The sequence below is a fragment of the Streptomyces sp. NEAU-W12 genome (genome assembly GCF_026242095.1).
Lineage (GTDB): Bacteria > Actinomycetota > Actinomycetes > Streptomycetales > Streptomycetaceae > Streptomyces.
This window is the reverse complement of sequence record NZ_JAPJDM010000007.1, coordinates 233,855-290,440: the sequence shown is the minus strand read 5'-3', so window position 1 is coordinate 290,440 and position 56,586 is coordinate 233,855. Positions and strand designations below refer to the sequence as shown.

Annotated in this window: 38 protein-coding genes and 3 pseudogenes (1 of these 41 running past the window's edge); 17 read left to right on the top strand and 24 right to left on the bottom strand. The window is 72.3% G+C overall.

What is annotated here, in order from left to right; all coding sequences use genetic code 11:
- Window positions 1–149: 149 nt before the first annotated feature.
- A complete protein-coding gene (locus tag ORI94_RS11410; protein WP_266074362.1) occupies window positions 150–1,601 on the bottom strand; it encodes a glyceraldehyde-3-phosphate dehydrogenase in 1,452 nt (483 codons plus the stop codon).
- Window positions 1,602–1,832: 231 nt separating this feature from the next.
- On the opposite strand from ORI94_RS11410, the gene ORI94_RS11405 reads away from it, so the two are divergent.
- On the top strand, window positions 1,833–2,234 hold the full coding sequence (locus ORI94_RS11405) for an SseB family protein (protein ID WP_266074361.1): 402 nt from the start codon (window positions 1,833–1,835) through the stop codon (window positions 2,232–2,234).
- A gap of 243 nt (window positions 2,235–2,477) precedes the next feature.
- On the opposite strand, the gene ORI94_RS11400 is transcribed toward ORI94_RS11405, so the two are convergent.
- The 5 genes from ORI94_RS11400 to ORI94_RS11380 all read right to left on the bottom strand — a co-directional run bounded on the left by ORI94_RS11400 (window position 2,478) and on the right by ORI94_RS11380 (window position 7,171).
- Entirely contained in the window at window positions 2,478–2,867 is a 390-nt protein-coding gene (locus tag ORI94_RS11400; protein WP_266074360.1) for a MarR family winged helix-turn-helix transcriptional regulator, read from the bottom strand.
- Between the two features lie 77 nt (window positions 2,868–2,944).
- A complete protein-coding gene (locus ORI94_RS11395) occupies window positions 2,945–3,976 on the bottom strand; it encodes a LacI family DNA-binding transcriptional regulator (RefSeq protein ID WP_266074359.1) in 1,032 nt (343 codons plus the stop codon).
- Window positions 3,973–4,878 (bottom strand): carbohydrate ABC transporter permease, encoded by a 906-nt coding sequence (locus ORI94_RS11390; protein WP_266074358.1) that lies wholly within the window; start codon window positions 4,876–4,878, stop codon window positions 3,973–3,975. Before ORI94_RS11390 ends, ORI94_RS11395 begins: the two co-directional genes overlap by 4 nt.
- A complete protein-coding gene (locus ORI94_RS11385; RefSeq protein WP_266074386.1) occupies window positions 4,875–5,744 on the bottom strand; it encodes a carbohydrate ABC transporter permease in 870 nt (289 codons plus the stop codon). Before ORI94_RS11385 ends, ORI94_RS11390 begins: the two co-directional genes overlap by 4 nt.
- A 104-nt stretch (window positions 5,745–5,848) precedes the next feature.
- Window positions 5,849–7,171, bottom strand: a complete 1,323-nt coding sequence (locus tag ORI94_RS11380) for an ABC transporter substrate-binding protein (protein ID WP_266074357.1) — start codon at window positions 7,169–7,171, stop codon at window positions 5,849–5,851.
- Between the two features lie 216 nt (window positions 7,172–7,387).
- Here ORI94_RS11380 and ORI94_RS11375 point away from each other — a divergent pair, with 216 nt between their 5' ends.
- The 6 genes from ORI94_RS11375 (at window position 7,388) to crcB (ending at window position 12,976) form a co-directional block, all read left to right on the top strand.
- Window positions 7,388–9,409: a beta-galactosidase gene (locus ORI94_RS11375; protein ID WP_266074356.1), complete on the top strand. Its 2,022-nt coding sequence runs from the start codon at window positions 7,388–7,390 to the stop codon at window positions 9,407–9,409.
- A gap of 115 nt (window positions 9,410–9,524) precedes the next feature.
- Window positions 9,525–11,108 carry a glycoside hydrolase family 53 protein gene (locus ORI94_RS11370; RefSeq protein WP_266074355.1) on the top strand — a complete coding sequence of 528 codons (1,584 nt, stop codon included), beginning with the start codon at window positions 9,525–9,527 and terminating at the stop codon, window positions 11,106–11,108.
- 222 nt (window positions 11,109–11,330) lie between these two features.
- Complete coding sequence (locus tag ORI94_RS11365; protein ID WP_266074354.1) at window positions 11,331–11,582, top strand: ArsR family transcriptional regulator; 252 nt, start codon at window positions 11,331–11,333, stop codon at window positions 11,580–11,582.
- A gap of 199 nt (window positions 11,583–11,781) precedes the next feature.
- Window positions 11,782–12,231: a fluoride efflux transporter FluC gene (locus tag ORI94_RS11360; protein ID WP_266074353.1), complete on the top strand. Its 450-nt coding sequence runs from the start codon at window positions 11,782–11,784 to the stop codon at window positions 12,229–12,231.
- Window positions 12,228–12,605 carry a DUF190 domain-containing protein gene (locus ORI94_RS11355; protein ID WP_266074352.1) on the top strand — a complete coding sequence of 126 codons (378 nt, stop codon included), beginning with the start codon at window positions 12,228–12,230 and terminating at the stop codon, window positions 12,603–12,605. The genes ORI94_RS11360 and ORI94_RS11355 overlap by 4 nt, the downstream gene beginning before the upstream one ends.
- The gene (crcB, locus tag ORI94_RS11350; protein ID WP_266074351.1) at window positions 12,602–12,976 is read left to right on the top strand and encodes a fluoride efflux transporter CrcB; all 375 of its coding nucleotides are present in this window, start codon (window positions 12,602–12,604) and stop codon (window positions 12,974–12,976) included. The genes ORI94_RS11355 and crcB overlap by 4 nt, the downstream gene beginning before the upstream one ends.
- Before the next feature lie 52 nt (window positions 12,977–13,028).
- On the opposite strand, the gene ORI94_RS11345 is transcribed toward crcB, so the two are convergent.
- The 4 genes and pseudogenes from ORI94_RS11345 to ORI94_RS11325 all read right to left on the bottom strand — a co-directional run.
- Window positions 13,029–14,102 (bottom strand): fatty acid desaturase family protein, encoded by a 1,074-nt coding sequence (locus tag ORI94_RS11345; RefSeq protein WP_416237801.1) that lies wholly within the window; start codon window positions 14,100–14,102, stop codon window positions 13,029–13,031.
- Between the two features lie 658 nt (window positions 14,103–14,760).
- Window positions 14,761–15,981 (bottom strand): D-alanyl-D-alanine carboxypeptidase family protein, encoded by a 1,221-nt coding sequence (locus ORI94_RS11335; RefSeq protein WP_266074350.1) that lies wholly within the window; start codon window positions 15,979–15,981, stop codon window positions 14,761–14,763.
- Window positions 15,982–16,146: 165 nt separating this feature from the next.
- Window positions 16,147–16,505, bottom strand: a pseudogene (locus ORI94_RS11330) (transcription termination factor Rho); the annotation flags it as partial.
- Window positions 16,503–16,823, bottom strand: a pseudogene (locus tag ORI94_RS11325) (nuclear transport factor 2 family protein); the annotation flags it as partial. The pseudogenes ORI94_RS11325 and ORI94_RS11330, both read right to left, overlap by 3 nt.
- Before the next feature lie 90 nt (window positions 16,824–16,913).
- Between ORI94_RS11325 and ORI94_RS11320 the strand changes: the two are divergent.
- Entirely contained in the window at window positions 16,914–17,657 is a 744-nt protein-coding gene (locus tag ORI94_RS11320; protein ID WP_266074349.1) for a class I SAM-dependent methyltransferase, read from the top strand.
- A gap of 198 nt (window positions 17,658–17,855) precedes the next feature.
- Here the strand turns inward: ORI94_RS11320 and ORI94_RS11315 are convergent, their stop codons facing one another.
- From ORI94_RS11315 to ORI94_RS11300, 4 genes are all read right to left on the bottom strand, one after another.
- On the bottom strand, window positions 17,856–18,632 hold the full coding sequence (locus ORI94_RS11315) for a GntR family transcriptional regulator (protein ID WP_266074348.1): 777 nt from the start codon (window positions 18,630–18,632) through the stop codon (window positions 17,856–17,858).
- A gap of 253 nt (window positions 18,633–18,885) precedes the next feature.
- A complete protein-coding gene (locus tag ORI94_RS11310; protein ID WP_266074346.1) occupies window positions 18,886–19,854 on the bottom strand; it encodes an acetylxylan esterase in 969 nt (322 codons plus the stop codon).
- 207 nt (window positions 19,855–20,061) lie between these two features.
- The gene (locus tag ORI94_RS11305) at window positions 20,062–20,781 is read right to left on the bottom strand and encodes a ferredoxin reductase (RefSeq protein WP_266074345.1); all 720 of its coding nucleotides are present in this window, start codon (window positions 20,779–20,781) and stop codon (window positions 20,062–20,064) included.
- Between the two features lie 121 nt (window positions 20,782–20,902).
- Window positions 20,903–21,508 (bottom strand): sulfite oxidase-like oxidoreductase, encoded by a 606-nt coding sequence (locus ORI94_RS11300; RefSeq protein ID WP_266074344.1) that lies wholly within the window; start codon window positions 21,506–21,508, stop codon window positions 20,903–20,905.
- 457 nt (window positions 21,509–21,965) lie between these two features.
- On the opposite strand from ORI94_RS11300, the gene ORI94_RS11295 reads away from it, so the two are divergent.
- Window positions 21,966–22,715, top strand: coding sequence for a putative protein N(5)-glutamine methyltransferase (locus tag ORI94_RS11295; RefSeq protein ID WP_266074343.1), 750 nt, complete (start codon window positions 21,966–21,968; stop codon window positions 22,713–22,715).
- Here the strand turns inward: ORI94_RS11295 and ORI94_RS11290 are convergent.
- On the bottom strand, window positions 22,705–24,846 hold the full coding sequence (locus ORI94_RS11290; RefSeq protein WP_266074342.1) for a SpoIIE family protein phosphatase: 2,142 nt from the start codon (window positions 24,844–24,846) through the stop codon (window positions 22,705–22,707). The genes ORI94_RS11295 and ORI94_RS11290 overlap by 11 nt on opposite strands.
- Window positions 24,847–25,119: 273 nt before the next feature.
- Here ORI94_RS11290 and ORI94_RS11285 point away from each other — a divergent pair, with 273 nt between their 5' ends.
- The 3 genes and pseudogenes from ORI94_RS11285 to ORI94_RS11275 form a co-directional block, all read left to right on the top strand.
- Entirely contained in the window at window positions 25,120–25,500 is a 381-nt protein-coding gene (locus ORI94_RS11285; RefSeq protein ID WP_266074341.1) for a hypothetical protein, read from the top strand.
- Window positions 25,501–25,605: 105 nt separating this feature from the next.
- Entirely contained in the window at window positions 25,606–27,621 is a 2,016-nt protein-coding gene (locus tag ORI94_RS11280; RefSeq protein WP_266074340.1) for an NADPH-dependent 2,4-dienoyl-CoA reductase, read from the top strand.
- A gap of 31 nt (window positions 27,622–27,652) precedes the next feature.
- Window positions 27,653–28,186, top strand: a pseudogene (locus tag ORI94_RS11275) (PadR family transcriptional regulator); the annotation flags it as partial.
- A 228-nt stretch (window positions 28,187–28,414) separates the two neighbouring features.
- Here ORI94_RS11275 and ORI94_RS11270 read toward each other — a convergent pair.
- Both ORI94_RS11270 and ORI94_RS11265 read right to left on the bottom strand, forming a co-directional pair.
- Window positions 28,415–28,960, bottom strand: coding sequence for a hypothetical protein (locus ORI94_RS11270; protein ID WP_266074339.1), 546 nt, complete (start codon window positions 28,958–28,960; stop codon window positions 28,415–28,417).
- Between the two features lie 189 nt (window positions 28,961–29,149).
- Complete coding sequence (locus ORI94_RS11265; protein WP_266074338.1) at window positions 29,150–30,100, bottom strand: fibronectin type III domain-containing protein; 951 nt, start codon at window positions 30,098–30,100, stop codon at window positions 29,150–29,152.
- Window positions 30,101–30,436: 336 nt separating this feature from the next.
- Here ORI94_RS11265 and ORI94_RS11260 point away from each other — a divergent pair, with 336 nt between their 5' ends.
- Window positions 30,437–31,189: a glycoside hydrolase family 75 protein gene (locus ORI94_RS11260; protein WP_416237800.1), complete on the top strand. Its 753-nt coding sequence runs from the start codon at window positions 30,437–30,439 to the stop codon at window positions 31,187–31,189.
- Window positions 31,190–31,244: 55 nt separating this feature from the next.
- Here the strand turns inward: ORI94_RS11260 and ORI94_RS11255 are convergent, their stop codons facing one another.
- Genes ORI94_RS11255 through dhaK form a run of 3 tightly spaced genes read right to left on the bottom strand, consistent with a single transcriptional unit; the run spans window position 31,245 to window position 33,318 of the window.
- The gene (locus ORI94_RS11255) at window positions 31,245–31,658 is read right to left on the bottom strand and encodes a PTS-dependent dihydroxyacetone kinase phosphotransferase subunit DhaM (RefSeq protein ID WP_266074337.1); all 414 of its coding nucleotides are present in this window, start codon (window positions 31,656–31,658) and stop codon (window positions 31,245–31,247) included.
- Window positions 31,651–32,277 (bottom strand): dihydroxyacetone kinase subunit DhaL, encoded by a 627-nt coding sequence (dhaL, locus tag ORI94_RS11250; RefSeq protein ID WP_266074336.1) that lies wholly within the window; start codon window positions 32,275–32,277, stop codon window positions 31,651–31,653. The genes ORI94_RS11255 and dhaL overlap by 8 nt, the downstream gene beginning before the upstream one ends.
- Window positions 32,278–32,325: 48 nt before the next feature.
- Window positions 32,326–33,318 carry a dihydroxyacetone kinase subunit DhaK gene (gene dhaK / locus ORI94_RS11245; RefSeq protein ID WP_266074335.1) on the bottom strand — a complete coding sequence of 331 codons (993 nt, stop codon included), beginning with the start codon at window positions 33,316–33,318 and terminating at the stop codon, window positions 32,326–32,328.
- 928 nt (window positions 33,319–34,246) lie between these two features.
- Between dhaK and ORI94_RS11240 the strand changes: the two genes are divergently transcribed.
- On the top strand, window positions 34,247–35,611 hold the full coding sequence (locus ORI94_RS11240) for a polysialyltransferase family glycosyltransferase (protein ID WP_266074334.1): 1,365 nt from the start codon (window positions 34,247–34,249) through the stop codon (window positions 35,609–35,611).
- Between the two features lie 208 nt (window positions 35,612–35,819).
- On the opposite strand, the gene ORI94_RS11235 is transcribed toward ORI94_RS11240, so the two are convergent.
- Together ORI94_RS11235 and ORI94_RS11230 are read right to left on the bottom strand one after the other, a co-directional pair.
- Complete coding sequence (locus ORI94_RS11235) at window positions 35,820–36,467, bottom strand: 4'-phosphopantetheinyl transferase family protein (protein WP_266074333.1); 648 nt, start codon at window positions 36,465–36,467, stop codon at window positions 35,820–35,822.
- Entirely contained in the window at window positions 36,464–37,345 is an 882-nt protein-coding gene (locus ORI94_RS11230) for a metallophosphoesterase family protein (RefSeq protein ID WP_266074332.1), read from the bottom strand. The genes ORI94_RS11235 and ORI94_RS11230 overlap by 4 nt, the downstream gene beginning before the upstream one ends.
- Before the next feature lie 137 nt (window positions 37,346–37,482).
- Between ORI94_RS11230 and ORI94_RS11225 the strand changes: the two genes are divergently transcribed.
- A complete protein-coding gene (locus tag ORI94_RS11225; protein WP_266074331.1) occupies window positions 37,483–38,550 on the top strand; it encodes a glucose-1-phosphate thymidylyltransferase in 1,068 nt (355 codons plus the stop codon).
- A complete protein-coding gene (gene rfbB / locus ORI94_RS11220) occupies window positions 38,547–39,590 on the top strand; it encodes a dTDP-glucose 4,6-dehydratase (RefSeq protein ID WP_266074330.1) in 1,044 nt (347 codons plus the stop codon). Before ORI94_RS11225 ends, rfbB begins: the two co-directional genes overlap by 4 nt.
- Before the next feature lie 73 nt (window positions 39,591–39,663).
- Here the strand turns inward: rfbB and ORI94_RS11215 are convergent, their stop codons facing one another.
- Together ORI94_RS11215 and ORI94_RS11210 are read right to left on the bottom strand one after the other, a co-directional pair.
- Complete coding sequence (locus ORI94_RS11215) at window positions 39,664–41,736, bottom strand: 3-hydroxyacyl-CoA dehydrogenase NAD-binding domain-containing protein (RefSeq protein WP_266074329.1); 2,073 nt, start codon at window positions 41,734–41,736, stop codon at window positions 39,664–39,666.
- Window positions 41,737–41,805: 69 nt separating this feature from the next.
- Window positions 41,806–42,996 (bottom strand): cytochrome P450, encoded by a 1,191-nt coding sequence (locus ORI94_RS11210; RefSeq protein ID WP_266074328.1) that lies wholly within the window; start codon window positions 42,994–42,996, stop codon window positions 41,806–41,808.
- Between the two features lie 742 nt (window positions 42,997–43,738).
- On the opposite strand from ORI94_RS11210, the gene ORI94_RS11205 reads away from it, so the two are divergent.
- A protein-coding gene (locus tag ORI94_RS11205; protein WP_266074327.1) for an SDR family NAD(P)-dependent oxidoreductase crosses the window boundary here: on the top strand, window positions 43,739–56,586 show its 5' portion. It continues 15,247 nt past the right edge of the window; 12,848 of the gene's 28,095 nt are visible here — the first part of the coding sequence; it begins with the start codon at window positions 43,739–43,741; the stop codon falls past the right edge of the window.

The following is a 56,586-nucleotide window of genomic DNA, read 5'->3' as shown; positions in this document are numbered from 1 at the left end:
GTCTTTTTGTTGGGGGTTTTGTGGGGGGGGGGGGGGGGGGGGGGGGGGGGGGGGGCCGGGCCGGCCGCCCCCCCCCCGCCGTGCCCTGCGCGTGTCTTCCGGCGTATGTCCTTTTGCCTGCCCGCCCGTCTTCGCCCGTGCCCGGCCGGTCAGGAAGCCGGAGCCGGTGCCGGGAAGGTCGGGTACTCCACCCCGGAGACGTACTGGACGACCCGGACGACCTGGCAGGAGTAACCGAACTCGTTGTCGTACCAGAGGTACAGGATCGCGTTGTCGCCCTCGACCTTGAGGGCGCCGGCGTCGACGATCGAGGCGTGCCGCGAGCCGATGAAGTCGCTGGAGACCGCGTCGGGGGCGCTGATGAAGTCGATCTGACGCTTCAGCGGTGAGGTGAGCGACACCTCGCGGAGGTACTCGAGCACCTCACCGCGGTCGGCCTCGCGGCCCAACTGCAGGTTGAGGATCGCGATGGAGACGTCCGGCACCGGGACCCGGATCGAGCTGCCGGTGATCGTCGCCTCGAGGCCGGGCAGCGCCTTGGCGACGGCGGAGGCGGCGCCCGTCTCGGTGATCACCATGTTCAGCGGCGCGGAGCGGCCGCGGCGCTCGGACTTGTGGTAGTTGTCCAGCAGGTTCTGGTCGTTGGTGAACGAGTGGACGGTCTCCACGTGGCCGCGCAGCACGCCGTACTCGTCCGCCATCGCCTTGAGCGGCGGGACGATCGCGTTGGTGGTGCAGGACGCGCAGGAGATGATCCGCTCGTCGGGCTTGAGGGTGTCGTGGTTCACGCCGTGCACGATGTTGGGCACGTCCCCCTTGCCGGGCGCGGTCAGCACCACCTTGTCGACACCGGGACGCAGGTGCAGCGAGAGGCCCTCGCGGTCGCGCCACTTGCCGGTGTTGTCGATGAGGACGGCGTTCTTGATGCCGTACGCCGTGTAGTCCAGCTGTGACGGGTCGTCGGCGTGGATCACCTTGACGGTGTTGCCGTTGGCGACGATCGTGCTGTTCGCCTCGTCCACGGTGATCGTGCCCTGGAACTGGCCGTGCACGGAGTCGCGGCGCAGCAGGGAGGCGCGCTTGACGATGTCCTGCTCGCCGCCCCGGCGGACCACGATGGCGCGCAGCCGCAGGCCGTTGCCGGACCCGGACTTCTCGATGAGCAGGCGGGCGAGGAGCCGGCCGATACGACCGAAGCCGTAGAGGACGACGTCGCGCGGCTCACGCCGGTCGGTCTTGTGGACACCGGTGGCCCCCGCCACGGCCTCGGCGGTGAACTCCTCCACCGACAGTCCGCGGTCGTCGGTGCGGTGGGTCGCGGCGAGCAGGCCGAGGTCGATCTGGGACGGACCGAGGTCGAGCGTGGTGAGCGCCCGGAGGAACGGCAGCGTCTCGGTGACCGACAGCTCCCGGCCCGAGATCTGACGGGCGAAGCGGTGGGTCTTGAGGATCGAGACCACCGACTTGTTCACCAAGGAGCGGCTGTGCAGCAGGACGGTGACGTCCTGCTCGCGGTGCAGCTTCCCGATGATCGGGATCATCGACTCCGCGACTTCCTCGCGGTGTTTCCAGTTGGTGAACGAGTCTTCGTTGACAGTCACAGGATTATCTTTCGAGCTAGGAGGCGCTCATATGATAACCATGCCGGTCAGAGGGTCTGAGGGGGCGCCCGTCCTGCGGATGTCCAGCAGGATTGCGGCCCGCGCGATCGGGTACGCGTGCAGGACCGTGCCCGGAGCGGATCCCGGCCCGACCGCTGGTCCGCCGTTCTGCCGATCCGTCGATCCCGTCCGGGACGGGTCCGTACGACCGCCGTTACGAGGGAAACTGCCATGGAGACACCTGCGCACGAGAACAACGACCCCACGTCCGCCCAGCGGGCCCTGAACACTCTCGCGGAGAACACCCGGGACGCGGCGGCACTGGACGCCCTCGCCCACAGCGACGTACTCATCCCCGTGCCCGACGACGCGGGCGACGAGGCCGCCGAGCCCGGCGCGGTCGCGCTGCCCGTGATGGAGCAGCCGGACGGCAACCAGGTGGTGCCGGTGTTCACCTCGGAACTGGAGATGTCGGGGCTGCTGCCCTTCGTCTCCCGCTACCGGCTGGTGCCGCTCGGGGCTCTGGCCGCGCAGTGGCCGGCCGACGAGCTGTCCCTCACCATCGACGGCAGCTCGGAACACCGCCTCACGCTGACGTCCGAGGGGGTACGCACCCTGCTTGCCCGTCCCTAGGGCCTGTGGCGGGGGCGGCGCCTGCCGTGCGACGCCCGGCACGTGCTCCCGCCGCACCGTCCGGAAGCCCGGGTGCGCCCGGTGCGAGGGCTTCCGGGCGGCACGCCGGGAGCACGGCCTTTCCGAGCTCTCGGCTCTGCCCGACCAGGGGCCCCGTGATCCCGCGAGGCCGTCCTCCGGGCGGCGACACCCCTTCCGCCGCAGGTCCCAGCCGGGCGTGCCGCGGCCGTCCGGTGCGGCGGACTACTCGCCCAGCGCGCGGGCCAGGGCCGCGCGCTGGAGCGGCAGTACCTCGGCGTGCAGGTCACGGCCCTTGGCGGTGAGCATGACGTAGACACCCCGCCGGTCCTCCGCGCAGATGCTGCGGGCGACCAGGCCGTCCTTTTCCAGCCGGGCGATGAGGCGGGACAGCGCACTCTGGCTGAGGTGGATCCGTCCGCCCAGGTTCTGCACCCTGCACTGCTCGCCCTCCCGGGGCGACGCGGTCGCGAGCAGGTCGAGCACCTCGAAGTCGGATGCCCCGAGACCGTGCGGATGCAGCGCGCGGTCGATCTCGCCGAGGGTGCGGGCGTGCACCGCCAGGATCTCCCGCCACCGCTCCTCGAGCCGGACGCCGACCGTGTCCGCTGTCATGGTTGAACGATAACATTTGTCCGGAATTCAACTAATGTTGGGACGGTGCGCGCCGCGCCCGGGCCCGGCGCGTGTTCCTAGGTCGACCCGCGCTTCACCAGTTCCGTCGGGAGGATCACCGTGGCCGGGTCCTCGCCGCCGACCTGGGCCAGCAGGACCCGTACCATCTCGGAGCTGATGCGGTCCCACGGCTGACGGATCGTGGTCAGGCCGGGACTGGTGGAGACCGCGGCCTGGGAGTCGTCGAAGCCGCCGACCGCCACGTCCTCCGGTACCCGCCGCCCCGCGCGGTGCAGCGCCGTCAGCACGCCCTGCGCCATCAGGTCCGAGGCGACGAACACGGCGTCCATGTCGGGCGCCCCGGCCAGCAGCCGCTCCGCGCCCGCCTCTCCGCTGGCCCTGCTGTAGTCGCCGGAGACGATGAGCCGCTCGTCGCTCCCGACACCGGCCTCGGCGAGCACCTCCTTGTACCCGGCGAGGCGCTCCACGCCGCCCGGGGTGTCCAGCGGGCCGGTCACCATGCCCACCCTGCGCCGGCCGAGCGACAGCAGATGGCGCACCATGTCCCGGGCGCCGTCCCGGTCGTCCGCGGCCACGTGACTCACCTTGGAACCCAGCCCGATCGGCTTGCCGCACGCGACCAGCGGGACGCCCGCGGCCCGCAGCTCCTCGGCCACCGGATCGCCCGAGTGGCTGGAGACCAGCAGTACCCCGTCGACATGCCCGGCGGTGATGTACCGCACTATGCGCCGCCGTTCGGCCTGCGTACCGGCGATCATCAACAGCAGCGGGATGTCGTGCGCGGCCAGTGCCTGCGTGCAGCCACGCAGCAGGACATTGAAGTTGGGATCCTCGAAGAACCGCTCCTGGGGCTCCGTCAGCAGGAAGCCCACCGAGTCGGAGCGGCCGGTGATCAGCGAGCGGGCGTGCCGGTTCACCACGTACCCCGTCCTGCGGATCGCGGCGTTGACCGCTTCCGCCGCGGACGGGCTGACGTAGTGGCCGCCGTTGAGCACGCGCGAGACGGTGCCGCGCGAGACACCGGCCTCGCGCGCCACGTCGTGGATCGTCGGCGGCCTGCGCCTGCCCCCCGTGTTGCTCATGGTCATGACTTTACGGCTCCGGAGAGCAGATCCAGGCTCCAGAACCTCTGGACGACCAGGAAGAGCGCGACCAGCGGGAACACCGCGAGGAACGCGCCGGTGACCACCAGGGTGTACAACGCCGGAGCGTTGGCACCCTGCTCGAGGAGTGTGTGCAGACCGAGCGTGATCGGGAACTTCTCGTCGTCGCTGAGCATGATGTACGGCAGCAGGAAGTTGTTCCAGATCGCGACGAACTGGAACAGGAACACCGTCACCAGTCCGGGCAGCATCATCGGCAGCGCGACCCGGGTGAAGATGCGCCACTCGCCGGCCCCGTCCATCCGCCCGGCCTCCACCACGTCGGACGGCACCGACGCCGCGGCGTAGATCCGCGCGAGGTAGACGCCGTACGGGGAGAGGATCTGCGGCAGCAGCACGGACAGGTGGGAGTCCGTGAGGTCCGCCTGGGCGAGCAGCAGGTACTGCGGAACGGCGAGGATCACCGGCGGCATCAGCACACCCGCGAGCAGCACGTTGAACAGCGTCTCGCGGCCCCGGAAGCGGTAGACCGCCAGCGCGTAGCCGCTGACCGCCGACACGCACGTCGACAGCAGGGCGCCGAGGCCGGCGTACAGGGCGGAGTTGCCCATCCACGTCCAGTAGACGCCGTCGCGGTAGGCGTTCAGGTCGGAGAGGTTCCCGGTGAAGCCGGTGCCGGGCCAGAACGTGAACGTGGAGAACAGCTCACTGCCGGACTTGGTGGACGCGACGACCACCCAGGCGACCGGCAGCAGGCAGTACAGCGCGCCGAGGAGCAGCGTCAGGGTGGGGACCAGGGCGGTCCGGCGGGGCCCCGCCGGAGCCCGGCCGGTGCCCGGGGCGGTGCCGGCCACGGGCTCGGCCTTGTTCAGGGCCGCGGAACTCATCGGGCCGCCTCCTGCTTGTTGCGTCGGTTCGCGGCCCGCAGGAAGCCGAAGGAGAGCACCAGGGTGGCGAGCGCGATGAGGGCGGCCTGCGCGGCGGCCGAGTGGATGTCGCCGTTGCCGAAGGCGTCCTGGTACACCTTCATCAGCGGACTCCAGGTGGTGGAGACGGAGTTGGTGAGCGGCTTCAGTGTGGTCGGTTCGTTGAACACCTGGAGCGTCGCGATGATCGAGAAGAAGAAGGTGAGCACCAACGACGGCGCGACCATCGGAATCTTGATCCTCAGCGCGATCTGCAGAGGGGTGGCGCCGTCCAGCTTCGCCGCCTCGTGCACCTCGAGCGGGATGGCCCGCAGCGCGGTGTAGATGACGATCATGTTGAAGCCGGTGCCGCCCCACACCGCGATGTTCGACAGGGCGAGGAACAGCGGACCGCCGTCCAGCAGGTCCGGCTGCGGCAGGCCGAACGTGTCGAGCGCGAAGTGGAACGGGCTCACGTCGGGCAGGTAGAGAAAGCCCCACAGCAGCGCCGCGATCACGCCCGGGACGGCGTACGGCAGGAAGATCGCGAGCCGGGTGAAGGGCGCGAGCCGCACCCGCTCGGAGTCCAGCATCAGCGCGAACACCAGGGCGAGCCCCAGCATCACCGGCACCACGATGCAGCCGTAGCCGAGCACCCGCAGCGTGCCGTCCAGCAGCTCGCTGTCGGAGAGGGCGGCGGTGTAGTTCTCCAGGCCGGCCCAGACCTCCTTGCGGGCACCCGAGCCCAGGCCGAGCCCGGACACCTGCACCTTGCGGAAGCTGAGCCAGACCGCGTACCCGATGGGCAGCGCGAAGAAGAGCAGGAAGAGAACCGTCGCGGGGATCAGGAAGAGGAAGGGGGCGCTGCGGGTGCGCCTGAGCGCAGAGGTGCGGGACGGGCGGGTGTGCGGGGCCCCTCCGGCCCCGTACGCCTTCCCGCGTGCCGAGGGTGTCACGGAGCGACCTCGAAGCCCTGCTTCTTCAGGTCGGCGACCGTGTCCTGCTGCATGCTGTCCACGGCGGCGACGAAGCCGGACCTGTTCTTCGCGGCGGCACCGAAGGCGTCCCTGAACGTCGTGTACGCCACGTTGACGTTCGGGCCCCAGGCCGACGGCGCGGTGGTCTGCGCGATCCCGGCGGCCTTCTCGTAGAAGTCCGGCTGGTTGGAGAAGTACTCCGGCGGGGTGGTGAAGGCGCCGCTGAGCTGGGCCGAGGTGGAGGCGGGGTAGATGCCGCTCTCCTTCGCCAGCGCGTTCAGGGCCTCGCCGTCGGTGTTCAGCCAGGCGGCGAACTTCGCGGCGGCCTCCTTGTTCTCGGAGTCCGTGGTGACGCCGGTGGAGGAGCCGCCCCAGCTGCCGGTGCGGTTCTCCCCGTCGTTCCACTGGGGGAGCGGAGCCATGGCCCACTTGCCCTTGGTGTCGGGCGCGGCCGTGCTCAGCGTTCCCGGCGCCCACACGGCACTGACCCACGCGATCTGCTTGCCGGTGTTGAGCGCCTTGTTCCAGGCCGGGGTGTACATCGGCTGGTTGTCGATGGCCCCCTCCTCGACCAGGCCGCCCCAGAACTCGGCGACCTTCTTGGTCGCGTCGTCGGAGATGCCGACCTTCCACTTGGTGCCGGACGTCGTCCACCACTGCGCGCCGGCCTGCTGGGCGAGCCCCGCGAACAGCCCCGAGTCGTTGGCGGAGAACGTGGTCAGGTCCGTCTGCGGTGACTCCTTCTTGAGCTTGCGCGCGGTGTCCGCGAACTCGTCCCAGGTCGTCGGCACCGTCAGGCCGTACTCCTTGAACAGGTCCTCGCGGTAGTAGAACATCATCGGCCCGATGTCCTGCGGGACCGCGTACACCGCGTCGGTGCCGAGCGTGGTCTGCTGCCAGACACCGTCCGCGAACTTGCTCTTCGCGTCGCCCACGTCCTTCGAGACGTCGGCGAGCGCGTCATTGCTGACCAGCGTGGGCAGCGCCTGGTACTCCGCCTGCACCAGGTCCGGGGCCTTGCCCGCCTTGTGCGCGGTGAGGATCTTGGTGACCAGCGTGTCGCCGGACGCCTGCTTCTTCACCGTGACCTTGATCTGCTCCTTCTTGCCGGGACCCTCGTTCCACAGGTCCACGACCTTGTCCATGCCGGGGGCCCAGGCCCAGTACGTCAGTGAGACCGGGCCCGACCGGGCCCCGCTGCCGTCGTCGGACGACGAGCCGCACGCGGCCAGTGTGGTGGCGCCGAGCGTGACCGCTATGGCGGAACCCACGAGGCGACGGTGCTTCGTGTATCGCATGGAACTCTCCCCTGACCTGGGCCCCCGCCTCTCGCGAAGACCTGCTGCCCAGCTGCGCGCGGCTCGTACCGTGGCTCGCGCTGCTCTGTGAGCGTTCACAGTAGAGAAACATCCCGGACACTTGTCAATGGTTGTTGCTGTGCGGTTATGTTGGCTTCGTGCCGCTCAAAGTGTGTGTGCACGTTCCCAGCAGTTCGACACATCGGGAGACAATCCATGCCGGAGACCACCCCCACGGGCCTCACCGGGCTCGCCTTCGGTGGGGACTACAACCCCGAGCAGTGGCCGGAAGGCGTCTGGACCGAGGACGTCCGGCTGATGCGTGAGGCCGGCGTCACCATGGTGAGCGTCGGCATCTTCTCCTGGGCCCTGCTGGAACCCGAACCCGGCGTCCACGACTTCGGCTGGCTCGACCGGGTCCTGGACCTGCTGCACGAGAACGGCATCCGCGTCGACCTCGGCACGCCCACCGTGGTGCCGCCCGTCTGGTTCTACCGCGCCCACCCGGACGCGCTGCCGGTCACCGCGGACGGGGTGCGCTACGAGTTCGGCTCCCGCGGCGCCATCTGCCACAGCAACGCCGCCTACCGTGCCGCCGCCGCGGACATCACCACCCGGCTCGCCGAGCGCTACGGCGACCATCCCGCGCTCGCGATGTGGCACGTCCACAACGAGTACGGCGTCCCCGTCTCCGCCTGCTACTGCGACGGCTGCGCCGCCCACTTCCGCCGCTGGCTCGCCCGTACCCACGGCACCGTCGACGCCGTCAACGAGGCCTGGGGCACCGCCTTCTGGGGCCAGCGCTACGCCGACTTCGAGCAGATCAACCCGCCGCGGGCCACCCCGACGGTCGGCAACCCCGGCCAGGCGCTGGACTACCGGCGGTTCACCGACGCCACCGTGCGGGAGAACTTCACCGCCGAGCGGGACATCCTGCACCGCCTCGCGCCCGGCATCCCGGTCACCACCAACTTCATGACGGCCCTCAGCCAGTGCGACTCCATGGACTACTGGGCCTGGGGCCGCGAGGTCGACCTCGTCACCAACGACCACTACCTGATCACCGACGGCCGCCGCACCCACGTGAACCTGGCGATGTCCGCCGACCTCACCCGCTCCGTCGCGGGCGGCGCCCCCTGGCTGCTGCTCGAACACTCCACCTCGGGCGTCAACTGGCAGCCCCGCAACCCTGCCAAGGCACCCGGCCAGATGGCCCGCAACTCCCTCGCCCACGTGGCCCGCGGCTCCGAGGGAGCCATGTTCTTCCAGTGGCGCCAGTCCCGGCGCGGCGCCGAGAAGTTCCACTCGGCGATGCTCCCGCACGGCGGCACCGACACCCGTGTATGGCGCGAGGTCGTCGAACTCGGTGCGCACGTCGACGCGCTGGCACCCCTGCGCGGCACCCGCACCGAGGCCGACGTCGCCGTGCTGTGGGACTGGCACTCCTGGTGGGCGCAGAACCTCGACTGGCACCCCAGTGAGGACCACGACGCCCGCGAACGGGCCGACTCCTTCTACGAAGCGCTCTACGACCGCCACCTCACCGTCGACTTCGCGCACCCGGAGGCCGACCTGTCGGGGTACCCCCTGGTCGTCGTCCCCGCCCTGTACCTGATGACCGAGGCGGCCGGCAACAACCTCAAGGAGTACGTCGAGAACGGCGGTACCCTCGTCGTCTCGTACTTCTCCGGCATCGTCGACGAACACGACGCCGTGCACGACGGCGCCTACCCCGGCCCCCTGCGGGACGTCCTCGGCCTGACCGTCGAGGAGTTCTCGCCGCTGCCGGCCGGCGGCCGGGTGCGCCTGAACGGCCCCGACGGCTCCGAACTCGACGCCGACGTATGGTCCGAGTTCGTGGTGCCGCGCGGCGCCGAGACCGTCTGGACCTACGCCGACGGCCTCACCGCCGGCCACCCCGCCGTCACCCGGCACCGCCTCGGCGAGGGCAGCGCCTGGTACGTCTCCACCCGCCTGGGCGCCGAAGGACTGGACACCGTGCTCGGCCGGGCCGTCGAGGAAACCGGGATCACCCCGCGCGCCGACCTGCCCCGCGATGTCGAAGTGGTGCGCCGCACCGGGGAGTCCGGCACCTTCCTGTTCGTGATCAACCACACCGCCGGCGACACCAAGGTGCCGCTGGACACTCCCGGCACCGAGCTGCTGACGGGTGAACGCGCCGCGGACCGCCTGGCGGTCCCGGCCGGAGCCGTCCGGGTCGTCCGACTCGACGGCTGAGCCGCGACTCCCCTCCGCCCGCGTGAGCAGCACACGCCGCGGGCGGAGGGAGGCCCCCGCCCTGCCGCGGGCGGGGGCAGCTCCCCTCCCCACGTCGAAGGGACGACGAACACCCATGTTCCATCCCAGACGCACGCGCGCACACACCCGCACAGCCGTCCTCAGGGCCCTGCTGCTGCCGCTCGCCGCGGGGCTCTCCCTCGCCGCACTGCCCGCACAGACCGCGACCGCGGCGAGCACCCTCACCAACGGCGGCTTCGAAGCCGGCGGTTCGGGCGCCGCCACCCCGGCCGGCTGGTCGGAGCACGGCTCCACCGCCGCCTCGTACTCCGAGTCCGGCGGACGCGGCGGCGGCCATCGCCTCTCCCACTGGTCGTCCTCGGCCTACCAGGTGGAGACGTACCAGTACCTGTCCGGTCTGACCAACGGGGACTACAAACTGACCGCCTGGGTCCGTTCCGGCGGCGGCCAGAACGCCGCCCACCTCGCCCTCAAGAACTGCGGTGGTCCCGACCAGCGCACCGACCTGCCGGTGTCCGCGAGCGACTGGATACGGATCGTCGTACCCGTCAGGGTGACGAACAACCAGTGCACGATCAGCGTCCACAGCGATGCCGACGCGGGCGACTGGATCAACGTCGACGACCTGACCTTCGCCCCGGGCACCTCCGGCCTGGCGGTCAAGGGCGCCGACATCTCGTCCCTGCCCAAGAGCGAGGCCAGGGGCGGCGTCTACCGGACCGCCTCCGGCCGTGCCGGTGACGGCGTCGCCATCCTGCGGTCGGCCGGCATGAACTACGCCCGCCTCAAGGTCTGGGTGGACCCGGCAGACGGCTACAACAACAAGGCACGCGTCCTCGCCATGGCCCAGCGGGTCAAGGCGAGGGGCATGAAGCTGCTGGTCGACTTCCACTACTCGGACACCTGGGCCGATCCCGGCAAGCAGAACAAGCCCGCCGCCTGGGCGGGGCACTCCTACGGCCGGTTGAGGACGGACGTGTACCAGCACACGTACGACGTCCTCAACGCCCTCAAGGCACAGGGAACCACCGCCGACATGGTCCAGGTCGGCAACGAGATCAACGGCGGCATGCTCTGGAACGAGGGCTCCACCAGCAACTGGACGCAGCTCGCCGGTCTGCTCAACTCCGGTTACGACGCGGTCAAGGCGGTCGCCCCGTCCACCACCGTCGCGCTGCACCTGGCCGAGGGCGGCGACCTCGACGGCACCCGCTGGTGGTTCGACAACGCGGTGTCCCGGGGCGTGAAGTTCGACGCGATCGGGCTGTCGTACTACGGCTACTGGCACGGCACGCTGCACGACGTCCAGACCACACTGGACGATGCCGCCTCCCGCTACGGCAAGCCGGTCTTCCTCGCCGAGACGGCCTACCCGTTCCGTCTCGACAGCGAGGACGGGCTGGAGAACATCATCGACCTCACCGGGGAACTCGTCCCCGGCTACCCGGCCACCACGGCGGGCCAGGCCCGGTGGATGAACGACGTGGCGAGCATCGTGGAGGCCGTCCCGAACGGGCGCGGCCTCGGGATCTTCTACTGGGAGGCCACCTGGACCGCCCGCACCGGCAACGGCTGGGACCCGGCCGACCCTGCCTCCGGAAACGGCTGGGAGAACCAGGCGCTGTTCGGCTACGACGACCGGGCGCTGCCCGCGATGTCGTGGTTCGGCCACCGGTGAGCGGGTGAGTTCCTGACGTACACCGGGGCCCGGCCGCACACATGACGGCACGTGTGCGGCCGGGCCCCGCGCTGGTGCGCCGTTGTGCCCGTGCGTTCTTCAACCGCCCTCTTCCGGGGCGTGCCCGGTTCGGAGGCGACGTGCCGGAGCGCCTGACACGGAGGCGTCGGCTGCGGGACGGCGCAAGCGCCCGGAGAGGACGCCGGGGCGGAGGCGGACAACATGATCAGGGCTCCCGGGGACGGGACACGGCGGCACATCCCGGCCCGGCCGGGGGAACCCGGCGCCGGACCCGGCGCCACCGCGGAGGCCGTCGCCGGCCGGTCCGGCACGACCCGCCCGGTCGCCCTCACCCGCCTCCGGCCGCTCAGGGCCGTCGGCCCGCTGCGCACCGGCGGCGCCGGACATCCGTACCACCGCTGCCACGAGGCGCGGATCGCCGGGGACGCGCGGACGGCCGGAAGGGGTGGGTGACGCATACCGCCGACGGCATACACACCCGTGGGCTCCCGTGGCCGCGGGCGTTAAACTGGCCCTCGGCCACGAGCACGTCTCGCGGCGCGGCGGTGGGGCCCGCCGTACCCGAACCGCGGCGCCGCCGCCAACGGTCCCTACTTGTTGCAGACGCGCGCCCGCACGTCCGGGCCGCTCGACGAGTAGGAGACGTACGCCCGTGACACCCCCGCCGCCCCCCGTCCAGGCCCACCGCACACGCCCCGTCCTGCGCGTGCACGCTCCCGTCGTCGCCGTGGTGGCAGCCGGCGGGGGAGCGGGCGCCGCCGCCCGCCACGCCGCCTCCCTGCGGTGGCCGACACCGGCGGACGGCTTCCCGTGGACGACCCTGTGGGTCAACATCACCGGCTGCGCCGTGATCGGCGTCTTCATGGCGGTCATCACCGGAACCCGCGCCGCCCACCCCCTCGTCCGCCCGTTCTTCGGCACCGGTGTCCTCGGAGGTTTCACCACCTTCTCCACCTATGCCGTCGACGGCCGGAACCTCTTCGACGGCGGCGCCGGGGGCCTCGCCCTCGTCCACCTCGCCGTCACCCCGCTCGCGGCGCTGGCCGCCGTGTGGGCGGCCGCGTCCGCGGCCCGCCGCGTTCTGAAGAGGAGGCAGTCATGACACGGCCGACCGGCAGCGCCCTGCGCCTGACCGTGTTCATCGGCGAGAACGACACCTGGCACCACCGGCCCCTCTACTCGGAGATCGTCCACCGTGCCCACGCGGCAGGACTGGCGGGAGCCAGCGTCTTTCGCGGCATCGAGGGCTTCGGCGCCTCCTCGCTCGTCCACACCTCCCGGCTGCTGTCCCTGAGCGAGGACCTGCCGGTGGCGGTCGTGGTCGTCGACACCGAGGAGCGGGTCCGCGCCTTCCTGCCGGAGCTGGACGCGCTCGTCGCCGAAGGACTGGTGACCCTCGAGGCCTGCGAGGTCGTCCGGTACCCGGACGGTGACCGTGGTGCCCACACACCCGGGCCGGGAGGTGAGGGCCCGTGACCTGGCTGCTGGTCGTACTGGGCGCCGCGGTCGGGGCGCCGCTGCGCTATCTCACCGACCGCGCGGTGCAGTCCCGGCACGACTCGGTCTTCCCCTGGGGGACCTTCACGGTGAACGTCGCCGGCTGCCTGGTACTCGGCCTGCTCACCGGCGCGGTGGCCGCGGGAGCGGCGGGCCCGCACCTCCAGCTGCTGCTGGGAACCGGTCTGTGCGGCGCCCTGACCACGTATTCCACCTTCTCCTACGAGACGCTCCGCCTCACCGAGGCGGGGGCCACCCGTTATGCCGCCGTGAACGTCGTGGCGAGCGTCGCGGCCGGCCTGGGAGCGGCGTTCGCGGGCGCGGCCCTGGCCGACGCGCTGTGGGCGTAGTGGGGCGCCCGTCCCTGCCCGCCCTCCGGCCGGAGAACGTGCCGCCGTTCCGTCAGCGGCCCTCGCGCAGTGGTCGCCCCACGCTCCTGAGATGGCGCAGCGCCGTGGCGTACGAGGTGAGCAGCCCCGTCCGGCAGTACGGGATGCCCAGCTCGGCGCAGTACCGCTCGGTGATGACCTGGGCCCGGCCGAGAGCGGGGGTGGGCATGCTGGGGAAGAGATGGTGCTCGATCTGGTGGTTCAGCCCGCCCATGAAGACGTCGACGAGCACACCGCCCGTGACATTGCGGGAGGTGAGCACCTGGCGGCGCAGGAAGTCCAGCCGTTCCCCCTCCTCGACCATCGGCATGCCCTTGTGGTTGGGGGCGAACACGGAGCCGAGGCAGATACCGAACAGGCCCTGGTGGACGGCGACGAAGGCGAGCGCCCTGCCGGGGGAGAGCACCGTGAACAGGCCGCCGAAGTACACGGCGAAGTGGACGACGAGCAGGGTCCCCTCCAGCACCGGCCGCTTCACCGCCGGGCCGCGCAGGGCCCTGAAGCTGCTGAAACTCAGGTTGAGGCCCTCCAGCGTCAGCAGGGGGAAGAACAGGACGGCCTGGTGCTTGCCGACGAACCGCGCGGGACCCTGCGCCCGGCTCGCCTGGCGGCGCGACCAGACCAGCAGGTCGGGGGCGACATCCGGGTCCCTCTGCTCATGGTTGGGGTTCGCGTGGTGGCGGGTGTGCTTGTTCATCCACCAGCCGTAGCTCATGCCGAGGAGCACGTCGGCCACCAGCAGACCACCGGCCTCACTGGGGCGCCGGCGCGAGAACACCTGCCGGTGCGCCAGATCGTGGGCGGCCAGTGCGAGCTGCCCGAAGACCACGGCCAGGGCCGCCGCGACGAACAACTGGCTCCAGCTGTCGCCCAGGACGAGGAAGGCGGCGACACCTCCCGTGAGGGCGAGGCCCACGGATCCCAGGCGCAGGGTGTAGTAGAGGGGGCGGCGTCGGAGGAGGCCTTCGGCGGCCATGCGCCGCGACAGTTCGGCGAAGTCGCTTCCCTTCTCGCGGGCACTCCCGGGCGGTGAGGCGGGCGGGGTGTGCGTGGGCATCGTCGGATCGAGCACCGTTGGATTGGCCATGTACGTGAGTATGCGAACGCGGGCCCCGCCGCAGAATGATGGTGCCCCCCGGGGACACGGGGTGTGGGCAGCCCCAGCGCGGGCACTGCTTCGTCCGGCCCGACACCTCCGGCGTCCGGCCCGCGCCGTCACCCCGCCCCCGTTCGCCGACTCCCTGCACGGCCTCGCCCGCGCCGCCGCCCGGATCACCACCACCCGCCCGGTACCCCCGGGACCCGGGGCGCCGACGCGGCGCGTGAGCACCCGGCGACGGCCTCGGACCGAGGCCGGGACGTCGCCGCCCCGAGGGGCTGTACCCGGGCTGCTCGCCGAGGGACGACTTCGAGGGCGCACGCACAGGGCGCCGCTCCGCCCGGCGGCAGCTCCGTCGCCGTGATGATCTCCGACGGAGGCGACCGGGGCCGCGTCCCGGTGACCGCGGCCGCCCTCGCCCATGCCGGGGTCGACCCGGTCGTGCTCACCGCGTTCGCCGGTGAACCGCTGCTCGGCGGCTGCGGCGGCGTGCCGGTCGGTGGCCATGGCCCGGTACCGGCGTCGGAGCCGCTGCCCCGGACCGCCGCACGGCGCCGGCGGCCTCCCGGAGCGCCGAGCGGTGTGATGGGGCGTGTCGCGCGGTGCTCGGCGTGGTGGTGCGGTGGGCGACATGCGTCGCGGCCGGTCAGTCCGGTACCGCCGGACCCCACCTGAGCCGCAGGAACAGGCCCGTGCCCACCGCGCCCAGCAGTGCCGTGCCCGCCACGGTCCACACCACCGCCCGCTCGGGCCCGTCGTCCCGTGCCGCCGGAACCGTGGTGAGGGCCGGGGCGGCCACGGGCTGCGCCTGGGAGCCCGGCAGCGACGCGCCCCGCAGAGCGTCCAGCGACCCCACCGCATCGACCCGGCCCGACGCCTCGAACCCCCAGTCCAGCAGCGTGCGGGCCTCCTCGTACACGGCGTGCGCACCGCCCCGCCGGGGGTTCAGCACCGTCACCACGAGGGTGCGTCCGTCCCGGCGGGCCGCCGCCACGAGGGTGTGGCCGGCACCACTGGTGTAGCCGTTCTTGATCCCGACGATCCCCGGGTACCGCTCCACCCCGTCCGAGCCGGTGAGCAGCCGGTTGGTGTTGCGGATCGCGTACGACCCGTCGTCGCGGCCCGGGAAGACGGCCTCCTCGCGGGAGCAGTACCGGACGAAGTCGGGGTTCTGCAGTCCTGCCCGGCCGAACACCGCCAGGTCGAACGCCGACGACACCTGGCCCGGGGCGTCGTAGCCGTCGGGCGACTTCACCCGCGTGTCGTGGGCACCGAGGGCGCGGGCCTTGTCCTGCATCCGCTCGGCGGTGACCTTCCAGCCGCCGTTGAGCGAGGCCAGCACGCGCACGGCGTCGTTGCCGGAGCTGAGGAAGACCCCGTTCCACAGGTCGGAGATCCGGTAGGTGAGGTTTTCGGCGACTCCGACACGGCTGCTGCCGGGGCCGATGCCCGTCAGTTCCTCCTCGCTGACGGTGTGCCGGATGCCGACGGGCAGGACGGGCAGCAGGGTGAGCGCGAACAGGGCCTTGATGGTGCTGGCGGGCGGCAGCCTGCGGTGCGCGTCGTGTGCGGCGAGCACCGCCCCTGAGCCGGCGTCGGCCACCAGCCACGACCGGGCGGACAGCTCCGGGACGCCGGGCGCCCCGGCGCGCGGGCGGACCTGGGTGCCGGACCGGTACAGCAGCCCATCCGGCGCCGCCGCGGACGCGGCTCGCGGTCCCGGGGCCGTCCGTGCCCCGGAGCCGGGCGACGGCGCGGGGTCCGTGCGCGTACCGGCACTCGCCGCGGCGGGGGCGAGCGTCAGCAGGCCCGCTGCGCAGAGGGCACAGGTGGATGCGGCCGCCCGCGAAGCAAATCCGATAGTCATACCGCAAACGTAGGAAGGGGACCCCGGACGGCCGCGGTGACCGGGCCGGAGGCTCTCCGCAAGCACTCGGATGCCGCACGGCGGTACGACGGCAGCGACGGTCCGCGGCCCGGAGGGACGGCGGCCAGACGGCCGGGTGCCGGGAACCGCCGGCTGCCCGGGGCGTCAGCTGCCGGGCAGGGTGGGCTGGACGCGCCGGAGGAAGGCCGGTCGGGGGCCTCGCGCATCCGCTCCAGCAGCGCCTCCAGGCCGGACTGCCCGTCCCGGGACCGCAGCACCCCGCGCAGACCGCGGGCGGCCGTCAACTCCGCCGGTGTGAGGAGCAGTTCCTCGTGGCGGGTGCCGGAAGGGACGATGTCGACGGCCGGGAACAGCCGACGGGACGCCGCTTCGCGACTCAGCCGGAGCTCCATGTTGCCGGTGCCCCTGAGCTCCTCGAAGTAGAACTCGTCGGCGCGGGAACCGGTCTCCACCGGAGCCGGGGCGGGGATCGTGAGTGAACCGCCCTCCTCGGCCCGGCGTGCCAAGGGGCGCACCATCACGGTGAGTCGGTCGATGCGGCCGTGGTCGTCGACATGGAGGATGTCGCAGCCCTCGACCGCACGGTCGCCCACCCGAGCGGTGAACACGGACACGTGGTCACGGCCGTTCGCGTCATTGACCTCCCGCACATGACGGAAGTCCTCGAAGACCTCCGCCACGGCGTGCGGGATCGCCGCGGTGACCGGCCTGCCGGTGCAGGGCTCGAAGACGTCCGGGCTGGAGGAGTCGACGTCCTCGGCCGGCAGCGCTTCGGCGGCGTCCATGCCGTGCGCCTCCACGGCCTCACGGAAAGCCCGCATCGCCGCCCCTCACGGTCGACGGATCACACAGTGCGGACGAGGCCGGCCTCCCGGGGGGCTCCCGGCCGGTCCCGGGGCTAGGCTGACCCGATGTTCAGCCCAGAAGGCCCCCGCCTGCGTGAACTCGCCGTCCAGGCGCTGTCGTCCGTGGAACGCGGATACGACCTCCTCGCGCCGAAATTCGACCACACCCCCTTCCGCACGCCCGCCCCGGTGCTCGACGCCACCGCCGAGGCGCTGCGGAGGCTGGGGCCGTTCGACTCCGGGCTCGATCTGTGCTGCGGCACCGGTGCGGGCATGGACGTGCTGGCGCGGGTGTGCCGCCGGAGGGTCACCGGCGTCGACTTCAGCGCGGGCATGCTCGGTGTCGCGCGCGGGCGGAGCCGGCCCGGGGGGCCGACGGCCGGATGGGTGCGGGCGGACGCGCGGGCGCTGCCGTTCGGGTCGGCCTTCGACCTGGTGGTGAGTTTCGGGGCGTTCGGACACTTCCTGCCGGTTGAGCTGCCGGGGCTGTTCGCCCAGGTCCGCCGTGTACTGCGGCCCGGTGGACGGTTCGCCTTCCCGGTGGTCGCCCCGCCCCGGCCGGGCTCCCTCGCGTACGGGGTGCTGCTGGGCTTCGACGTGGCGATGCGGGTGCGTAACGCGGTGTGGCGCCCGCCGTTCGTCATGTACTACCGAGCCCTCCGCTTCGGCGATCTCCGTCGCGAGCTGGACCGGGCCGGATTCCGGGTCGAGCTCCACCCGCTGTCCGAGTTCGGGCAGCGGCCGGACGGCAGCCCGCGCGTCCGCCTGGTCGTCGCCGAGCGGCCCGGAGAGCGGCGGGCCGGCCGGTAGGGCCGGTCCGGCGGATCCTGCCGAAGACACGGGGCCCGCGCACTCCTCCAGGCTCTTCGAGCAGGGACCCACCGTGTCGCGGCCCTCCTCCGCCGTGCAGCCCGCACGCACCGGGCCCCGCTCGTCCCGGCAGAACGGGCGTCGCCGGTCGTCTCCGAGGTGATCCGCCGGGCAGGCCCTCATCGTCCGTCGTGCCGGTCAGACCGCCGCGGGCAGGGTGAACTCGTAGACGAGTGCGTCCTGTTGGGCGTCCACGATCAACTCCGTGATCTCCAGCGGCCGGGCGTACTGGTCGTGCACCCGCCGGGTGACCCGTACGGACGGTGTGCCCGCGATCCTGGTGATCGTGTCGCGGTGGTGCAGCGTCAGTCCGGCCCTGCGCAGCCAGTCGTAGGCGCGCCGCAACTCCGCGGCGGTGGCGCCGTCGGCGCGGTCGCGGTAGCGGGCCAGTTCCTCGACCTCCGAGAGTGCGACGGCGGAGAACGAGCTCACCGCCGTCCGCAGTTCGCGCCCGTCGGCCGACGCGGACCAGTAGCGGTGCACCAGCGTCGCCCGGGAGGGTGCCAGAGCCAGTGCCTCGGCGTGCCCGGGCGGCGGAGACTCCCAGGACACGGTGGCCCGGCCGGCGTACCGCGCGCCGACCGGGAAGGTGAGCGAGGCGGGCGTCTCCACCGGCGGACCCTGCAGGGTGGCATGGCTGCCCCGCCGGTCGGTGGCGACCAGACCGTCGCGGCGCAGCACTTCCAGCGCCTGCCGTACGGTCTCCCGGCTCACCCCGAAGTGCTCTGCCAGCTGCCGTTCTCCCGGGAGCCGTTCGCCGGGCGGAATGGCTCCGTCGCGCAGCTCGCCGAGCAGCTCCGTCGCGATCCGCCGGTAGAGCGGCTCGTCACCGAAGTGCGGAGGGCCGTGCGGAACGTGGTGCGGTGCGCTGGGTGGCGAGGCTTGCAAAGGGTCGTGCGGGGTGGTGCGGGCCATGCCGCGCCTCCTGTTGGTGACGTCCCGTAGTGGTGTGGGTTCGTTGCGCCACCACATCTACCATTGGTCTAAACCACCAGGGAAGGGCGGTCCGGGAGTTCGGCCGAAACAGGACCGGGGCATCGCCCGCCGCGCGGTGCCGGGCGGGAGGGTGCGTGCGGTGCGGCGGCGTCCGGGTCCCGTTCCCCGGGAGCCGGACGCATCGCGGGAGCCCGCCGCAGCCGTCCTGTCCGAAAGTCCGCGGTCCGGTCCCTCAGAGGCGCGAGCGCATCCACCGGAGCTGGGCCGCCTCCTGGAAGGGGCCGCCGCCCTCGTGGTCGTTGAAGTCGTACACCTCGATCGACTTGTCGGCATGACTCCAGGCGTTGAACGCCGCGAAGACCGTCGAAGGCGGGCAGGTCTGGTCCTCGAGTCCCGTCGAGAACAGCGCGGGTGCCGAGCCGCGGGCGGCGAAGTGCACGCCGTCGAAGTAGGACAGAGTGCGCAGGGCGTCGTCGGTGCGGCCCCGGTGCGTCCTCAGGTAGAGGCCTATCTCCCGGTACGGATGCCGGTCGGTGAGCGTCGTCGCCCGCGGGAAGTCGCACAGGAACGGCACGTCCGGGGCCACCGCCGTCAGGTCCGGGACCAGCCCGCCCACCGCGAGGGTGATGCCGCCGCCCTGGCTCGAGCCGAGAACCGCAGTGCGCGCCGCGTCGGTCAGGGGGTGGGAGCGGGCCGCCTCCACCGCGCGTACCGCGTCCGTGAACACCCGGCGGTAGTAGTAGTTCTCGGGCGCGTCGATGCCGCGCGTCATGAACCCGGGATACGCGGGCGCGCCGCCCTCCGGGTCCGCCGTGTCACCGCCGCCGCCCCAGGCGCTGCCCTGGCCGCGGGTGTCCATCACGAAGTGCGCCCGGCCCGTCGAGGCCCACAGCAGATGCTCGTGGGGCAGGCCGCGGCCACCGCCGTAACCGATGAACTGCACGACCAGCGGCAGCGGCGCCTCGGCCTCGGCCGGCAGCGTCAGCCAGCCCTTGACCGGGTGACCCCCGAACCCGGCGAACGTCACGTCGAAGACCCGCACCGTGGACAGGCCCGTGTCGACCGGTGCGAAGCGGGCGTCCAGGTCGTGCTCGCGAGCCTCCGTGAGCGTCCTGGTCCAGAACGCGTCGAAGTCGTCCGGCGCCGTGGACGCGCTCCGGTACGCGTGCAGTTCGTCGAGGGGAAGATCGAACAGGGGCATGAGGACCGCCTTTGTGCCGGGACCGTACGAAGCGATCACACCGTACGTGGGACGTCGTGGCGCCCGCCAGACCTTTCGCCGGACTCGGTCCATGTATACACAAGAACAGAGAGGCGCAGGTAAAGGGCGTGGAAAGCGTTTGCTGTCGACGGGTCCGGAACGGCAGCCCGACTCGGTCCGCCCCGGCTTTGCCGCTTCCGGGAGGGGTCAGCCGAAGCGCTCGATACGGATCCGGTCCACGGGCTGTCCGGCCGCGACGAGCAGCCTGGAGGCATGCTCGGCAAAGGAGTTGGAACCGCACACATAGGCCTCCCACCCACCCGGAGGGGCTTCGGCCAGGAGCGGCGCCACATGTGCGGCCGCCATACGTCCCACGGCCACCCCCTCCGGCGCGCTGCGGGTGAACACCGGCAGGGCCTCCGCGCCGAACTCGCCCCCGTAGATCAGCTCCTCGGGGCTGCGCGCCGACACCAGCAGCCGCAGGGGCAGCGACAGGCCCCGGGCCCTGTGGTGCCGCACCATCGACATCAGCGGGACGACGCCCGAGCCGGCACCCAGCAGGAGTGCGGGCCGGTCACCCGGCCAGGCGAAGAAGCCGCTCAGCGGACCGCGCACCTCGACCCGGTCACCGGGCCGGGCCACCGAGTGGAACCAGCCCGACACCTCGCCGCCCGCCACATGGTCCAGGGTCAGCTCGATGTGCCCGGAGTCGTCCGGCGCGGACGCGATCGAGTAGTGGCGCTGGGCCGCATAGCCGTCCTCGGCGGTCAGCCGCAGCAGCAGATGCTGGCCGGGCACGTGCCCCGGCCATCCCGGCACGGCGAAGCGGAAGGTCGCGGCGCGCGGGGTCTCGCGACGGATGCCGGTCAGTGTCGCAGTCCGCCACACCGAGGCCGTCTGCCGGCTCACCCCGATGCGCCCGGGCACGGCGAACCGCGTCGGAGGGACGAACGGAGCCGGTGAGGCCTCCGCCCTCCGGCTCCGTGCACCCTGCGCCGCACCCTCCGTCACCGCAGTCGTCTCGGCCGTTCCAGCCACTTCCACCACCTCAGTCACCGGAGTACCGCTGTTCCTCCCAGGGATTGCCGCGCGCATGGTAGCCGTTGCCCTCCCAGAACCCCGGCTCGTCGTGGTCGAGGAGCCGCAGGCCCGCGATCCACTTGACGCTCTTCCAGAAGTACAGATGCGGCACGATCAGCCGGGCCGGGCCGCCGTGCTCCGGTGCGAGTGGCCGGCCGTCGTACTCCCAGGCGATCCAGGCCCGCCCACCGGTCAGGTCCGCGAGCGGCAGGTCCGCCGTGTAGCCGGTGTGCGCGTAGGCGACCACATGCGTGGCGGACCCATGGGGCCGGGCCACCTCCCAGAAGGCGTCCAGGGAGACGCCCCCGAACCGCACCCCGAACTTCGACCAGCCCGTCACACAGTGGATCGCGCCCTCGTACGCCGAGGCCGGCAGGGCGTGGGCCTGCTCCCAGTTCCAGGTACGGGGCTCCGTCACCAGCCCGTCGATCCGCAGCGACCAGTCGGCGGGCGCGAGGCCGGGGGTGACCTCGGCGGACAGGACGGGCCATTCGTCGCCCGCGTCGTACTGGCCGGGCGGCAGGCCGGGATGGTGCACGCGGGGGCGGCCGGTGAAGCCGCGGGTGATGTTCACGTGATCGGCGATTCCGTTGCGAGTGGTGCTCAGATGGTTCCGGACACCACCGTACGGGGTGTCCGGAACCACCCGCACACACCGGTCCTGCCCGGCCCCCGGCCTCCTGCGGACCGCCCGCCCCGCGGGCTCGCCGACCAGGGGAGATACGCCGGACGGCCGGTGACGTCGTCGGGTACTGTAGCGGTCCGGCTGCGGATGGTCCCAGTCGTCGACGGCCGAGGGGGTGAGACCCATTACCGCTCTGTCAGGTCGGGTGCTCCCACCACGAAGCGACGCGGATCACTCCCGTTAGGTGACCGCAGGAGCATCCTTCGGTTCTCGAAAGGCTCCTGCCGCCATGCCGTCCCGTTCTTCCCTCTCCTCCGGCCTCTCCTCCGGCTCCTCGCGGGTTTCCTCCTCTTCCGTCCCTTCCTCCCCCGTCGCTCCGTCCGCGCCCGGCGCACCGGAGGCCGTCGTGGCCGCGCTGCGCGCCGCGGGATGCGTCTTCGCCGAGGCCGAGGCCGCCCTGATCCTCGCCGCCGCGCCCACCCCGGACCACGCGACCGGGATGGTCGAGCGCAGGGTCCGCGGGCTTCCCCTCGAACTGGTCGTCGGCTGGGCCGAGTTCAGCGGCCGGCGGATCACCGTGGCCCCCGGGGTCTTCGTACCCCGGCGCCGCACCGAGTTCCTCGTGGAGCAGGCCCTCGCGCAGGCATCCGACGCGTCCGTCGTCGTGGACCTGTGCTGCGGTTCGGGCGCCGTCGGCATCGCCCTGGCCGGCGGACTCGGCACGGTCGAGCTGCACGCCGCCGACATCGACCCGGCAGCCGTGCGCTGTGCCCGCCGCAATGTCGCGGACCTCGGCGGCCTGGTGCACACCGGAGACCTCTTCGACGCGCTGCCCGGCACGGTGCGCGGCCGGGTCGACATCCTCGCGGCCAATGTGCCCTACGTGCCCAGCGACGAAATCGGCCTGCTGCCCCCGGAGGCCCGCGACCACGAGCCGCGCGTCGCGCTCGACGGCGGCGCGGACGGGCTCGACGTGCTGCGCCGGGTGGCCGCCGGGGCCCCCGAGTGGTTGGCGCCCGGCGGTTGCCTCCTGGTGGAGACCAGCCGCCGCCAGGCCCCCGCTGCCGTCGCCGCCTTCACCGGAGCCGGACTGCAAACCCGTTTGGCCGTCCCGGAGGAGGAGTACGCCCATGTCGTGATCGGCGTCAGAGCGTAGCTCCGTCCGACACGGCGGAACGGCCGGGGGAGGCCGGACCGCCGGGCAGGGTGGCGCGGGCGATGAGCAGGGCCACGTCGTCGAAGTTGTCGGGCTCGTGCAGGGTGCGCAGCAGCAGGTCGCACAGCTCCTCGAGGGAGTGGTCGGGCCGGCCGCGCAGCAGCGTGAGCAGATGGTCGAGACGCTCGTCCAGCGGGTGGTGCCGGGTCTCGACCAGACCGTCGGTGTAGAGCACCAGCAGATCGCCGGGCTCGAGTCCCACGACGGTGGTGGAGAACTCGACGCCGCCCACCCCCAGTGGCACCCCGGTCGGCAGATCGAGCAGTTCCGGGGTGTCGCCGGCCCGCACCCGCACCGGTGGCAGATGCCCGGCGTTGGCGATCAGGCACTGCCGCTCATGGGGGTCGTGGACGACGTAGACGCAGGTGGCGATGGCGTCCTCGAGATCGCCGGTGATCCGGTCGAGGTGCACCAGGAGCACCGCGGGGTCGAGACCGAGTGAGGCCAGCGTGTGCGTCGCCGTGCGCAGGCGCCCCATGGTGGCCGCCGCCGGGATGCCGCTGCCCATCACGTCCCCCACGACGAGGGCCGTCCTGCCGCCGTCCAGCGGGATCACGTCGAACCAGTCGCCGCCCACCTCGCTGGTGGCGCCCGCCGGCTGGTATCGGGAGGCGACCTCGAGCCCGCCCGTCACGGGCGGATGGCTCGGCAGCAGGCTGCGCTGCAGGGTGAGCGCGGCGGCGCGGGCGCTCTGGTACCAACGGGCGTTGTCGATCTGCACCGCCGCGCGGGAGGCCAGCTCCCGGGCCAGCAGCAGATCGTCCCCGTCGAACGGCAGCGGGTTGTCGACGCGCTTGAGGTCGAGCGCGCCCAGCACCTCGCCGTGCGCGATCAGCGGCACGGCCAGATACGAGTGCACACCCGCCCGGCCCAGCAGTTCGGCCGCCCGGGGGGAACCGGCGACACGGGTCAGGTCCTCGTTCTTGAGCTGCGGCACCAGCACGGGCAGGGCGGTGCGCACGCACTCGGTGACGAACCGGTCCGGTGCGTAGCGGGCCACCTCGCCCGGCCGGTCGGCCGCCCGCAGGGCGTCCTCCGAGCCGGCGCCCGCGCCCTCGACCGCCAGTGCCCGGATCGCCGCAGGCTCGGCCGGACCGAGGGTGCTGCGGCGGCCCAGGACCACCGTGTCCAGCAGGCCCACGGCAGCCACGTCGGCCAGCTCCGGTACGGCCACCCCGACCAGTTCACGCGCCGTACGGTCCAGGTCGAGGGTGGTGCCGATCCGTGCCGAGGCGTCGGCGACGACGGCGAGCCGGCGCCGCGCCCGCTCGGCCTCGAGGCCCGCCCGGTGCTGCTCGGTGACGTCCACCACCGACAGGGCCACGCCCAGCACCGATCCGAGCGCGTTCTCCAGCCGGAACAGGGAAGCGGACCAGGCGTGGTCCTCGTCGGGGTCGGCCGGGGTCCGACCGATCAGGAACTGGTCGACGACCGGCTTCCCCGTCTCCAGGACCTGCCTCGCGGTGGCCTCGAAGGTGCCGGCGTCCAGCTGCGGCAGTACCTCGGGGACCGTGCGGCCCAGGTGTTCCTCGACCGGGACGCCGTTGAGCCGTTCGAGTGCCGGGTTGACCGAGACGTACCGCAGGTCGGTGTCCAGGACGGCCAGCCCGATCGGGGACTGGGCGACGATCCGGGTGGACAGCGCCACGTCCTGCTCCATCCGGCGCACGGTCGCCTGGTCGACCGCGAGGCCGAGGGCGTAGACGGCGCCCTGGTCGTCGGTCAGCCGCATGTTGCGGAACTCCACGAGCCGGGTGCTGCCGTCCTTGCGCCGGATGGGGAACGCCCCGGCCCAGCTCTGCCCGGTCCGCATGACGTCGGAGAACAACTGCACGACCAGATCCAGATACCGCTCGTGCACCATGATCCGGGCGGCGTACCGGCCCAGTGCCTCCTCGGCGGCGTACCCGAACAGTTCTTCGGCCTGAGGGCTCCAGAGCACGATCCGGCCTTCGGGGTCCAGCACCACCGAGGCCACGCGCAGCACGTCGAGCAGCCCGCTGGGACGGACCGGCCCGGGGACCGCTCCGTCCTCGTCGCCCTCGACCGGGGGTGATCCGGGTGAACTCATCGCACGCCCCGCCTTCGCCGATCTCCGCGGCACGTCGTGACGGTGCCGACACCACCTGTTCTATCGCGGGTAGGGGCGATCTTCCGCCTCTCGGGCCGTCTCCTCGGCCGTCTTCCCTCCCTCCGCCGGGTGCCCCGCGATCCCGGGGGCACGCCGGTCGTGCGCGGGCGGTGCTCCCGCGCACGCGGTGTTTTGCCGGGGAAGGGACGGGAACGCCCCTTGGCAGGGCATGACACGGCCCGGCAAGGCGTGCCGACGAGAGGAGCGATCACCATGGGCAGCGAGCGACCGCACCCGGAGTCCGTCTCGGTCGAACTGAGCGGGTGCGACAGGCACGACGCACAGAGCGTGTTCGCCGCACTGGGTGCGTGCTTCACGTCCGACCGGCGTTCCGACGACGTGCCGGAGGAGCTCTCCGAGACCCGTCCGACGGTGTGGCTCGGCACGTTCGACGTGGCCGACCCGCACGAGGGCGGCGCCCATCCGGCCGACCCGGTGCGGCTGGCGTCCTCGGTCGACGCCGACGTGCACGGCGGCTACTGGGCGGTCGGCCGGTTCCGCGCCGCCCTGGACGACCTGTTCACGGTGCACGATCTGAGCACGGTCTCCGGCGACCAGGAGGAGGAGCTGCACGTCCGCCTCGAAAGCCGCTGACCGCCGCCGGGCCGGTGTGCCCTCCAGCACGTTTGTGCAACTAGTTGCACAAGCGGGTGCGCGTCCTCTACAACAGTAGGGACCACACCGCGCACGGAGGGCCCGATGAGCCGTTACCCGCACCTGCTGACCCCCCTCGACCTGGGCTTCACCACCCTGCCCAACCGGGTCCTCATGGGCTCCATGCACGTAGGCCTGGAGGAGGCCGAGAACGGCTTCACGCGCCTGGCCGAGTTCTACGCCGCCCGCGCCCGCGGCGGCGTCGGCCTCATCGTCACCGGCGGCATCGCACCCAACGACGAGGGGCGGGTCGGCGAGGGCGGCGCGAAGCTCACCACCGACGAGGAGGCGGAGCGGCATCGCGTCATCACCGAGGCCGTGCACCGCGAGGGCGGACGCATCGCCCTGCAGATCCTGCACGTCGGCCGGTACGCCTACCACCGGGACCTGGTCGCCCCCAGCCCCCTCAAGGCGCCGATCAGCCCGTTCACCCCCCGCGAACTCACCGACGCGGACGTCGAGCGCACCGTCGACGCCTACGCCCGCACCGCCCGCCTCGCCCGGCAGGCCGGTTACGACGGCGTCGAGATCATGGGCTCCGAGGGCTACCTGATCAACGAGTTCATCGCCGCGCAGACCAACCACCGCACCGACCGCTGGGGCGGCTCGTACGAGAACCGGACGCGCTTCCCCCTCGAGATCGTCCGCCGGGTGCGCGAGGCGGTCGGCGAGGACTTCATCCTCATCTACCGGCTCTCCATGCTGGACCTCGTCCCCGGCGGCTCGACCCTGGACGAGGTGATCACGCTGGCCAGGGCCGTCGAGGCGGCCGGCGCCACGATCATCAACACGGGCATCGGCTGGCACGAGGCCCGCATCCCCACCATCGCCACCTCCGTACCGCGCGGCGCCTACACCTGGGTGACCAAGCGGCTGATGGGCGAGGTCTCGGTCCCGCTCGTCACCACCAACCGGATCAACACCCCCGAACTCGCCGAGCAGCTGCTCACCGAGGGGTACGCCGACATGGTGTCGATGGCCCGTCCGATGCTCGCCGACCCCGACTTCGTGGCCAAGGCCGCGGACGGCCGGCCCGAGGCGATCAACACCTGCATCGGCTGCAACCAGGCCTGTCTGGACCACACCTTCAACCTGCAGATCACCTCCTGCCTGGTCAATCCGCGCGCCTGCCACGAGACCGAGCTGGTGCTGTCCCCGACCAGGCGCCGCAAGCGCGTCGCGGTCGTCGGCGCCGGACCGGCCGGCCTCGCCTGTGCCGTCAGCGCCGCCGAACGCGGCCACGACGTCACCCTGTTCGACGCCGCGAGCCAGATCGGCGGCCAGCTCGACGTCGCCCGCAAGGTCCCCGGCAAGCAGGAGTTCGACGAAACACTGCGCTACTACCGCACCAGGCTCGCCGAACTGGCCGTCGACGTACGCCTGGACACCCGGGTCACGGCCGACGACGTGGCAGACCACGACGAGGTCGTCGTCGCCACCGGCGTCACCCCCCGCGTCCCCGACCTCCCCGGCGTCGACCACCCGAGCGTGCTCGGCTACCTCGACGTCCTGCGCGACGGCGCCCCCGTCGGCGACCGGGTCGCCGTCCTCGGTGCGGGCGGCATCGGCTTCGACGTCGCCGAGTTCCTCACCGACGGTGGCGACAAGGCCCACGAGAACCCCGAGACGTACTTCCGCCACTGGGGCGTCGACACGGACCACCGCACGCCCGGCGGCCTCGCCGTACCCGAGCGGCCCGCCCCGCCGCGCACCGTCCACCTGCTGCAGCGCAAGACCTCCAAGGTCGGCGCGGGCCTGGGCAGAACCACCGGCTGGATCCACCGCACCGAACTGAGGCACCGCGGCGTCACCATGGTCTCCGGCGTGCGCTACGACCGTATCGACGACGAGGGCCTGCACGTCACCGTCGACGGCGAGAGCACCGTCCTGGAGGTGGACACGATCGTCCTGTGCACCGGCCAGGAACCGCGCCGGGACCTGTACGAGGAGTTGGTCGCCGCCGGCCGCCCCGTCCATCTGATCGGCGGCGCCGACGTGGCCGCCGAGCTGGACGCCAAGCGGGCCATCAAGCAGGGGACGGAGCTGGCGGCGGCTCTCTGAGCCGCCCCTGGGCCGTCCCTAGGATGGGGTCATGTCACTCCCGCACGCGATCCTCACCGCCCTGCTCGAGAAGCCGTCGTCGGGGCTGGAGCTGACCCGTCGCTTCGACAAGTCGATCGGCTACTTCTGGTCCGCGACGCATCAGCAGATCTACCGTGAGCTGGGGAAGCTGGAGGCCGAGGGCCTGATCCGGGCGCTGTCCGCCAAACAGCCCGCCCGCGGGCAGAAGAAGGCCTACGAGGTCCTGCCCGCGGGACGAGCCGAACTGGCCCGCTGGGCCTCCACGGCGCAGGATCCCAAGCCGATGCGTGACGCGCTGCTGCTGCGGCTGAGAGCGGCGGCGGTGGTCGGCGCCGAGGGCCTCGAGGCCGACCTCCGGCGCCATCTGGACATGCACGAGAGGCAGTTGGCGGAGTACCAGGAGATCGAGCGGCGTGACTTCCCGCCCGGCAGGGACGCCCCTGACGACCGGCTGCGGCATCTGGTGCTCCGGGCCGGCATCGACCTGGAGACCTTCTGGACCGGGTGGCTCGGGCACGCGCTCGCGGAGTTCGCGGAGATCCCGGAGGTGACCCGGAACGCGGTGGACCGGGAGGCACCGGAGAACGAGGGCAGTGCGGAGAGCACGGTGAACGCACGGCCGGCGGACGTCGAGGGAGCCGAGCCGCGGGGCCCCGCGCGCGCAGAACCGTCCGGTTCCCGGCGTGCGGAGCCGGACGGTTCGGGCTCCGGGCGGACGTGACGCCGACCGCCCGACCGGAGCGCGTCGGACGTGGTGGCGACCGGCGCCGTCTCAGAACCGGTTCGGTTTGTTGCGTCTGCGCAGGTACCAGGCCGTGGCGACGAGACCGGTACCGACGAGCGCGCCGCCCGCCACCAGTGTCACCGTCCCGTAGTCCGTGGAGCTCCCTCCGATGCCGCCCATCACTCCGAGGGACGGTGAGGGCGAGGCGGTGACCGACGGGCCGGGGGAGGGAGTGGCGACGGGGGAGACGACGATGGACTGGGTGCCCGCGGTCGTCCCGTTCGAGCACGTCACGATCACCGTGTGGGTGCCCGAGCCGACGTCCGACCAGGCGGCGGACTGCCCCGCGCCGGTACCCGACAGGGCGACCTGACGGCCCTCGGAGAAGTTCGACTGGTTGCTGTCGAGCAGGGACGCGGTGCCCCAGCTGCCGTTGAGCTGGGCGCACGCGGTGGTCGTCACGGAGACGGTCGAACCGGTCGTGCTCACGGAGATGCCGGGACCCGAGGCGGCCGGGCCGGCCAGCGCCAGGGGCAGCGCGGCGGCGGCTGCGACGGTCAGAGCGGAACGGGCCAGAGACTTCGAGTAGCGCATGTGAACTGCCTTCCGGCGGCACGGCCGGCGGTACATCCCTTGCGCCGCCGAGGGTCGGGGAGCGCCCGTGCTGCCACGGGCCCAGCCAATGCGCCCCCGGTTCGCGGCGCATTCCGGCCGCCGCCGGGCAGGTGACGCCGCCCGCCGCCCGGCCGGACCCGCCGCTCGGCCCGGCCCGGACCGTTCGGCTCAGCGCCTCGGACCCGTCGTCACCGTGCGCTCCGCGGAGAAACCGCCCCAGGTCCCGTCCGGCAGTCTGGCCCGGATCCGTACCCGATGGCTGACCCCCGCCTCCCGTCCCGCATAGAAGCTGTAGGCCGCCCGGTCGCGCGGTGCCTGTCCGCCGTAGACGACGGAGGTGGCCGGGCGGCCGTCCAGCTGTACCTGGTACTCCGTGATCACCCCGTCCACACGCGGCGGCACCCAGCTGAGGTCGATGTGGTACGCACCCTCGGCCCGGTGGCTCGCGGCGCGGAAGCCGGTGGGTGCCGCGGCGCGGCCGTCGTCGCTGCCCGGTGTGGTCAGGCGAAGGGGAGAACCGGCGGGAGACAGGTTGTCGGCGGCGTCCCGTGCCCGGACGGTGAAGGAGTAGCGGGTGCCCGGCCGAAGCCCCGTCACCACGGTGGACGTCTGGCTTCCGCCGACACTGTGGATCTTCGTTTCTCCCTGGTGGACGTCGTACGACAGGACGCCCCGGTCGTCCGTCGAGGCGGACCAGGACAACCGGACCGCCCTGCTGCCGACGGCTTTGCCGCGGAGGGCCGAGGGGCGGCCGGGCGCGGATCGGTCGGCCGCCGTGGCCGCCGGCGTCGTCGCCCGTACCTCCCGGCTGCGCGGCCCGAGCCGCCCTTCCGCGTCCCGCGCCCGCACGGTGAAGGCGTAGGTGGTGGAGGGCCGAAGCCCGGTGACATCCACCATGTGCCTGGAACCGGGCACTTCCTCGACCTTTGTGGCGCCCCGGTACACCTCGTACCGGCTCACCCGCGCGCTCGCGGCTGCGACGGTGTTCCACATGACATGCACACTGGTGGCGCTGCCGGCCTCGGCCGTGACACCCGCCGGCGCCCCGGGCGGCTGCCCGCCCCCGTTGCCGGCTCCGGACCCGCCGCCGCAGGAGACGGCCAGGAGAAGGACCGGCACGAGCGCACCACGGAGCGGGAAGGGGGAGCGGCGCGCACCACCGGGTGGCGGGAGAGGACGGCGCGGGGCCACGGCAACGGCGGCGGGAACACTTCGCACGACTCTGCCTCCCGACGGCACACGGGGATGGTCCGGACCAATAGCCGGGACTCATGGTGACGTGGGTGACGCGATCACATCAAGAGGGTGGTGCCGTGGATCCGGCGACACCCCGCCGCCTACGGACACGGCGCCGGCTCGAGCGCCCGGCCCACCGCCCGGCGGTCGGACATGCACCGTACGGCCCTGTCGAGGTGGCCGCGCCAGGGGCCCGGCACGAGATGGGGCCAGGGCCGAGTGCCCGTCCGCGTCCCCTACGAGAGGCCCGTCACCGTGATACCCGTCCAGCCGCTCGCACTGGCCGTGGCCGGCGTCGCCGCGCTCACCCCCACGACGCTCCACAGCACCTCGTCGCACAGCTCCCCGTCGCAGGCCCGTTCGGAATCACCGGCCGCGCAACAGGAAGGCTCCGTAGGCGCCGCCGACCTCCTGGCCGCGGTGCGTGACGGCACCCCCGTCTCCCGCGGCACGTACCGGAACGACCGCGGCGCCCCCGCCACCATCCCGGTGTGCGGCACCGACGATGCCGTGTTCCGGAAGGCCGGCATGGACATCGACTGCGACGGACAGCCCGGTGCCCGCTGCAGTACGGCCACCGACCCGTACTTCTCCGCCTCCACGGCGTTCGCGCAGTCCGACGGCCGTCCGCCGAACTCCGCGGCCCTGCCCTTCGTGGTGGTGCCGGTGCCGAGCGCGCTCTGGGACTACCGGGCGCACGGTGTCCGCGGCGGCTCGGTGGTGGCCGTCGTGTACGGCGGCCAGGTGCGGTACGCGGTGGTCGGCGACACCGGCCCCGCCGACATCATCGGCGAGGCCTCCTACGCGACGGCCGAAGCACTCGGCATCGATCCCGACCCGCGGACCGGCGGGACACCCTCCGGTGTCACCTCCATCGTGTTCAAGGGCAGCCGGGTGACTCCCATCGAGGGCCAGAAGGCCGCGGTGGCGGCGGGAGAGGAACCGGCCAGGCGGTTCGTGGACGGCGACTGAACCGAACCGCCCGACCGAACCGCCCGCCCGGTACTTTCCGCCGCACCCGTGTCCGTCAGGTCTTCCGGTAGGTGTACGCCTCCGCCGCCGCGGCCTCCACCGCCGCGAGGTCCGCTCCGGTGGAGGCCGTGACCACTGCGGCGACCGCGCCCTCCACGAAGGGCGCGTCCACCAGCCGGGTGCCCTCCGGGAGTTCGCCGCCCTCGGCGAGCAGCGCCTTCACGGTGAGTACCGCGCTGCCCAGGTCGGTCAGGACGGCGATCCCGGCGCCGCGGTCGACGGACGCGGCCGCGGCGGCGACGAGGCCGGCGCTCGTACCGAGACCTCCGTCCTCCGTGCCGCCCGCGGGGGCCACCGGCACCGCACTGCCGGCGCCCGCCAGGCCCTTGGCCAGCTCGGCCACGGACGCCGCCACCTGAGCACTGTGCGACACCAGGACGATGCCCACCAGCTTCCCGCCGTCACCCACCGGACGGCTCCCCGTCCCCGGCGTCCTCGGAGGCGTCGGCGAGGCCCGCGATCAGCAGGGCCGACGAGGTGGCCCCGGGATCCTGGTGCCCGATGCTCCGCTCACCCAGGTAACTGGCCCGGCCCTTGCGGGCCCGCAACGGCGTCGTGGCCACCGCACCCTCCTCGGCGGCGGCCCGTGCCGCGGCGAAGGAGCCGCCGAGCGCGTCCACCGCGGGCACCAGCGCGTCGATCATCGTCTTGTCACCCGGTGCCGCACCTCCGAGCTGCCGCACCGCGTCCACCCCGGTGCGCAGGGCCTCGGCCAGTTGTTCCCTGCTCACCTCGGTGGCGTCACCGAGCGCCTTGCCGGTGCGGCGCAGCAGCGTCCCGTACAAGGGCCCCGAGGCGCCGCCCACCGTCGAGATCAGCAGCCGCCCGGCCTGGATGAGCACGGCACCGGGCGTGTCGGGCGGCTCCTTGTCCAGCGCGGCCCGCACCGCACTGAACCCGCGTTGGAGGTTGCTGCCGTGGTCGGCGTCACCGATGGGGGAGTCGAGAGCGGTGAGCCGCTCCGCCTCACGGTCGACGGAGGCGGCGGTCACCGCCATCCAACGGCGGAAGAAGTCGGCGTCGAGCACTGGAACTCCTCGCGTACTAGGACCTGTGAACCCTCTACCCGGTGTTCCTCACATGCCCCAGCGCAGTCCCGGGGTCTTCACCGGAGCGTCCCACAGCCGCAGTGTCTCCTCGCCGACCTGGCACAGGGTGACCGAGGCCCCCGCCATGTCGAGCGACGTCACGTAGTTGCCGACGAGTACCCGTGCGACGGGGACACCCCGCTCCCCGAGTACCCGCTGCACCTCGGCGTTGAAGCCGTACAGCTCCAGCAGCGGGGTCCCACCCATGCCGTTGACCAGGACCAGGACCGGATTGCGCGGCGTGAGATCGTCGAGGATCGCGTCGACCGCCACCTCGGCGATCTCGCCCGAGGTCATCATCGGCCGCCGTTCCCGGCCCGGTTCGCCGTGGATGCCGATGCCCAGCTCCAGCTCGCCCGCCGGCAGGTCGAAGGTGGGGCTGCCCTTGGCGGGTGTGGTGACAGCGGTCAGGGCCACGCCGAAACTGCGGGAGTTCTCATTGACCTGCCGGGCAAGGGCCTCCACCCGCTCCAGCGGCTGTCCCTCGTCGGCCGCCGCGCCCGCGATCTTCTCCACGAACAACGTCGCACCGGTGCCGCGCCGGCCCGCGGTGTAGAGACTGTCGGTCACCGCGACATCGTCGTCGACCAGAACTTTCGCGACCTGGATGCCCTCGTCCTCGGCCAGCTCGGCGGCCATGTCGAAGTTGAGTACGTCACCGGTGTAGTTCTTCACGACGAACAGCACCCCGGCGCCGCTGTCCACGGCAGCCGCCGCCCGTACCATCTGGTCGGGCACGGGAGAGGTGAACACCTCTCCGGGACAGGCCGCCGAGAGCATTCCGGGCCCCACGAACCCGCCGTGCAGCGGCTCGTGTCCGGAACCCCCTCCGGAGACCAGACCCACCTTCCCGGCCACGGGAGCGTCCCGCCGGACGATCACCCGGTTCTCCACATCCACCGCAAGATCGGGATGCGCCGCGGCCATCCCCCGCAAGGCATCGGCGACCACGGTCTCCGGGACGTTGATGAGCATCTTCATGGGGATCTCCTAATGGGCTCGGCAGGTGGTCTTCGGCCTGTGTCTTCGCTGGTCAGAGTGGTTCCGGGTAGTCCTCGATCTTGGCGGTCCGTAGCGGTCCGTAGCGGTCCGTAGCGGTCCGTAGCGGTCCGCAGCGGTCGGAAGCGGGGGCGGCGGCACCTGTGCTGACGTGGTGCCGACTTCGATGACGTCGTGTCAGATTCTGCGGCGGATCGACGGCATGCCGATTGGAGTCCTACAGAGGCAGTATCTGCCTTGCGGCTGTGAAGGTCACGTGGGGGGCATCCCGAGCGAGCCGGAGAGGACCGGGCCGGCGCCTTGTGCCGCGTTTACGCAGCCGGTTCTCCCCATGCGCTCCCGGCGCCGCCCGTACTCCCCGCATCCCCGCCAGGCATCCTGCGCCGGAGGCGGGCGACCCGGAATGTCCGCTCGGCCGGCCTGCGGCGGGCGCGGTGGGCGGCGGCCGTCGGCGCCTCGTGGAGCCGGCAGATTCTTCGTCTGCTGGTGGTGCATCTCGCATGGCGCGGTGACCAGGGAAAACGGAGGCCGGATCTGTGACGGGTGAAGTGTTGGCCCGCGTGTGGTCCGGACCCGAAGAGCGGGACGGCGCGATCCATGGTCCGTGTGATCTGAACGCGTCTGACGGCTATCGCGCCCGCTCCACCCACCGAAGACGCCGGCGCACCGGCGCGGTGGGCGGGAACAGGCCCTCCGGTGAGCCGGTGGCGCGCTGCCGGGGAGCGCAGCCGCCGACCCGCTCACGGCTGGTGACGAGGTCGGCGGCGCGGTCCACAGCGTGCGGCCGCGGGAGTCCTCGGGCCACCCGGTCGATCTCGCCGCACACCGCGTCCGTGGACGTGGCGCGACGACCCTGACTAGGGTTCCGGATGATCAGGGTCCATGAACACGACAGGAGCCCCGAACACTGATGGGCGCGACCCAACTTTTTTTCGCGTGCTCGCAGTACGCGGCCGCCACGGTGACCGCGGCGATCCGGGCAGGGCGGTTCGGGGCCAGGGCCGACCACCGGCGCATCCTGGTTGTCACGGACCGGTCCGATGTGCCCGAAATCGGCACGGCACCCGACATGATGGCCGGATTCGCGGTTCTGGCCGCGGAATTCGACGATGTCCGCTCCTGGAACGATTTCGTCCGGCCCTACCACCCGGCCGAATGGTCTCCGAGGGACCAGGACACGGCCTTGTGGCAACGGGCACTCCGCGCGATCTGGGACCTGGGCACCGGCGATCTCGAGATCGCCTGCGAATCCATCCAGGGACGCCCCTCGCAGACCGTGGCGAGGATCTTTGCCGACAGTCCCATCCATGTGTATGCCGACGGCCTGATGAGCTACGGCCCCACGCGGAGCAGACTCGACCCCGGGGTGGCGGCGCGGATCCGGCGCCTCATCCACGTGGATCTGGTGCCGGGCCTCCGCCCTCTTCTGCTGACAGAACACGGGGTGCCCGCCGAGGTGGTCGCCACCGACGTCTTCACCGCGCTTCTACGCGAACTTGCCGACCAGGCAGGGGACGCGGGGCTCCGGCCGACCGCCCGGCCCGCGCTGCTGCTGGGCCAGTACCTGTCGTCCATCGGGATTCTGACAGCCGACGAGGAGCAGGCCCTGGAGTCGCGGATGCTCCGTGGCGCGGTACGCCTGGGCCACCGCCACGTGCTGTTCAAACCCCATCCATCGGCTCCACTCGACCGGTCCCGGGCGCTGGAGGAGGAGGCACGGCACCTCGGCGTCGAGTTCGGTGTGCTGACCGAGCCGGTTCTGGCTGAAGTCCTCTTCCATCACATGCGGCCGGCCCTGGTGGTCGGCGCATTCTCCACCGCCCTGCTGACCGCGTCCCGTCTCTTCGGCCTCCCCGTGGCCCGGACCGGGACCGATCTCCTCCTGGAACGACTGAGCCCGTATCAGAACAGCAACCGGATTCCCGTGACGCTCGCTGACGCGCTCCTGCCCGACCTCGACGACGCCGGTTCCGTGGCCTCGTGGTCGCTGGACCGGGCCCTGGAGGCACGGGGGGACCTGGCCGAACTGATCTCGGCTGTTGGTTTTGTGATGCAACCGGAGGCACATCCGGGGCTGAGACCACTGGCCCACCAGTACCTGGCCCACCACCTGGACGACGACGCCCGGCGCTATTTCCAAGGGAAGCGCCTGGCCCGGCTGGGACTTCCCGGTGGCACACCGGTGAGATTCGGTTTCGTGCCTCGGACACCGACGGTGCGGCGGTTGGCCCGGGGGGTGCGGTCGGTGCGCAGGGCCGCGCCCCGCCGTGGTTGAGCCCGCGACCGTGGTCGAGGGCTTCACCCCCGGCACCGACTGCGGACCGGTCATCGGCGTTGTCGGTCCCGATGCGGAGCCAACGGGGCCGCAGCACGCGGAACCGCATCTCGGCGACGCGACACACGCATGGCGAGCACCCGAGCAAAAGCAGCACGCACCGGGGAACCCGCTGGAGGCCGCCCATGCGACGGCGGAGAACGCTCCGCTACGGCTCCACGGCGATCGACGTCAGGACCAGTCCGTTCCCGGCGGTCCAGCGGCCTGAGAAGCCGGTCAGCGGTCTGCCCCGCAGGGTCGGCGCGGGCGCCAGCACGCGGGCTGCGAACGTGCCGTCCGGCATGATGGCGACCGTGGCCTCCTGGAAATCCAGGAGCCGCCTGCCCACCGGGAACCACGCCTTGTACACGGACTCCTTGGCGCTGAACAGCAGCCGGTCCCAGGCCGGGCCCCCGGCGGGCAGCGCGGCCAGCGCGATGAGGTCCTCGGGGCGGGCGATGCCCTTCAGCACACCGTCGGGGAGGGGCGCGTCCGGCTCGGCGTCGATGCCGAGCGCGGCCACCTCGTCGGCCCGGGCCACCACAGCGGCGCGGTAGCCAGGACAGTGCGTCATGCTGCCCACCACGCCCTCCGGCCAGCGGGGCGCGCCCCGCTGGCCGGGCAGCAGTGGCGCCGGCGGGTGTCCGAGCTTCGCCAGCGCGTCGCGCGCGCACGCCCGGACCGTGGTGAACTCGGCCCGCCGCTTGGCGACGGCCCGGGCGATCACCGCCTCCTCCTGCGGGAACAGCGGAGTGTCGAGCCGGTCGGTGAAGCTGTCGACGTACACCGCGCCCGGCGGCAGCAGGCCCTCGATCACGCGCCCACCCGCCCCGCCACCGCCGCGGGCACGCCCCGGGCCGGCACGACCTGCCGCGCGAGGCCGTTCCGCAGCCCGAACCGGTGCCTCGCGCGCGGACAGCCGATCGGCACCTCCTCGAACCGCACCCCGTCGTAGACGGTGCGCCGCGGGACGTGCGGATGGCCGCAGACCACGGCCTCGACGCCGAACCTGATGTGCCAGTCGGGGGTCCGCACCGTCCCGCACCACCGGGCGAACTCCTGGTACGTCATGATCCTGGCCGGCTCGCGCAGCAGGGGCCAGTGGTTCACCAGCACCAGGGGCAGGCCGCCCGCCACCTCCGTCAGCCGCCGCTCGCCCTCCTCGACGCGGGCGGCGCACCGGGCCGCCCGCGACGGGTACGGTTCGGGGGTGCAGGTGGTACCCGTCGGTGCAGACGATCCCGGCCCCGTGCGTCCGGGCCGGCGACTCCTCGGACGTCGAAGTGCCGGGCGCCGGCAACGAGTGGTCGTGCGGCGGGAACAGCGGCGCGATCCGCACCGGGCCGCCCGCTCCCGGCCCCACACCGGACACGGGCCCTCCGGCGTCGGCACCCCCGGGCGGCGGCACATCGCCACCAGCGCCTCGTAGCGCGCGACTCCGCGCGGCGCGGCCGGGTCGTCCTTCCCCACGGTCCACAACTCGTGGCTCCCCGGCACCCGGAGGAACCGCCCGAACCTGTCGCGCAGCAGCCCGAGCGTCCACTCGAGGTCCGCGAACCGCTCCCCGACGTCCCCCGCCACGATCAGCCAGTCACCCGGCGAGCGGAGCTCCAACTTCTCGACGGCGGCACGGTTTTCCTCGTACGGCACGCGCAGGTCGCTGACCGCACGCAACACGCTCTCGGTCCCCCTCATCCGGCCAGCATAATCAGGCGCCGTCCGGCGGCTCGCACGAGCACTGCCCCGCACGTCGGTTAGACGATCCGACAAGAAACGACCCAGTGAGGGCCGCACCGCCGGCACCCGCGTTCGGCCGCCTAGACTGCGCCGACATGAAGGCTCTCGTACTATCCGGCGGGGCCGGAACCCGCTTGCGACCCATCACCCACACCTACGCCAAGCAACTCGTTCCCGTGGCCAACAAACCCGTGCTCTTCTACGGGTTGGAGGCCATCGCGGAGGCGGGCATCACCGAGGTCGGCATCGTCGTCGGTGACACGGCCACCGAGATCCAGCGGGCCGTCGGCGACGGCTCCGCCTTCGGCCTCGACATCACCTACATCCAGCAGTCCGCACCCCTTGGCCTGGCCCATGCCGTACTGATCGCAAAGGGCTTCCTCGGCGACGAGGACTTCGTCATGTATCTCGGTGACAACTTCATCGTCGGTGGCATCGCGGGTCTCGTGGACGAGTTCCGGGGCACCCGCCCCGACGCGCAGATCCTGCTCACCAAGGTGGCCGACCCCTCGGCCTTCGGCGTCGCCGAACTCGACAGCTCGGGAAAGGTGGTGGCTCTGGAGGAGAAGCCGGCCACCCCGCGCAGCGATCTCGCCCTGGTCGGCGTCTTCCTGTTCTCCCCGGCCGTGCACGAGGCCGTGCAGGGGATCGATCCGTCCGCGCGCGGCGAGTTAGAGATAACCGACGCCCTGCAGTGGCTCATCGACCACGGACGCGACGTCCGCTCCACGACCATTTCCGGTTACTGGAAGGACACCGGAAACGTCATCGACATGCTGGAGGTCAACCGCGCCGTCCTGGAGGGCGTCGAGGGACGCGTCGACGGCTCCGTCGACGCGGCCAGCGAGATCATCGGCCAGGTCACCATCGAAGCGGGCGCCGAGATCCGGGGCTCGCGCATCGTGGGACCGGTCGCGATCGGCGCCAACACGCTGATCGTCGGCTCCTACGTCGGTCCGTCCACCTCGATAGCGTCCGACTGCCGAATAGACTCCAGCGAAATAGAGTTCTCCATCGTCCTGGCCGGAGCCACGATCCAGGGGGTCCGCCGCATCGAGAGTTCGCTGATCGGGCGGGATGTCGAGGTGACTCCCGCGGCCGGTGTGCCGGCGGCCCATCGCCTGGTGCTCGGGGACCACAGCCAGGTGCGGATCTCCTCATGACGGACACGACGGCCACCAGGATCCTCGTCACCGGCGGTGCCGGTTTCATCGGCTCCCACTACGTCCGCACCCTGCTCGGACCGCAGGGGCCCGCCGGGGTGCGGGTCACCGTTCTCGACAAACTGACCTACGCGGGCAACCTGGCCAATCTCGACCCGGTGCGCGAACACCCCGGGTTCTCCGTCGTCCAGGGCGACATCTGCGACGCGGTGACCGTGGACCGGCTGGTCGCCGGGCACGACCAGATCGTGCACTTCGCCGCCGAGTCGCACGTGGACCGGTCGATCCTGGGTGCGGCCGAGTTCGTCCGGACGAACGTGAGCGGGACGCAGGTCCTGCTCGACGCGGCGCTGCGCCACCACGCCGACGGGCGGGGCGTCTTCGTGCACATCTCCACGGACGAGGTGTACGGCTCCATCCCGTACGGCTCCTGGCCGGAGACGGACCCGCTGTCGCCCAACTCGCCCTACGCGGCTTCGAAGGCGGCCGCAGACCTGATCGCCCTCGCCCACCATCGCACGCACGGACTCGACGTACGGGTGACCCGCTGTTCCAACAACTACGGCCACCACCAGTTCCCCGAGAAGCTGATCCCGCTGTTCGTCACCCGGCTGATGCGGGGCCGCACGGTCCCGCTGTACGGGGACGGGCTCAACGTCCGCGACTGGCTGCACATCGACGATCACGTCCAGGGCATCGAGCTGGTCCGCACCAAGGGCCGTCCCGGTGAGGTCTACAACATCGGCGGCGGCACCGAACTCACCAACAAGGAGCTGACCTCCCTGCTCCTGGAGGCGTGCGGGGCGGGCTGGGAGTCGGTCGAGTACGTCACCGACCGCAAGGGCCACGACCGCCGTTACTCGGTGGACTGCTCCAAGATCACCCAGGAACTGGGCTACCGGCCGTGCAAGGACTTCGCCACCGGGCTCGCCGAGACGGTCGCCTGGTACCGCGAGAACCAGCAGTGGTGGGAGCCGCTGGAGCAGCGCGCCGCGCCGCGCCACGAACGGGTTTCGGCGAGACCGTTCCGAAGCCCGTAGGGGACCGTCCCCGGCGGCCAGCGGTGAGCTGGCCGCCGGGGACGGCACGGGTCCGGGGCAGAGGCCCGGGCCGCTACTCCTGCTCGGGCACGCTGGCGACGCCCGGCGGCAGGAACCGCCGGCCCGCCACCCGCTGGGACACGCCGGTCCGGTCGAGGTACGGCGTGATCCCGCCGAGCCAGAACGGCCAGCCGACGCCCAGGATCAGGCACAGGTCGACGTCCTGCGGCTCGGCCACCACGCCCTCGTCCAGCATCCGCCGGATCTCGTCGGCGAGCGCCGCCGACGTGCGGTCCAGCAGCCCGGCCGCGGTGGACGGCGAGGAGCCGGCCCGCCACAGCGCCGCGACCTCGGGGTCGAGGGTCCTGCCGCCCTCGGCGTCCCGGAGCCACACGGAGGTCTTGCCCGCCTCGGCGAGCCGCCGCAGGTTCCCGCTCACCGCGAACCGGTCGGGGAACGCCGTGTGCAGGGTCTCGGCGACGCGCAGGACCGCCGCGGGGCCGAGGAGCCCCAGCAGGTCCAGCGGTGCCATCGGCAACCCCAGCGGGTCGAACGCCTGGTCCGCCAGCTCGAACGGGGTGCCCTCGTCCAGGGCCGCGACGACCTCGCCCAGGAAGCGGGCGAGCACCCGGTCGACCACGAGCGCGGGCGCGTCCGAGACCAGTACGCAGGTCTTGCCCAGCTGCTTGCCCAGCGCGAACGCCGTGGCCAGCGAGGCGTCGTCGGTCCCGTCGGCGCGTACGACCTCCAGCAGAGGCGCGGCGGCGACCGGGGCGGCGAAGCGGAGCCCCACCACCCGCTCCGGGTGCCGCAGTTTGAGCGCGCTCTCCGCGACCGACGCGCAGGACGTGGCGGTCGCCAGCACGCATCCGGCCGACACGTACTCCTCGATCTTTGCGAACACCTGCTGCTTCGCCGAGAGATCGCCGTCCAGCGCCTCGACGACGAAACCGGCGTCGCGGAGCGCTCCGGTGTCCGGCGAGCCCGACACCAGCGCCTTGACGCGGTCGGCCGCGTCCCGCGTCAGCCGGCCGCTGTCGGCCAGCGCGTCGGCCTCGGTGTGCACGCGGGCCACGGCTTCGTCCCGGCGTGCCCGGTCGGCGCCGGTCAGCACGACCGGGACGTCCAGTTGCCGCGCGAACAGCAGGGCCAGTTGCGTGGCCGCCGGGCCCGTCCCGGCGATCCCGACGCTCGGCACCGGGCGCGCCAGCGACTCGTCGGGCAGGCCCGGCTGCTGGGCCGCGCGCCACTGCACCAGGCTGAACGCGTACAGGCTGGCCCGCGACTCGTCGCCCATCAGGACGTCGGCCATGGCCTCGGACTCAGCCGGGTAGCCGCGGTCCAGGTCGTTGTGGCGGGCGAAGTCCAGCAGCTCGACGGCCCGCACCGGGCCCGGCGACGCGCCGCGGGTCTTGGCGTCAACGAGCGCACGCGCCCGGTCGATCGCCGCGTCCCAGCCCGCGCCGCGGTCGAACTCGGGGCGGGGCACCGGGGTCTCGCCGTTGACGACGTCCGCGACCCAGCGCAGCGACGCGTCGAGGAAGCCGCCCGCGTCCAGCAGCACGTCGGCGACACCCAGTTCGACGGCCTCGGCGGGCTGGAGCATCTTGTTGGTGAAGGCGTTCTCGATGATCACGGTGACCGCGCGGTCCGGACCGATCAGGTTCGGCAGCAGCTGCGTGCCGCCCCAGCCCTGGAACAGGCCGAGCGCGCACTCGGGGAAGCCGATCGCGGGGACGTCGGACGCCACCGTCCGGTACTGGCACGACAGCGCGAGCTCCAGCCCGCCGCCGATCGCCACCCCGTTGACGAACGCGAACGTCGGGATCCTGGAGTCGGTGAAACGGCGGAACGCGTCGTGGCCGAGCTTGCCGACGGCCAGTGTGGTCTCGCGGTCCATCCCGACGGCGGCCAGGTCGGCGCCGACGGAGAAGCAGAAGGGCTTGCCGGTCACCGCGATCGCCGCCGGGTCCGCGGCCAGCGCCGCGTCGAAGGCGGCGTCGATGCTGACGAGTCCCTCGCGGCCGAACGTGTTCGGTTTGGTGGGGTCGAGCCCGTTGTCCAGGGTGATCAGCGCCACCGGCTTCACCAGCCCGGGCACCGGGACCGCCCGGGTGGTCGCGCGGGTCACGACTTCGTCTCTCACTTGCCCCTCCACTGTGGGTTCTGCCTGTTCACGGTGACGCGCGGCGGCACGCCCGGTTCGCCGACCGCCTCACCAGGCGATCGGGAGGGACAGCGGACCCTGGATCGTGTCGCCCGGTGCGAACGGGATCTGGTCGACCGGGTTGGCCAGGCGCAGGCCGGGCAGGCGGGCGAACAGGGTCCGCAGCGCGATCTCCATCTCGACGCGCGCGAGGTTGTGGCCGAGGCACAGGTGGATGCCGTGGCCGAACGTGATGTGGTGGCGCGAGTTGCGCGTCAGGTCCAGCTCGTCGGGGTCCGGGTAGAGGGACGGGTCCCGGTTGACCAGCGAGGTCCCGAAGAACACTGCGTCGTCGGGGCGGATGACCACCCCGCCGATCTCTATCTCCTTGGTGGCCACCCGGGCCAGGCCCTCCACGATGGAGAGGAACCGCAGGAGTTCGTTGACGGCGTTTGGGAACAGCGTGTCGTCGGCCCGCAGCGCGGCGAGCTGCCCGGGATGCTCCAGCAGCGTCAGGGTGCCCAGCGTGATCATGCTGGCGGTCGACTCGTGACCGGCGATGAGCATGAAGATCGCCAGGCTCACCGCGTCCTGGCGATCCAACTCGCCCGCGCGCATGTGCTCGACCAGCGTGTCGAGCAGGTCGTCGCCCGGCTCGCTCTCCTTGCGGGCGATCAGTTCGCCCATGTAGGTCATGAGTCGGACGGCGGCACCCGCGGCCTCCTCGCCCGTCGTGGCGCGCAGCAGGAGCGAGGACTGCTCCTCGAAGAAGTCGCGGTCGGAGTACGGCACGCCGAGCAGCGCGCAGATCACGCTGGAGGACAGCGGGAGCGCGAACTGGTTGACCAGGTCGGCGGTCTGACCCTTCTCGACCATGTCGTCCAGCAGGTCGTCCACGAGCTGCTGGATCTGCGGGCGCAGGTCGGCGACACGCTGGTTGGTGAAGCGGGGCAGCAGCATGCGGCGCTGGGCGTGCTGTTCGGGGCCGTCGGTGCCGAGCAGCGGAGTGCGGCGCTGCTCGAGGGGGATGGCCGCGAAGCGCGGTGAGGTCACCGGGAAGGCGGGGTTCTCGCGGACCGCCGACAGGCGCTCGTCGGTCAGCAGTTGCCGTGCCTCGGCGTGTCCCGTCACGATCCACGCCTCGCGCCCGTCGTAGAGCTTGACGCGGGAGATCGGCCCCTCTTCGAGCAACGGCTGGTAGCCGGTGGGCGGGTGGTAGGGGCAGGAGCGATCCTGCGGGAAGGAAACGGCATCGGTCACGTTTGAACCCCTCGCGAATGTCGGTCCCCGGCAGTGAACGTGCCAGGCACCGGATCATTCCGGTGTGCCTCCTGGCGAGTCAACCGCCTCCGGACGTGCTCGGGTTCACAAAGACTCCGCGCCGCACGGTGTGACGTCGTGCTGGCAACGTCCGAGACCTGCGACGACGCGGTTGTCGACCCGTCTCGGGCGTTCGGTGGACCCCGGGTGGGCAGCACCGCCCGCAGTAAAAATCGATCAAGCTATTTCAACTGCCTTGACGCGCAACTCCTTTGGGGTAGCGTACTTGCAGTCCGAATGAATGTGCGTAGCGTAGCTGTCGGGGGGACGAGGGTATGGCCGTGGAAGGGCAGGCGCGCAGACGCGTCGCGGAGGTTCTGCGTACTTTTCCGGACGCGCGAACCGGGTCTTCCGGTCTGTGGGGCTCGGCCGCGGCAGGTCCGGCAAACCGCCGGCCTCGACGATGAGTTCGTTCGCAATACACGTGCCGTTCGTTGTCGTGCAAGGCACCTGCTCGCTCTTCGGTGCCAAACGTGAACGCGACGCGGCTTCGAAGAAGATCACGCTGAGAGTGTGATCCGGCAAATGCCGGTGGGCAACGGGGCCCGCGCGGACGGTGGTTGTGCCGCTGTCCTGATCCGCTGTCGGTCCCACGAAAAAGTCGAAGTCCTTTCCTGATCGCCGTCCCCTCGGTTGTGGCACGCCTTGATCGGGATGTCGGGGTTTGAAAGAGGGCTTTCCTGTGCAGAGCAACGACATCGCCATCATCGGCATGGCCTGCCGGTTCCCCGGAGCCGACGACTACCGCCAGTTCTGGACCACTGTGGAGAGCGGTCGCTCGCACATCGGCGAGGTGCCGGGCAGCCGTTGGGACTGGCGGGCGTACGCCGACACCGAGGGTTCGGGAACCAGCAGGTGGGGCGCCTTCCTCACGGACGTGGCGGGCTTCGACGCCGCGTTCTTCCGGGTGTCCCCGCTGGAGGCGGAGAGCATGGACCCGCAACAGCGGATCATGCTGCACCTCGTCTGGTCCTGCTTCGAGGACGCCGCCGTACGCCCCACCGAGCTGGCCGGCAGTGACGTCGGGGTCTTCATCGGCGCTTTCAACCTGGACTACAAGGGCCTGCAGGAGACGAAGGTGCGCGAGCCGGCCGCACACCACGCCACGGGGACCGCGGGCGCCGTCATCGCCAACCGCGTGTCCCACTTCTTCGACTTCACCGGCCCCAGTGTGACCGTCGACACCGCGTCCTCCGCCTCGCTGGACGCCGTGCACCTGGCCGTGCGGTCCCTGCGGCAGAAGGAGTGCGGCGTCGCGATCGCGGGCGGCATCAGCCTGGTGCTGACGCCCGAGCGGACCGTTTCCTTCTCCAAGGTCGGCATGCTGTCCCCGACCGGCTCCTGCAAGACCTTCGACGAACGCGCCGACGGCTACGTGCGCGGCGAGGGCGGCGGCCTGGTGCTGCTCAAGCCGCTCGCGGACGCCGTCCGCGACGGCGACAGCATCCACGGTGTCATCAGGGGCAGCGCCGTCAGCCACGGCGGACGGACCCGCAGCCTCACCTATCCCAGCGCGGAAGCGCAGGCCAGGGTCGTCTCGAAGGCGCTCGCCCAGGCGGGCGTCGAGCCCCGGACCGTCACTTACGTCGAAGCGCACGGCACCGGCACGCCGACCGGCGACCCGATCGAGATCCGCGGCCTGGTGGAAGGGTTCCGCGAGGCCCGGGGCGACGACGCGGCCCCCGGACCGTACAACTACTGCGGACTCGGCTCCGCCAAGCCCAACATCGGCCACCTCGAACCCGCCGCGGGCATCGCGGGCGTCATCAAGACCCTGCTCGCGATGGAGCACGGCAAGATACCCGGCCTGCCGGAGTTCACGAAGCTCAACCCCGCCATCACGCTCGACAGGACGCCCTTCTACATAGCCGACGCCACACGGGAGTGGGAGGCGCCGCGCTCGGAGACGGGCGAGCCGCTGCCGCGCCGCGCCGGGGTCAGCTCGTTCGGCTTCGGCGGTACGAACGCGCACGTGGTCCTGGAGGAGGCGCCGACCGGCGAGCCGGTCACGCCGCGCGCCAGACCCGCCTACCTGCTCTGCCTGTCCGGCAGGACCGAAACGGCGTTGCGGCGCCGGGTCGTTGACCTGGCGGACTGGCTCGGGCGCGCGGACGCAGCCGCCGAGACCGGCGCCGCGCCCGCCGACGTCGACCTGATGGACCTCAGCGCGACGCTGCTGCTGGGACGGGAACACTTCGGCGTCCGGGCGGCCTTCGTCGTACGCGGCGCCGACGAACTGCGCGACGCACTGGGCCGCTTCCCGCACGAGGGCCGCGCCGCCGACCGCTTCCACAACCTCGACGCGGACAGGAGCGCGGACGCGCAGGCGACGGGCCCGGAACTCCCCGGCTTCCGCCTCGGCGCCGAACACCCCGAATCCGCATACACCCAGCACCTCTTTGACCTGGCCGAAGCCTTCGCCGCGGGCGCCGACCTCCGCGTGCGTGACCTCTTCGCCGGGATCCGTACCGAGAAGCTCCGGCTGCCCACGTACCCGTTCGACGCACAGCGGTACTGGATCACGGCCGGCCCCGCGCCCGAAGCCCCGGCCGAGCAGCTCCCTGCGGCGCGGAGCGACCGGCCGGAGGTCGCGGACCTGGTCCTGGCAGACCTCCGCCGCATCGCCTCCGGCGTCCTCAAACTGCCGACGGACGGCATCCAGCCGGCCGACAAGCTCTCCGACCTGGGCTTCGACTCGGTCGGCAACACCCGGCTGGCCGCCGAGCTGAACGAGCACTACGGGATCGACCTCACGCCGTCGGACCTCTACACGCACTTCACCCTGGGCATGATCCGGGACCATCTGCTCCAGGACCACGGCGACACCGTCGCGCGGACGTACGAGACGTATGAGGGGACCACCGGTCAGCTGCCCGCTCGGCAGGACAGCGTCCCCGCGCCCCGGCCGGAGTCCGCCGCCGCACCGGCCGCTCCGGCCAGGGGGCCCGGCGACGACATCGCCGTCATCGGTCTGAGCGGACGCTTCCCGCAGGCGCGGACCGCCGATGACCTCTGGGACATCATCGCGGGCGGCCGGGACGTGGTCGGGCCCCTCCCGGCACAGCGGCGACGGGACTGGGCCGGTGCGCCCGGCGACTACGCGCCCAAGGGCGGATGGCTGCCCGGTGCCGCCGAGTTCGACCCGCTGTTCTTCGAGATCGTCCCCAGCGAGGCCGAAGCCATGGACCCCCGGCAGCGACTGCTGCTCCAGGAGTCGTGGCGGGCCCTGGAGGACGCGGGCTACGGCGCGCGGCAGCTGCGCGACAACACGATGGGCATGTTCGTCGGCGCCGAACAGGGCGACTACCAGCGGGTCGCCGGCAGCGACGAGACCCTCACCTCCGCCCACGACGGCATCCTGGCCTCCCGTCTCGGCTACTTCCTGAACTTCTCCGGACCGGTCATCGCGATCAACACGGCGTGCTCCGCCGGACTGGCCGCCGTCCACCAGGCATGCGCGAGCCTGCGCACCGGCGAGTGCGACACCGCGCTCGCCGCGGGCGTCAACATCCACGCGACCTCTCAGTTCTTCCAGCACGCCGACCGCGCCGGGATGCTCTCCGTCGACGGCGTCTGCCGCCCCTTCGACAAGCGGGCCAACGGCATGGTCGTGGGCGAAGCGGTCGCCGTCGTGGTGCTCAAGCCCCTGGCCAAGGCGCTGGCGGACGGGGACAGGATCCACGCCGTCATCAAGGGAAGCGGCATCAACTACGACGGCCGCACCAACGGCATCACCGCGCCCAGCAGGTCGGCGCAGTCCTCGCTGCTGCGCTCCGTGTACGAGCGGTTCGGCATCGACCCGGGCGAGATCGAGCACGTGGTGGCGCACGGCACCGGAACCCGGCTCGGCGACCCCATCGAGGTCAACGCCCTCGTCGACGCCTTCGCCCCGTACACCGACAAGAGGCAGTACTGCGCGCTGACTTCGGTCAAGAGCAACGTCGGGCACACCCTGGCCGCGTCCGGCGTGGTGAGCCTGATCGGCCTGGTCCAGTCGCTGCGGCACGAAACCCTGCCCGCGAGCCTGCACTGCGAGCAGGACAGCGACTACATCGACTGGGTGCACAGCCCCTTCTACGTCAACAAGGAGACCCGCCCCTGGAAGAGCGGACCGGGCAAGAAGCGGCTGGGCGCGGTCAGTTCCTTCGGGATCAGTGGAACCAACGCCCACGTCGTCGTCGAGGGGTACGACGCGCCGCAGCCCGCGGAGTCCACAGAGCCCGCGCGGCCCCACCTCCTCGTGCTCTCGGCCAAGACCGCCGAGGCGCTGAACGCCAGGGCCGCCGATCTGCTGGTCTTACTGGAGAGCAGGAGCCAGGACGAGGCGGGTCTCGCCCGGATCAGCGCCACGCTCCTGCTCGGCAGGCACCACTTCGCACACCGTTGCGCCCTGCTCGCGACGACGCCCGAGGAGGCCGCGCGACTGCTCCGCCTGGTGGTCGAAGGGCAGGAGGCGCCCCACGTGTTCCGGGGCGTGCGCCCACGGGACTTCGCACCGCAGGCCACGCTCGCCGAGTACGCCGGTCAGCTGGTCGAGCGCGCGGGCGGTCAGGTTGCCGACCGCAGCAAGCACCAGGACACCATGCGCGCGCTGGCCGACCTGTACCGGCAGGGTTACGACCTGGAGTGGGAGGGCCTGTTCGGCGAGCGGGTGCCGCAGGTCACGTCCCTGCCCACGTACCCCTTCGCCCGCGAGGAGTACTGGATCGAGGGGCGCCACGAGCCCGGTGCGGCACAGCCGCAGGGCGCGGGCCACGGGAGCGGGGACCGGGGGAGCCAGGACCTGCACTTCTACGTGCCGCGCTGGGTGGCGGCCGACCCCGCGGCGGGAACGGGCTCCGGTGCGACCCTGCTCGTCCTCGACGACGAACCGGCGCGCGTCGCGCTCTTCCGCCGCCACCACGCGGGAACCGTGGTCCAGGTGCGGTCCGGTGCGTCGTTCGCCGCGCACGCCGCGGACCACTACGTCGTCGACCGGCGCAGCCAGGTGGACTTCGACCGGCTGCTCAGCGCGGTGGGCCTGCCGGGGCGGACACCGCTCGCCGTCGTCAACCTCTGGCCCCTGGCATCGGACGGCGCGGACCGCACCGCCGAGCTGGAGAGCCTGCTCCACTTCTTCCGGGCGGCCCACCGCACCGGGCTCGAACACGAACTCCAGCACCTGTCCGTCGTGCCCGGCGGGCGGGGACCGGCCGGAGTGGCGGCGCAGTCGCTCTCGGGGTTCGCGCGCGCCATGACCCCGGTCAACCATCTGATCCGGATGAACACCCTCGAGTTCGACGGAGCGCCGGATGCCGAGTCCGTGGTGACCGGGGTGCTGGACGAACTCGGGGTCGGCGAGACGACGTCCGCACGTGGACAGGAAGTCCGGCTGGCCGGCGGCCTGCGCTCGACGCGGGTGCTGCGGCGCTGGACCGGCGGCGCGGACGCCCACTCCTCCGGGCTGCCGCTGAAGGAGAACGGCGTCTACCTCATCAGCGGCGGAGCGGGCCGACTCGGCGGCCACCTCGGCAAGTACCTCGCCGAGCAGTGCCGGGCGAGGCTCGTCCTGCTCGGCCGCAGGGCACCCGACGCGGGCCTGCGGGAGCGGATCGCGGTGCTGGAGGCGGCGGGCGCGCAGGTCGAGTACCTGCGCTGCGACGTCTCCGACCGCGACGCCGTGCGCGACGCCGTCGACGCCGCCCGGGCGCGGTTCGGCCGGCTGGACGGGGTCTTCCACAGCGCGGGCGTCATGGGCGGCAGTGACGTGATCACCGCGCCGAAGGCCGACTTCGACGGGGTCCTGGCGCCCAAGATGCACGGCACCGTCCACCTGGACGAGCTGACGCGAGACGAATCGCTGGACTTCTTCGTGCTGTTCTCGTCGATCGCCGCCCACCTCGGCGACTTCGGGCAGGGGAGCTACGCCGCCGCCAACCGCTTCCTCGACGCCTACGCCCACCACCGCGAGGCGCTGCGGGCCGAGGGCGAGCGCCGCGGCCGGACCATCTCGGTCGACTGGCCCTACTGGGACGAGGGCGGCATGCTCGGGGACATCGAACAGGACGCCACGTCGAAGGCCCTCTACTTCGACCACTCCGGCCTGCGCGGCCTGGGGACGTCCGAGGGCATCGAGGCGCTGATGACGATCCTGGCCTCGGACGAGACACAGGTCGTGGTGGCCAAGGGCGAGCGGGAGAAGATCGAGCGGGTCCTGCGCGTCGCCGAACGCGAGCAGGCCGACACCGTCGCCCGGCGCGAGCCCGAGCCGGTGCGGCCCGCCGCGGAACCGGCCGCCGGGGCTGCCGGTTCGACCGGGGAGACAGGGGCGGCTGCCCCCGACCTGCTCACCGGAGCCGTCGACTACCTCAGGGGCAAGATCTCCCAGGTCTTCAAGATCAAGCCGGAGCGCGTCGACGCCGCCGCCGAACTCGGCGAGTACGGCATCGAGTCGATCCAGATCCTGGAACTGCTGCGGCTGCTGGGCAAGGACTTCGACTCCGTACCCGGCACGCTGTTCTTCGAGTACCGCACCATCCGCGACCTGGCCGGGTACTTGGTGCGCGAACACGCGGAGCGGATGACGGCACTGCTCGACACCGGCCGGGACGCCGCCGTGCCCACGCCTACGGCCGCGGCCCCCCGGGCGGCCACCGCGGGGCGGGCCCGGGTGACCGCGCGCGTCGAGGCGCCGAGCAGCACCGGGCAGGTGCGCGACGGCGGCTCGGGGCGCTCCCGCGACGTGGCCGTCATCGGGATCAGCGGCCGCTACCCGCACGCCGCCGACCTGGACCGGTTCTGGGACGTGCTGCGCAAGGGCGAGGACTGCGTCGAGGAGATACCGCCGCACCGGTGGGACAAGGACGCGTACTACGACCCCGAGGCCAAGCCCGGCAAGACCACCAGCAAGTGGGGCGGCTTCATCGACGGGGCCGGGAAATTCGACGCCATGTTCTTCGGCATCCCGCCCAAGCGGGCCGCCGCGATGGACCCGCAGTCCCGGCTCGTCCTCCAGGCGGCCTGGGCCGCCATGGAGGACGCCGGGTACACCCGGCAGGGCCTCAACCCCGACGGGACCGCCAAGGTCGGCGTGTACCTGGGCATGACCTGGAACGAGTACCAGCTCTACAGCGGCCAGGACGTGTCCGACCGCGCGGAGGCCGCCAACCTCGTCTCGTACTTCCTCGACCTCCACGGGCCGAGCCTCACCGTCGACACGGCCTGCGCGTCCTCGCTGTACGCGGTCGCCATGGCGTGCGAGAGCATCAGGAGCGGTGAGACGTCGATGGCCTTCGCGGCGGGCGTGAACCTGTCGCTGCACCCGAACAAGTACGTGGCGCTCAGCCAGCTGAACTTCCTCGCCTCCGACGGACGCTGCCGCTCGTTCGGCGAGGGCGGCACCGGGTACGTCCCCGGGGAGGGCGTGGGCTGCCTCTTGCTCAAGCCCCTGGACCGGGCCGTCGCGGACGGCGACCACGTGCACGCCGTGATCCGGGGCGTGGCGACGCGGCACGGGGGCAAGACCAACGGCACCACCGTGCCCAACCCGGTGGCACAGGCCGACCTGATGGTCGCCACGCTGCGGGACGCGGGGGTCTCCGCGGACGACGTCAGCTACGTCGAGGCGCACGGGACCGGTACGTCGCTGGGCGACCCGGTCGAAATCACCGGTCTGACCCGGGCGTTCCGCGAGGACACCGACAGGACGGGGTTCTGCTCGATCGGCTCGGTCAAGTCGAACATCGGTCACCTGGAGGCCGCGGCGGGCATCGCGGGCATCACCAAGGTGGTCCTGCAGATGCGGCACGGCATGCTCGCGCCCTCGCTGCACGCGAGGCGGCTGAACCCCTACATCGACTTCGCGGACTCGCCGGTGCGCGTGCAGCAGGAGTTGGAACCGTGGCGGCGGCCCACGCGGACCGTCGCGGGACTGACCACGCAGGTGCCCCGCATCGCGGCCGTCTCCTCGTTCGGCGCCCACGGCGCCATCGCCAGCGTGCTGATCGAGGAGTACGCCGATCAGGACGACCGGCCGGTGCCCGATGCGGCACCCGAGCTGGTGGTGCTGTCGGCGAAGAACGCCGAGCGCCTGCGGGAGAAGGCGCGCGAGCTGCTGCGCTGGCTCCCGGAAGGGGGCCTGAGCGCCCGGCTCGGAGACATCGCGTACACGCTGCAGACCGGTAGGGAGGCCATGGAGGAGCGGCTCGCCCTGCTGGTGGCGAGCCGGGCCGAACTGCACGACAAGCTGCGGGCCTTCCTCGACAAAACCGAGGACGTCGACGGCGTGCGCCACGGCCGTACGCGGCGCACCCGCGAAGCGCTCGCGGAGTTCGCGGCCGACGAGCAGCGGCAGCGGACGGTGCGGCACTGGCTGGAGCGCGGTGACCACGCGGAACTGATGGACATCTGGACGGACGGCTTCGACGTGGACTGGGAGCACCTCGCGCGCGCCGCGGCGCCGCGCCGCGTCCCCCTGCCCACCTATCCCTTCGCGGCCGAGCACCACTGGGCCACCGCCCCGTACGCGGCGGCAGCCGTCGCCGGGGAGGGCGGCGCACCGTCGCACCCGCTGGTGCACGCCAACACGTCGACGCTGGAGGTCCAGCGGTTCGACTCGGTGTTCTCCGGTGACGAGTTCTTCCTGCGGGACCACGTCGTCAGGGGCGACCGCGTGCTGCCGGGCGTGGCGTACCTGGAGATGGCACGGGCGGCGGTGACGGCTTCCGTCGAGAGCCACCCCGGCGGGCTGACGCTGCGCAACGTGGTGTGGGCGCGCCCCGTCAAGGCCGGCGAGCGGCTCGTCCGGGTCCGCACGGAGCTGTACGCCGCCGGGGACGGCGAGGTCGCGTTCGAGGTCTCCAGCCTCCCGGACGCGGCCGGGGAAGAGGCGGTGCCCGTGGTACACAGCCAGGGTGTGGCGTCGCTCGGCGAACCGGAGCCCGTCGGCCCGGTCGACCTGGAGGGGCTGCGGGCCGCGTGCGAGGGCCCGCGGCTCGACGCGGGCCACTGCTACCGGGCGTACGAACGCTTCGGCCTGGCGTACGGGCCCGCGCACCGCGGGGTCGAGAGCCTGTGGGCCGGGGACGGCCAGGTGCTCGCCCGGTTGCGGCTGCCCGCCGAAGTGCACGGCTCGCTCGACGCGTTCGTGCTGCACCCGAGCCTGCTGGACTCGGCGCTCCAGGCGGCGATCGGTCTGGACGCGCAGGACGCGGCCCGCATCCCGTTCGCGCTGGACGAGCTGCGGGTCTTCGGACCGTGCCACGAGGTGATGTGGGCCTGGGTGCGCCGCAGCGTCGACGACAGGCCGGCGAGCCGGGTGCGCAAGCTCGACATCGACCTGTGCGACGAGTCGGGCGCCGTGGCCTGCCGGTTCACGGGGTTCTCCGCCAGGCCGTACGAGACCGGAGACACGGCCGCGCGGCCGTCCCGCCCGGAGCTGCCCGGCAGGGCCGCCCCCGACCCGCAGGACGCCGCCCCCGCCGCACCGGCTGCCCCCGCCGCACCGGCCGATGCGGCCGTGAACGGGGACGGGCTCGACGAGCGGACCTCCCGGTACCTCATCGGGCTGCTGGCGTCGGAGCTGGGCCTGGCCGCGGACCGGATCGACGCCGACGACGCGTTCGAGGTGTACGGCATCGACTCCGTCATGACGATGGCCCTGACCACCAGGCTTGAGCAGGTCTTCGGCTCGCTGCCCAAGACGCTGTTCTTCGAGTACCAGAGCATCCGCGCCCTGACGGAGTACTTCCTCCAGGCCCACGAGGCCGAGCTGGGGGAACTGCTCGGTGCGGACGCGCCGACGGCGGCGAGCGGTCCGCCCCACGCGGGCACCGAACCGGACGCCGGTGCCGGGCACGCCGCCGACGAGGGCGCCGCAGGTGCCCCCGCCTCGGCCGCCTGTTCGGCCGCGGCGTCCCGGCGGCGCTTCGCCCAGGTGACCCGGCGCGTGGCGCGGCCCCGTCCCGAGGCCGCCGCGGGCTCCGTCGACGTCGCGGTCATCGGCCTGGCGGGGCGCTACCCGCAGGCGCGGAACGTACGGGAGTTCTGGCGGAACCTGGCCGAGGGCAGGGACTCCGTCACCGAGGTGCCGCGCGACAGGTGGGACCACGGCCAGTTCTTCGACCCGGACGTCAACGCCGCCGACAGGACGTACTCGAAGTGGGGCGGCTTCCTGGACGGGGCCGACCGCTTCGACCCGCTGTTCTTCAACATCTCTCCGCGTGAGGCGGAGTACATGGACCCGCAGGAGCGGCTGTTCCTGGAGTGCGTCCAGGAGACGTTCGAGGACGCCGGGTACACCCGTGCCGCGCTCGGCCGCGACCGCGCCGATGGCGGCCCCGGCGGCAACGTCGGTGTGTTCGTGGGGGTGATGTACGAGGAGTACCAGCTGTACGCGGCGCAGGAGCAGGCAAGGGGCCGCAACCTCACGCTGGCGGGCAGCGCCTCGTCGATCGCCAACCGCGTCTCGTACTTCTTCGACCTGCACGGGCCGAGCATGGCCGTCGACACGATGTGCTCCTCGTCGCTCACGGCGATCCAGCTGGCGTGCCAGAGCCTGCTGACACGCGGCTGCGAGCTGGCCGTCGCGGGCGGGGTCAACCTCTCCGTGCACCCCAACAAGTACCTGATGCTCGCGGGCGGCAAGTACCTGTCGAGCAAGGGGCGGTGCGAGAGCTTCGGCCAGGGCGGCGACGGCTACGTGCCCGGCGAGGGCGTCGGCGCCGTCCTGCTGAAGCCGCTGGCGACGGCCGAGGCGGACGGCGACACGATCCACGGCGTGATCCGGGGCGTGGCCGTCAACCACGGCGGCAAGACGAACGGCTACTCCGTCCCCAACCCCCGTGCGCAGTACGACGTCGTCGGCCGGGCACTGCGGGAAGCGGGCGTCGACGCGCGGTCGGTGGGCTACGTCGAGGCGCACGGCACCGGTACGTCGCTCGGCGACCCGATCGAGGTCGCGGGCCTGACGCGGGCGTTCCGCGAGTACTCCGACGACCACCAGTTCTGCGCGATCGGCTCGGCGAAGAGCAACATCGGCCACGCCGAGAGCGCCGCCGGTATCGCCGGGCTCACCAAGGTGCTGCTCCAGATGAAGCACGGGCAGCTGGTGCCCTCGCTCCACTCCGAGGTGCTGAACCCGTACATCGACTTCGCGAACAGCCCCTTCTTCGTGCAGCGCGGGCTGACCGAGTGGCAGCGCCCGCTGTCGGCCGACGGCACGGAACTGCCGCGCATCGCAGGGGTCTCCTCCTTCGGCGCCGGCGGCTCCAACGCCCATCTGATCGTGGAGGAGTACCTTCCCGGTCCGGCGCGCGGTCGCCCGCAGGAGGGCTCCGAGGTCGTCGTGCTCTCCGCGCGGACCCCGGACGCCCTGCGGGAGCGCGCCGAGCAGTTGGTCGAGTGGCTGGCCGACGAGGACGGCGCCGTGGCCTCGCTCGCCGACGTCGCGCACACCCTGCGGACGGGCCGGGACGCGTTCGAGGAGCGCCTCGGTCTCGTGGCGGACACCACCGCTGACCTCGCCGCCAAGCTGACGCGCCACCTCGCCGACGAGGACGTTCCCGGTCTGCACCGGGGCACGGTCAAGCGGCGCCAGGACGACGCGCTCCAGCTCTTCGCCGCGGACGACGACATGGCCCGCACGCTGAGCGCGTGGGCGGAGAAGGGCAAGTTCGACAAGCTGCTCCAGCTGTGGGTGACGGGCGTGGCCGTCGACTGGGGCAGGCTCCCCCGGCGGGGCGCGGCGCGGCGCATCCCGATGCCGGCCTACCCCTTCCAGCGCGAGCGCTACTGGCCCGCCACGAGTACGGAGACCGAGCCTTCGGCGCGGGCGGCGGCCCGGCTCCACCCGCTGGTGCACACGAACACCTCCAGTCTGACCGGCCAGCGGTTCGCTTCGGTGTTCACCGGGGACGAGTTCTTCCTGGCCGACCACCGGGTGCACGGTGAGCGTGTGCTCTCCGCCGCCGCCTGCCTCGAACTGGCGCGGGCCGCCGTCGAGGCGTCGCTGGACGAGCCGCACGGAGCGCCGGCCATCGCCGACGTCGTGTGGGCGCGGCCGGTGACCGTCGGCGAGGGGCACCGGGGCATCGAGGTACGCCTGCTGCCCAGGGGAGCGGACGAGATCGGCTACGAGATCGTCGGCCTGCGCTCCGGTGCCGATCCGGTGGTCCACGGCGAGGGCGTGGTGCGTCTGCCGCAGGAGCCCACCACGGGCTCCGAGTTGGACATCGAGCGCCTGCGCGCGCAGTGCGCGAGCGCCACGGTCGACGCCGACCAGGTGTACGACCGGTTCCTGGCGCAGGGCATCGCGTACGGCCCCGGGCACCGGGGCGTCGAGCGCCTGTGGATCGGCGAAGGCCAGGCCGTGGCCCGGCTGAGGCTGCCGGACGCCGTCGGCGCGACCCTGGGGAGCTACGGGCTGCACCCCGCCCTGCTGGACTCCGCGTTCCAGGCGTGCGTCGGACTGGTGCCGGGCGACGGGGCCCGGCGCGAGCCGCTGCTGCCGTTCGCCGTGGACGAGGTGCGGGTGCTCGGCGCGTGCACCGCGTCGATGTGGGCCTGGGTGCGTGGCGCCGCCGCGCAGGCGTCCGCCGGTGCCTCGGTGCGCCGCCTCGACATCGACATCTGCGACGACGCGGGCAAGGTGTGCATCCGGCTCAGGGGCGTCTCGCTGCGGGCGCTGCCCGCCGAGCAGCCCACGGGCGAGCTGCTCGCCTCACCGCGCTGGGTCGCCCACGACCGGACGCGGGACGCGGACGAGGCGGAGAGCACGCCCGTCGCGCTGGCCCTGCTCATCGGTCTGCCCGAGGTCGCGCAGGTGCTGCGGGCGCGCGGGACCGGGCGGGCCGTGCTCCTGGACTCCCCGGCGACGAGCGTCGACGAGCGGTACTCCGACTACGCGCGGCAGGTCTTCTCGCGGGTCAAGGAGTTGCTCGGCGAGCGGACGCACCACGCCGCGCGCGTCCAGCTCGTCGTCCCGGCCGATGCGGACGCGTGGCTGTGGACGGGCCTGGCGGGCATCCTCAAGACGGCTCGGATGGAGAACCCGCGTGTCTCGGGCCAGTTGGTCATGGTCGACCCGCAGGACGGGCCGGAGCGTGCCGCTTCCCAGGTGGACGCCGACCGGGCCGTGCCCCAGGACACGGCGGTCCGGTACCGGGCCGGTGTGCGCGAGGTGCTGCGGTGGCGCGAGTTCGAGGGCGCGCCCGAGCCGCGGCTGCCGTGGAAGGACGGCGGCGTCTACCTGATCACCGGCGGTGCCGGCGGGCTGGGCGCGCTGTTCGCGCGGGACATCGCCACGAAGGCGGACCGGCCCCGGCTGGTGCTGACCGGGCGCACCGCGCCGGACGAGCGCAAGGACGAACTCCTGGAGCGGCTGCGGCTGCTGGGCGCGGAGGCAGAGTACCGGCAGGCTGACGTCGGCGTCGCCGAGGACGTCGCCGGGCTCGTGGACTGGACGCGCCGGAGGTACGGCGGGGTGGACGGCATCCTGCACTCCGCCGGGGTGCTCAGGGACGGTTTCATCCTGAGGAAGACGGCCGAGGACTT

Bases quoted from the DNA above. Each gene is read 5' to 3' on its own strand.
- ORI94_RS11280 (WP_266074340.1), top strand. From the start codon at position 25,606: ATGAGCCGTTACCCGCACCTGCTGACCCCCCTCGACCTGGGCTTCACC.
- ORI94_RS11310 (WP_266074346.1), bottom strand. From the start codon at position 19,854: ATGCCCCTGTTCGATCTTCCCCTCGACGAACTGCACGCGTACCGGAGC.
- rfbB (WP_266074330.1), top strand. From the start codon at position 38,547: ATGACGGACACGACGGCCACCAGGATCCTCGTCACCGGCGGTGCCGGT.
- ORI94_RS11400 (WP_266074360.1), bottom strand. From the start codon at position 2,867: ATGACAGCGGACACGGTCGGCGTCCGGCTCGAGGAGCGGTGGCGGGAG.
- ORI94_RS11290 (WP_266074342.1), bottom strand. From the start codon at position 24,846: ATGAGTTCACCCGGATCACCCCCGGTCGAGGGCGACGAGGACGGAGCG.
- dhaK (WP_266074335.1), bottom strand. From the start codon at position 33,318: ATGAAGATGCTCATCAACGTCCCGGAGACCGTGGTCGCCGATGCCTTG.
- ORI94_RS11225 (WP_266074331.1), top strand. From the start codon at position 37,483: ATGAAGGCTCTCGTACTATCCGGCGGGGCCGGAACCCGCTTGCGACCC.
- ORI94_RS11355 (WP_266074352.1), top strand. From the start codon at position 12,228: ATGACACGGCCGACCGGCAGCGCCCTGCGCCTGACCGTGTTCATCGGC.
- ORI94_RS11240 (WP_266074334.1), top strand. From the start codon at position 34,247: ATGGGCGCGACCCAACTTTTTTTCGCGTGCTCGCAGTACGCGGCCGCC.
- ORI94_RS11315 (WP_266074348.1), bottom strand. From the start codon at position 18,632: ATGGCCCGCACCACCCCGCACGACCCTTTGCAAGCCTCGCCACCCAGC.
- ORI94_RS11345 (WP_416237801.1), bottom strand. From the start codon at position 14,102: ATGGCCAATCCAACGGTGCTCGATCCGACGATGCCCACGCACACCCCG.
- ORI94_RS11380 (WP_266074357.1), bottom strand. From the start codon at position 7,171: ATGCGATACACGAAGCACCGTCGCCTCGTGGGTTCCGCCATAGCGGTC.
- ORI94_RS11230 (WP_266074332.1), bottom strand. From the start codon at position 37,345: ATGAGGGGGACCGAGAGCGTGTTGCGTGCGGTCAGCGACCTGCGCGTG.
- ORI94_RS11365 (WP_266074354.1), top strand. From the start codon at position 11,331: ATGATCAGGGCTCCCGGGGACGGGACACGGCGGCACATCCCGGCCCGG.
- ORI94_RS11390 (WP_266074358.1), bottom strand. From the start codon at position 4,878: ATGAGTTCCGCGGCCCTGAACAAGGCCGAGCCCGTGGCCGGCACCGCC.
- ORI94_RS11405 (WP_266074361.1), top strand. From the start codon at position 1,833: ATGGAGACACCTGCGCACGAGAACAACGACCCCACGTCCGCCCAGCGG.
- ORI94_RS11370 (WP_266074355.1), top strand. From the start codon at position 9,525: ATGTTCCATCCCAGACGCACGCGCGCACACACCCGCACAGCCGTCCTC.
- ORI94_RS11270 (WP_266074339.1), bottom strand. From the start codon at position 28,960: ATGCGCTACTCGAAGTCTCTGGCCCGTTCCGCTCTGACCGTCGCAGCC.
- ORI94_RS11285 (WP_266074341.1), top strand. From the start codon at position 25,120: ATGGGCAGCGAGCGACCGCACCCGGAGTCCGTCTCGGTCGAACTGAGC.
- ORI94_RS11320 (WP_266074349.1), top strand. From the start codon at position 16,914: ATGTTCAGCCCAGAAGGCCCCCGCCTGCGTGAACTCGCCGTCCAGGCG.
- ORI94_RS11395 (WP_266074359.1), bottom strand. From the start codon at position 3,976: ATGACCATGAGCAACACGGGGGGCAGGCGCAGGCCGCCGACGATCCAC.
- ORI94_RS11375 (WP_266074356.1), top strand. From the start codon at position 7,388: ATGCCGGAGACCACCCCCACGGGCCTCACCGGGCTCGCCTTCGGTGGG.
- ORI94_RS11335 (WP_266074350.1), bottom strand. From the start codon at position 15,981: ATGACTATCGGATTTGCTTCGCGGGCGGCCGCATCCACCTGTGCCCTC.